This window comes from Streptomyces spongiicola (assembly GCF_003122365.1).
Taxonomy (GTDB): Bacteria; Actinomycetota; Actinomycetes; order Streptomycetales; family Streptomycetaceae; genus Streptomyces; species Streptomyces spongiicola.
The window spans coordinates 2,552,501-2,610,171 of record NZ_CP029254.1; the positions used below are offsets into that span (position 1 = coordinate 2,552,501).

At 74.3% G+C, this 57,671-nt stretch carries 44 protein-coding genes and 2 pseudogenes (1 of these 46 cut by a window edge); 14 read left to right on the forward strand and 32 right to left on the reverse strand.

The annotated features are described in order from the left end of the window. A protein-coding gene (ptsP, locus tag DDQ41_RS11050; protein ID WP_109294346.1) for a phosphoenolpyruvate--protein phosphotransferase crosses the window boundary here: on the forward strand, positions 1-724 show its 3' end. It extends 947 nt beyond the left edge of the window; only the last 724 of its 1,671 coding nucleotides appear in the window; the start codon falls outside the window, past its left edge; its stop codon occupies positions 722-724. 180 nt (positions 725-904) lie between these two features. Here ptsP and DDQ41_RS11055 read toward each other — a convergent pair whose 3' ends face one another. Then, on the reverse strand, positions 905-1,954 hold the full coding sequence (locus DDQ41_RS11055; RefSeq protein WP_109294347.1) for a hypothetical protein: 1,050 nt from the start codon (positions 1,952-1,954) through the stop codon (positions 905-907). Between the two features lie 107 nt (positions 1,955-2,061). Next, positions 2,062-4,050 carry an acetoacetate--CoA ligase gene (locus DDQ41_RS11060; RefSeq protein ID WP_109294348.1) on the reverse strand — a complete coding sequence of 663 codons (1,989 nt, stop codon included), beginning with the start codon at positions 4,048-4,050 and terminating at the stop codon, positions 2,062-2,064. Positions 4,051-4,360: 310 nt separating this feature from the next. Here DDQ41_RS11060 and DDQ41_RS11065 point away from each other — a divergent pair, with 310 nt between their 5' ends. Further along, positions 4,361-6,742: a glycoside hydrolase family 31 protein gene (locus DDQ41_RS11065; protein WP_109294349.1), complete on the forward strand. Its 2,382-nt coding sequence runs from the start codon at positions 4,361-4,363 to the stop codon at positions 6,740-6,742. Here the strand turns inward: DDQ41_RS11065 and DDQ41_RS11070 are convergent. After that, positions 6,733-7,311, reverse strand: a complete 579-nt coding sequence (locus tag DDQ41_RS11070) for an NUDIX domain-containing protein (protein ID WP_109294350.1) — start codon at positions 7,309-7,311, stop codon at positions 6,733-6,735. The two genes, DDQ41_RS11065 and DDQ41_RS11070, sit on opposite strands and share 10 nt — an antisense overlap. A gap of 422 nt (positions 7,312-7,733) precedes the next feature. Between DDQ41_RS11070 and DDQ41_RS11075 the strand changes: the two genes are divergently transcribed. Both DDQ41_RS11075 and DDQ41_RS11080 read left to right on the forward strand, forming a co-directional pair. After that, on the forward strand, positions 7,734-8,165 hold the full coding sequence (locus DDQ41_RS11075; protein ID WP_109294351.1) for a Zn-ribbon domain-containing OB-fold protein: 432 nt from the start codon (positions 7,734-7,736) through the stop codon (positions 8,163-8,165). Then, positions 8,162-9,349, forward strand: a complete 1,188-nt coding sequence (locus tag DDQ41_RS11080) for a lipid-transfer protein (RefSeq protein WP_217364426.1) — start codon at positions 8,162-8,164, stop codon at positions 9,347-9,349. The genes DDQ41_RS11075 and DDQ41_RS11080 overlap by 4 nt, the downstream gene beginning before the upstream one ends. A gap of 185 nt (positions 9,350-9,534) precedes the next feature. On the opposite strand, the gene DDQ41_RS11085 is transcribed toward DDQ41_RS11080, so the two are convergent. Genes DDQ41_RS11085 through DDQ41_RS11100 form a run of 4 tightly spaced genes read right to left on the reverse strand, consistent with a single transcriptional unit; the run spans position 9,535 to position 13,934 of the window. After that, the gene (locus tag DDQ41_RS11085) at positions 9,535-10,140 is read right to left on the reverse strand and encodes a GTP-binding protein (protein WP_109294352.1); all 606 of its coding nucleotides are present in this window, start codon (positions 10,138-10,140) and stop codon (positions 9,535-9,537) included. Beyond that, entirely contained in the window at positions 10,121-10,525 is a 405-nt protein-coding gene (locus tag DDQ41_RS11090; protein ID WP_109294353.1) for a DUF742 domain-containing protein, read from the reverse strand. Before DDQ41_RS11090 ends, DDQ41_RS11085 begins: the two co-directional genes overlap by 20 nt. 11 nt (positions 10,526-10,536) lie before the next feature. Beyond that, positions 10,537-10,971, reverse strand: a complete 435-nt coding sequence (locus tag DDQ41_RS11095) for a roadblock/LC7 domain-containing protein (protein ID WP_109294354.1) — start codon at positions 10,969-10,971, stop codon at positions 10,537-10,539. After that, complete coding sequence (locus tag DDQ41_RS11100; protein WP_109294355.1) at positions 10,968-13,934, reverse strand: sensor histidine kinase; 2,967 nt, start codon at positions 13,932-13,934, stop codon at positions 10,968-10,970. Before DDQ41_RS11100 ends, DDQ41_RS11095 begins: the two co-directional genes overlap by 4 nt. Positions 13,935-14,388: 454 nt before the next feature. Between DDQ41_RS11100 and DDQ41_RS11105 the strand changes: the two genes are divergently transcribed. Next, entirely contained in the window at positions 14,389-14,826 is a 438-nt protein-coding gene (locus tag DDQ41_RS11105; RefSeq protein ID WP_245991450.1) for a hypothetical protein, read from the forward strand. A 28-nt stretch (positions 14,827-14,854) separates the two neighbouring features. Here the strand turns inward: DDQ41_RS11105 and DDQ41_RS11110 are convergent. The 8 genes and pseudogenes from DDQ41_RS11110 to DDQ41_RS11145 all read right to left on the reverse strand — a co-directional run. After that, positions 14,855-16,828 (reverse strand): annotated as a pseudogene (locus DDQ41_RS11110) (hypothetical protein); the annotation flags it as partial. A gap of 21 nt (positions 16,829-16,849) precedes the next feature. Further along, positions 16,850-17,107: pseudogene (locus DDQ41_RS33210) on the reverse strand (transglutaminase family protein); the annotation flags it as partial. Beyond that, entirely contained in the window at positions 17,104-19,986 is a 2,883-nt protein-coding gene (locus DDQ41_RS11115) for a hypothetical protein (protein WP_449451395.1), read from the reverse strand. The gene DDQ41_RS11115 and the pseudogene DDQ41_RS33210, both read right to left, overlap by 4 nt. Before the next feature lie 102 nt (positions 19,987-20,088). Then, positions 20,089-21,051 (reverse strand): hypothetical protein, encoded by a 963-nt coding sequence (locus DDQ41_RS11120; protein WP_109294357.1) that lies wholly within the window; start codon positions 21,049-21,051, stop codon positions 20,089-20,091. Positions 21,052-21,202: 151 nt separating this feature from the next. Then, positions 21,203-22,729 carry a hypothetical protein gene (locus DDQ41_RS11125; protein WP_109294358.1) on the reverse strand — a complete coding sequence of 509 codons (1,527 nt, stop codon included), beginning with the start codon at positions 22,727-22,729 and terminating at the stop codon, positions 21,203-21,205. 474 nt (positions 22,730-23,203) lie between these two features. Beyond that, positions 23,204-26,806 (reverse strand): hydantoinase B/oxoprolinase family protein, encoded by a 3,603-nt coding sequence (locus tag DDQ41_RS11135; RefSeq protein ID WP_109294360.1) that lies wholly within the window; start codon positions 26,804-26,806, stop codon positions 23,204-23,206. A gap of 567 nt (positions 26,807-27,373) precedes the next feature. Further along, positions 27,374-28,792: a hypothetical protein gene (locus tag DDQ41_RS11140; RefSeq protein WP_109294361.1), complete on the reverse strand. Its 1,419-nt coding sequence runs from the start codon at positions 28,790-28,792 to the stop codon at positions 27,374-27,376. 220 nt (positions 28,793-29,012) lie between these two features. Beyond that, complete coding sequence (locus tag DDQ41_RS11145; protein WP_109294362.1) at positions 29,013-29,405, reverse strand: ankyrin repeat domain-containing protein; 393 nt, start codon at positions 29,403-29,405, stop codon at positions 29,013-29,015. Between the two features lie 429 nt (positions 29,406-29,834). On the opposite strand from DDQ41_RS11145, the gene DDQ41_RS11150 reads away from it, so the two are divergent. Both DDQ41_RS11150 and DDQ41_RS11155 read left to right on the forward strand, forming a co-directional pair. Further along, on the forward strand, positions 29,835-30,029 hold the full coding sequence (locus DDQ41_RS11150) for a hypothetical protein (RefSeq protein ID WP_093658158.1): 195 nt from the start codon (positions 29,835-29,837) through the stop codon (positions 30,027-30,029). Between the two features lie 44 nt (positions 30,030-30,073). After that, positions 30,074-31,795 (forward strand): hypothetical protein, encoded by a 1,722-nt coding sequence (locus DDQ41_RS11155; protein WP_109294363.1) that lies wholly within the window; start codon positions 30,074-30,076, stop codon positions 31,793-31,795. 630 nt (positions 31,796-32,425) lie between these two features. Here DDQ41_RS11155 and DDQ41_RS11160 read toward each other — a convergent pair. Beyond that, positions 32,426-33,925 (reverse strand): SCO1417 family MocR-like transcription factor, encoded by a 1,500-nt coding sequence (locus DDQ41_RS11160; RefSeq protein WP_109294364.1) that lies wholly within the window; start codon positions 33,923-33,925, stop codon positions 32,426-32,428. 64 nt (positions 33,926-33,989) lie between these two features. On the opposite strand from DDQ41_RS11160, the gene yczE reads away from it, so the two are divergent. From yczE to DDQ41_RS11180, 4 genes are all read left to right on the forward strand, one after another. Beyond that, entirely contained in the window at positions 33,990-34,694 is a 705-nt protein-coding gene (gene yczE, locus DDQ41_RS11165) for a membrane protein YczE (RefSeq protein ID WP_109294365.1), read from the forward strand. After that, on the forward strand, positions 34,691-35,464 hold the full coding sequence (locus DDQ41_RS11170) for a glycerophosphodiester phosphodiesterase (RefSeq protein ID WP_109294366.1): 774 nt from the start codon (positions 34,691-34,693) through the stop codon (positions 35,462-35,464). The genes yczE and DDQ41_RS11170 overlap by 4 nt, the downstream gene beginning before the upstream one ends. A gap of 43 nt (positions 35,465-35,507) precedes the next feature. Then, on the forward strand, positions 35,508-36,875 hold the full coding sequence (locus DDQ41_RS11175) for an MFS transporter (RefSeq protein ID WP_109294367.1): 1,368 nt from the start codon (positions 35,508-35,510) through the stop codon (positions 36,873-36,875). Positions 36,876-37,143: 268 nt separating this feature from the next. Beyond that, positions 37,144-37,518 (forward strand): RNA polymerase-binding protein RbpA, encoded by a 375-nt coding sequence (locus tag DDQ41_RS11180; protein ID WP_003959706.1) that lies wholly within the window; start codon positions 37,144-37,146, stop codon positions 37,516-37,518. A 335-nt stretch (positions 37,519-37,853) separates the two neighbouring features. On the opposite strand, the gene fxsA is transcribed toward DDQ41_RS11180, so the two are convergent. The 4 genes from fxsA to DDQ41_RS11205 all read right to left on the reverse strand — a co-directional run bounded on the left by fxsA (position 37,854) and on the right by DDQ41_RS11205 (position 42,035). Then, positions 37,854-38,426, reverse strand: a complete 573-nt coding sequence (gene fxsA / locus DDQ41_RS11185) for an FxsA family membrane protein (protein WP_109294368.1) — start codon at positions 38,424-38,426, stop codon at positions 37,854-37,856. A 260-nt stretch (positions 38,427-38,686) separates the two neighbouring features. Next, complete coding sequence (locus tag DDQ41_RS11195; RefSeq protein ID WP_109294370.1) at positions 38,687-39,454, reverse strand: polyprenol monophosphomannose synthase; 768 nt, start codon at positions 39,452-39,454, stop codon at positions 38,687-38,689. A gap of 508 nt (positions 39,455-39,962) precedes the next feature. Then, on the reverse strand, positions 39,963-41,585 hold the full coding sequence (locus DDQ41_RS11200; protein WP_109294371.1) for an amidohydrolase: 1,623 nt from the start codon (positions 41,583-41,585) through the stop codon (positions 39,963-39,965). A 9-nt stretch (positions 41,586-41,594) separates the two neighbouring features. Next, positions 41,595-42,035 (reverse strand): Lrp/AsnC family transcriptional regulator, encoded by a 441-nt coding sequence (locus DDQ41_RS11205; protein ID WP_109294372.1) that lies wholly within the window; start codon positions 42,033-42,035, stop codon positions 41,595-41,597. 205 nt (positions 42,036-42,240) lie between these two features. Between DDQ41_RS11205 and DDQ41_RS11210 the strand changes: the two genes are divergently transcribed. Then, positions 42,241-42,645, forward strand: coding sequence for a hypothetical protein (locus tag DDQ41_RS11210; protein ID WP_109294373.1), 405 nt, complete (start codon positions 42,241-42,243; stop codon positions 42,643-42,645). Positions 42,646-43,448: 803 nt separating this feature from the next. Here DDQ41_RS11210 and DDQ41_RS11220 read toward each other — a convergent pair. After that, entirely contained in the window at positions 43,449-44,621 is a 1,173-nt protein-coding gene (locus DDQ41_RS11220; protein WP_109294374.1) for an acyl-CoA dehydrogenase family protein, read from the reverse strand. A gap of 397 nt (positions 44,622-45,018) precedes the next feature. Continuing rightward, positions 45,019-45,267: an SCO1431 family membrane protein gene (locus DDQ41_RS32885; RefSeq protein ID WP_316681840.1), complete on the reverse strand. Its 249-nt coding sequence runs from the start codon at positions 45,265-45,267 to the stop codon at positions 45,019-45,021. 427 nt (positions 45,268-45,694) lie between these two features. On the opposite strand from DDQ41_RS32885, the gene DDQ41_RS11235 reads away from it, so the two are divergent. Both DDQ41_RS11235 and DDQ41_RS11240 read left to right on the forward strand, forming a co-directional pair. Then, complete coding sequence (locus DDQ41_RS11235; RefSeq protein WP_245991451.1) at positions 45,695-46,375, forward strand: uridine kinase family protein; 681 nt, start codon at positions 45,695-45,697, stop codon at positions 46,373-46,375. Between the two features lie 315 nt (positions 46,376-46,690). Then, entirely contained in the window at positions 46,691-48,604 is a 1,914-nt protein-coding gene (locus DDQ41_RS11240; RefSeq protein WP_109294377.1) for an AAA family ATPase, read from the forward strand. 254 nt (positions 48,605-48,858) lie between these two features. On the opposite strand, the gene DDQ41_RS11250 is transcribed toward DDQ41_RS11240, so the two are convergent. From DDQ41_RS11250 to ribD, 10 genes are all read right to left on the reverse strand, one after another. Continuing rightward, on the reverse strand, positions 48,859-50,016 hold the full coding sequence (locus DDQ41_RS11250; RefSeq protein WP_109294379.1) for a hemolysin family protein: 1,158 nt from the start codon (positions 50,014-50,016) through the stop codon (positions 48,859-48,861). Further along, a complete protein-coding gene (locus DDQ41_RS11255; protein WP_109294380.1) occupies positions 50,013-51,356 on the reverse strand; it encodes a hemolysin family protein in 1,344 nt (447 codons plus the stop codon). The genes DDQ41_RS11250 and DDQ41_RS11255 overlap by 4 nt, the downstream gene beginning before the upstream one ends. A gap of 185 nt (positions 51,357-51,541) precedes the next feature. Then, the gene (locus DDQ41_RS11260; protein ID WP_109297671.1) at positions 51,542-51,994 is read right to left on the reverse strand and encodes a PH domain-containing protein; all 453 of its coding nucleotides are present in this window, start codon (positions 51,992-51,994) and stop codon (positions 51,542-51,544) included. Between the two features lie 26 nt (positions 51,995-52,020). After that, a complete protein-coding gene (gene hisG, locus DDQ41_RS11265) occupies positions 52,021-52,869 on the reverse strand; it encodes an ATP phosphoribosyltransferase (RefSeq protein ID WP_109294381.1) in 849 nt (282 codons plus the stop codon). A 103-nt stretch (positions 52,870-52,972) separates the two neighbouring features. Beyond that, positions 52,973-53,245, reverse strand: a complete 273-nt coding sequence (locus DDQ41_RS11270) for a phosphoribosyl-ATP diphosphatase (RefSeq protein WP_109294382.1) — start codon at positions 53,243-53,245, stop codon at positions 52,973-52,975. A 33-nt stretch (positions 53,246-53,278) separates the two neighbouring features. Next, positions 53,279-53,764, reverse strand: coding sequence for a 6,7-dimethyl-8-ribityllumazine synthase (ribH, locus tag DDQ41_RS11275; RefSeq protein WP_109294383.1), 486 nt, complete (start codon positions 53,762-53,764; stop codon positions 53,279-53,281). An 81-nt stretch (positions 53,765-53,845) separates the two neighbouring features. Next, positions 53,846-55,228 carry a bifunctional 3,4-dihydroxy-2-butanone-4-phosphate synthase/GTP cyclohydrolase II gene (locus DDQ41_RS11280; protein WP_109294384.1) on the reverse strand — a complete coding sequence of 461 codons (1,383 nt, stop codon included), beginning with the start codon at positions 55,226-55,228 and terminating at the stop codon, positions 53,846-53,848. Continuing rightward, positions 55,225-55,869: a nicotinamide mononucleotide transporter family protein gene (locus DDQ41_RS11285; protein WP_172607816.1), complete on the reverse strand. Its 645-nt coding sequence runs from the start codon at positions 55,867-55,869 to the stop codon at positions 55,225-55,227. Before DDQ41_RS11285 ends, DDQ41_RS11280 begins: the two co-directional genes overlap by 4 nt. Next, entirely contained in the window at positions 55,866-56,483 is a 618-nt protein-coding gene (locus tag DDQ41_RS11290; protein ID WP_109294385.1) for a riboflavin synthase, read from the reverse strand. The genes DDQ41_RS11285 and DDQ41_RS11290 overlap by 4 nt, the downstream gene beginning before the upstream one ends. 2 nt (positions 56,484-56,485) lie before the next feature. After that, positions 56,486-57,562 carry a bifunctional diaminohydroxyphosphoribosylaminopyrimidine deaminase/5-amino-6-(5-phosphoribosylamino)uracil reductase RibD gene (gene ribD / locus DDQ41_RS11295; RefSeq protein ID WP_109294386.1) on the reverse strand — a complete coding sequence of 359 codons (1,077 nt, stop codon included), beginning with the start codon at positions 57,560-57,562 and terminating at the stop codon, positions 56,486-56,488. Positions 57,563-57,671 lie beyond the last annotated feature (109 nt).

Here is a 57,671-nt window from a genome sequence, read left to right on the forward strand (position 1 = left end):
GTTCCCCGAGGGACGGGTCGTCGTGCGGGTGCTGGACGCCGGCGCGGACAAGCCGCTCGACTTCCTGACTCCTGCCGACGAGCCGAACCCGGCTCTGGGCGTGCGGGGACTGCGGACGCTGCTCGACCACCCCGAGGTGCTGCGCACTCAGCTCACCGCGCTGGCGAAGGCCGCCGAGGGGCTGCCCGTGTACCTGGAGGTCATGGCGCCGATGGTGGCCGACCGGGCGGACGCCAGGGCGTTCGCGCAGGCGTGCCGCGAGGCCGGGCTGAACGCGAAGTACGGCGTGATGGTCGAGATCCCGTCCGCGGCCCTGCGGGCACGGTCGGTGCTGCAGGAGGTCGAGTTCCTGTCGCTGGGCACGAATGACCTGGCCCAGTACACCTTCGCCGCCGACCGCCAGCTGGGTGCGGTGTCCCGGCTCCAGGACCCCTGGCAGCCCGCTCTGCTCGACCTGGTCGCGCTGTCCGCCGAGGCGGCCGCGGCCGAGGGGAAGAGCTGCGGAGTGTGCGGCGAGGCCGCGGCGGACCCGCTGCTCGCGTGCGTGCTGACGGGCCTGGGTGTCACCTCCCTTTCGATGGGTGCGGCGTCCATCCCGTATGTACGGGCGACGCTGGCGAAGCACACACTGGCCCAGTGCGAGCGTGCCGCCGCCGCGGCGCGGGCGGCGGACTCCGCCGGTGAGGCACGGCGTGCCGCGCAGGCGGTGCTGTCCGGGGAGTGACCGCCGGCCGGCGGCTGGAGGGGCTTCCCGCGGTGCGGCGGGCAGCCTCCTCCCGTCAGCTGCTCCTCCGGCGGTCCCCCGGTGCGCCCATCCGGTGTTCCTCCTCCGTGGATGCGCGCCCGGGTGCGCCCGGGGACGGGTACGGGGGCCTGGGGGACTGGGACGGGCACGGGGACGGGCCTACGGGTGCTCGCCGTCCACGTCGAAACCCGCGCGGTACTCGACGCCCGGTTCCGGGGAGAGCGGCTCCCCGGTGCCCGCGTCCGTGCAGTAGGCGCTGAAGACCTCGGCCTCGGTGAGCGCGAGCAGCCGGCCGCCGTGGAGCCGCCAGCCGTGCAGCCGGTCGGGGATGCCGGGCCCGGATGTCCTGAGGACGACTCCGCCCGGGCTCTCGAGGGCGACGCCGACCGCCAGGACCGCCGTGAACTCGGCGGCTTCGAAGGAGTCGAGGACGGCAGGCGCGTCAGCGGGTCGTGTGGTGTGGAGGACCGCCAGGAGTTGCTCCCCCTCCTCGGCAGGCACGCTGCAGACGAGGTGGTGGGTCCCGGGGCCGGCGCCGTCGAGCAGACCGGCCAGCAGCCCCGACGCACGCCGGAACGCCGAGCGGCCCGCGTCCTCCCCTCGGTCCGGGCCGCGGTCCGGGCCGCTGCCCAGGGCGTCGAGCAGGGAGGTGGCGTACTGCCAGGTGGCGTGCCGGGCCGTGCGGTCGAGGAGCAGCGGAACGAGTTCGTCCAGCGGCTGGCCGGTGTACGCGACGGTCGGGCCGGTGGCGGCGACCTCCGCGGTGTAGCGGCTGCGGCTCGCGGAGGAGTCGGGGTCGAGCCCGGTCTCCCGGCAGTAGTGGGCGAACTCCTCCGGGTCGAAGAGGGCCACGGTGGTGTGCCCGCACTGCGCGGCCAGTGCTTTGAGCAGGCCTTCCGCGTGACGGAGGTAGTCGGGATGGTCGTCGAAGGCGAACGTCGGGTACCGGCGCATGACCGCGAAGTCCTCGTCGTCGGCGAGGAGCCCGACGACGGCGGGTACGTCGCGGCGCAGCGCCCGATGGCGTTCCCGCCGGCCGCGCCTGGCCCGGACGCGTCCCCGCGCGTGCTCGTGCTGCCCGGAGCGGGAGTGCGCCGCGGTGCGGTCCGGGCCGTCATCCGCGCGGTTCCGGCCGTCATCCGCGCGGGGTGCGCCGTCCCTGCCGCGGATCGTGGTGCGGGCGGTCGGCTCGTGCTTTCCGTGCTGCATGGAACCCCCCTGTTCGCTCGGGCGGTGTTGCCCGGTGCTCACTCACCGTAACCGCGGGGACTGACAACGCGGTGGCGTGACGGGGAGGGGCGCCGGGCGGCTCGGGTTCAGCCGCGCCCGGCGGCGCGCTCGCGCGCCAGGTCCTCGTAGAAGCGCAGCAGGTCGAGGTCGTCCACCGAGCCGGGGTTCACGGCCCTGGTCAGTGCGGTTCCCTGGAGGAGGCGCTTGACCGGGACCTCGATGCGCTTGCCGGTGAGGGTGTGCGGGACGCCGGGGACCTCGATGATCTCGTCCGGGACATGGCGTGGTGAGAGCTGTTCGCGGATGGTCCGCTTGATCCTGGAGCGCAGGTCGTCGTCGAGGGCGGCGCCCGGTGCGAGGTGGACGAAGAGCGGCATCCAGTAGCCCCCGTCCGGTTCTTCGAGGCCGATGACCAGTGATTCCCTGATCTCGGGGAGTCGCTCCACCACTTCGTAGATGTCGGCGGATCCCATGCGGACGCCTTGGCGGTTGAGAGTGGAGTCCGATCTGCCGTGGATGACGACGGAGCCGTGGCCGGTGATCGTGATCCAGTCGCCGTGCCGCCAGACGCCGGGGAACATCTCGAAGTAGCTGTCGCGGTAGCGGCTGCCGTCGGGGTCGTTCCAGAAGCGGATCGGCATGGACGGCATGGGGTTGGTGACGACGAGTTCGCCGACCTCGCCGACGAGGGGCCTGCCGTGCGGGTCCCAGGACTGCAGGTCGGTGCCGAGGCAGGCGGCCTGGAGTTCCCCGATGTGGACGGGCAGGGTCGGCACGGCGCCCGCGAAGCAGCTGCAGACGTCCGTGCCGCCGCTGACGGACGCGATCCACAGGTCCTGGCCGACCTCTTCGTGCAGCCAGCGGAAGCCGTCGGGCGGCAGGGGCGAGCCGGTGGTGGCGACGCAGCGGACCGCGGAGAGTTCGTGGTCGCGCGAGGGGTGCACGCCGGCCTTTCGGCAGGCCATGACGTAGGCGGCGGAGGTGCCGAAGAGGGTGGCCCCGGTGCGCTCGGCGATCGCCCACTGGGCTCCGGTGTCCGGGTGGCCGGGGCTGCCGTCGTACAGCACCACGGTGGTGCCGGTGAGGAGTCCGGAGACGAGGAAGTTCCACATCATCCAGCCGGTGGACGTGTACCAGAAGAAGCGGTCCCCGGGGCCGAGGTCGCAGTGCAGCCCGAGCTGTTTGAAGTGCTCCAGCAGGATTCCGCCCTGGGACTGGACGATGGCCTTGGGCAGTCCGGTCGTGCCGGAGGAGTAGAGGACCCACAGCGGGTGGTCGAAGGGAACCTGCTCGAATACGGGCTCGGCGTCGCCTGCGGTGAGCGCGGACCACTCCAGGGCGCCCTCGGGGGCCGGGGAGCCCAGCAGCGGGACGTGGACGACGGCGCGCAGGGTGGGCAGTTCGCGGCGGAGTTCGGCGACCGCGTCGGTGCGGTCGTGCTCCTTGCCGCCGTAGCGGTAGCCGTCGACGGTGAACAGGACGACCGGCTCGACCTGCTGGAAGCGGTCGAGGACGCTGCGGGCGCCGAAGTCGGGCGCGCACGAGGTCCAGGTGGCGCCGACGGCGGCGGTGGCGAGGAGGGCGGTCACGGCCTGCGGGATGTTGGGCAGATAGCCGCTGACGCGGTCGCCTGGGCGTACACCGAGGGCGCGGAGTTCGGCGGCGAGTGATCCGACCTGGCGGCGCAGTTCGGCCCAGCTGACGGGAGCCGGGTCGTGTGCCTCGTCCAGATGGATGAGGGCCGGCTCGTGGGCGCGGGCGGGATCCTCGGCGGTGCGGAGGGCGTGCTCGGCGTAGTTGAGTGTGGCGCCGGGGAACCACCGGGCCCCGGGCATGGCGCGGTCGGCGAGGACGCGTTCGCCGGGGGTGGAGAACCGTACGTCGAACCAGTCGGCGACCGCCTGCCAGAAGGTCTCCAGCCGGTCGACGGACCAGCGGTGCAGGGCCGGGTACCCGCCCTCGGCGGGTGCGCCGTAGCGGTCGGCGGCCCAGGTCTGGAAGCGGGTGATCCGGGCCGCCGCGATGCGGTCGGCGTCCGGCTGCCAGAGGGGGGCGGGGTTCGCGCTTGAGGTCATGGGGCGGCTCCCGGGCGGGTGGGTGCGTGGCCGGCACTGGTCGGCACTGGCCGGCACTGGTCGGCACTGGTCGGCACGTGGTCACGTGGGTGTCCGCGCGGGGCGGGGGTGTGCCCTCGCACGGTGACAGGGACGATGCCATGTGATCGTCTTCCGCACCAGGGTCGCCCGCCCATGCCTGAACGGCTGATTGTGTGGTCTCACCACGGATGACGGGGCCGGGCACGTCGAGGGGCGGCTCTTCGTACCGCGGGTGAACGCCGGTTGAACGGGCCCCGCCCCGGCCTCGGCGGATGGCAGGGTGAGCGGCATGGACGGTCGTGGTCTGGCGCGCGCGGTGAAGGTCTTCGGGACGGTGCGGGGGCTGCGCGCGGCGCGTTCGGCGTGGCGCCGGAGGCGTACGGACGCCTGGGGGCTGCCGCCGAGGGGCCGGGAGCGGGCGCGGGTGCCGGGTGTCGTGACCGGGGCCGAGCCCTCGCCGGGCGGCGGGACCGTCCGCTTCGCCCGTTCGGAGCTCCGGGTGGCGGTGACGGCGTCCGGCGTCGTGTTCTGGGGCTGGGACGGTGCGGGGCCCGAGCCGTCCTACGCGCTGGCCGGCGCGCCTCCGCGGCCCGACCCCCGGGCGGAGCTCGAGCCGGACAAGGCCGGCGGCTGGCGGATCGTCTCGGAGCGGGTGACGGTCGCGGTGTCCCGGCACGGCGGGGTGGAGATCCGGACACCCGGCGGGGTGGTCCTGCGCCGGGATCTGCCCCCGCGCTGGTGGGAGCCGGCCGGCGGCGGCCCCGCCCGCTGGCTCCAGCGCAGTGAGGTGCCCGCCGACGCCCGGTTCTTCGGCCTCGGCGGCCGGGCGTCGGGGCCGCGCCTCAGGGACGGCGCGTACCGGTTGTGGAACACCGATCCGCGCGGGAGCTTCGGTCCGGGCGACGATCCGCTGTACATCACGATGCCGGTGCAGCTGGTGGTCGCGGACGCGGGTACCCATCTGGCGTTCCTGGACAACTCCTGGGAGGGGCGGGTCACCCTGCGGGAGGGAGAGGAGGGGGCGGGGTCGGGGCACGACCGGCCGGGCACGAGCGAGGTCCGGATGGCCGGCGGGCCGCTGCGCTGCTGGGTGGTCGTGGGCACCCCCGCCCGGGTGCTGCGGGGGTGGACGGGGCTCACGGGCGCGCCCGTGCCGCCGCCGTCGTGGGCGCTGGGCCCGCAGCACGCGCGCTGGGGCTTCGGCAGCGAGCGCGAGGTGCGCCGGGTGGTGGCGGGCTACCGGGAGCGGGGCCTGCCGCTGTCGGCGCTGCACCTGGACATCGACCACTACGACGGCCACCGGGTCTTCACCGTCGACGCGGAGCGTTTCCCCGATCTGCCCCGGCTGGCGGCGGATCTCCGGGCGGAGGGGGTGCGGCTCGTCTCGATCGTCGATCCGGCGGTGAAGGCGGAGCCCGGCAACGCGGTGTACGACGCGGGCGCGGCGGCCGGCGCGTTCGTCCGGGACGGGCGGGGCCGCGCGGTGCGCGGTGAGGTGTGGCCCGGTGAGTGCGTGTATCCGGACTTCACCGATCCGGAGGTCCGCGCCTGGTGGGGAGGGCTGTACCGGGAGCGGCTGGCGCAGGGCTTCTCCGGGGTGTGGCACGACATGAACGAGCCGGTGTCGTTCACCCCGTTCGGCGACATGACGCTGCCCCGCTCGGCCCGGCACCACCTGGAGGGCCGGGGCGGCGACCACCGCGAGGCCCACAACGTGTACGGCCTGGCGATGGCGCGGGCGGGCTACGAGGCGCTGCGGAGGCTGCGTCCGCGGGAACGGCCGTTCCTCTTCTCCCGCTCCGGCTGGGTGGGCATGCAGCGGTACGGCGGGACCTGGTCGGGTGATGTGGCGACCGGCTGGCCGGGGCTGCGGGCGTCGCTGTCGCTGGTCCTGGGGCTGGGGCTGTGCGGGGTGCCCTACTCGGGTCCGGACGTGGGCGGGTTCGACGGGAGCCCGTCGCCCGAGTTGTTCCTGCGCTGGTTCCAGTTGGGCGCGTATCTGCCGCTGTTCCGTACGCACGCGGCGATCGGCGCGGGGCGCAGGGAGCCGTGGGAGTTCGGTCCGCAGGTCCTCGGTCACGCCAGGGCGGCGCTGCTCGAACGGGAGCGGCTGCGTCCGTACTTCGTGTCCCTGGCGCATCAGGCGCGGCTGACCGGGGCCCCGTATGTGCGGCCGCTGTGGTGGGAGGCGCCGGGCGACCGGGCGCTGCGCGACTGCGAGGACGCGTTCCTGCTGGGTGACGCGCTGCTGGTGGCGCCGGTGCTGGAGCGCGGGTCGGACCGGCGGGCGGTGCGGCTGCCGCGGGGGCTCTGGTACGACACGGTGTCCGGCGCATCGTACGAGGGCCCCGGGCAGGTCCTGCTGGACGCCCCGCTGTCGCGGATCCCGGTGCTCGCGCGGGCGGGCTCGGTGATCCCGGTCCGTGCCGGGGAGGACGGCCGGACCGGACTGGAGGTGTGGGCACCGGCGCCGGGGCGCGGCGGCGGCGGCGCGGTGGTGGAGGACGGCCCCCCGGGGGTGCGGCCCGCGGTGGAGCGGTACGTGTCACGGCTGGTGGGCGGCCTGGTCGCGGTGGAGCGGGTGTCCGACGCCGGATCGGTGCGGCCGGAGCGTCCGGTGCGGGTGCGGGGCGGGGTGGCGGCCCGCCCGCCCGGGAGGTCTCAGCCGTAGCGGCCCGCGAACCAGTTCCGTACCGCCTCGGTGTGCAGTGGGAAGGCGAGTTCGGCCGGCTCGTGGAGGATGTGCCAGCCCTCCGTCTCGTCGGTCGGGGCCGAGGCCGGGAGGTCGTCCGCGGGACGGTGCGGGAGCAGGCCGAAGAGCAGCAGGTGTCCGCCGGCCGAGCTGAGGGCGTCCGCGAGCCGGACGTCCTGGCGGGCGGCGTCGATTCCGGTCTCCTCCTTCAGCTCGCGGACGACGGCGTGCTTCCAGTCCTCGGCGCGGTCGATGAACCCGCCGGGCAGGGCGACCCGGCCGCGCCGGGGTTCGACGGTGCGGGTGATGACGAGGAGTCCGGTGGTGCGCGCGCCGGTGACGGGGAGCAGGGCGACGGCCACGGGGAGGGGGTTGCGGTAGGCGGTGTCACCGCAGTCGGCGCAGTGCCGCGGCCAGCCGGCCGGACGGTGGTACGGGGCCCCGCAGCTGGAGCAGTGGGAGTCCCGGACGGGCGTCCGGTGCGCGGGCGGGCGGGCCGCTCCGGTGCCGGTGCCGGTGCCGGGTGTGGTGTCGCGGGGCTCGGTCACCTGCCGACCCTACCTCCGTACGACGGCGGGCTCCGCGGTGCGCCGGCCGGTGAAGCGGCGGCGGTCGGGACAGCGGGCGCGGTCGGGACAGCGGGCGCGGTCGGCACGCGCGGCACGCGCGGCGGCGGTTCCTCTCGTGCGTGTGTTGCCCACCGTCCGCCGGGAAGCGGTGGCCGGGATCGGCCGGTGGGTTCCGGCCGCGCTTCGGCGCGTACCGGTCGGTGAGCGGTCCTGTGCGCAGGGGGTGCCGCGCAGGGGGTGCCGCGCATCCGGGCGCCCGGGCCGGCCGGGGGTGCGCGATCGGGCGTCGCCCCGGGTCGTGCCCGTGCCCCGCGCGTGGCACACTGACCCCAGTTCTGACACATCGTCAGTTCCTTGGGTGCGGACGTCCGGGAGGGGCCTTGACGCGGATACGCAGACCGGTGGTGGCGGGCTGGTTCACCGACACGGAGGACGAGGAGGGGTTCCGGCTGCTGGGCACCCGCTGCGGCGCCTGCTCGGCGGTCTTCTTCCCGCGCGAGGACTCGCTCTGCCGCAACCCCGCATGCGCGGGCGACGCCCTCACGGAGGTGCCGCTGTCCAAACGGGGGCGCGTGTGGTCCTACACGGACGGCCGCTACCGCCCGCCGGCGCCGTACGTCTCCGACCCGGAGGCCCCGTGGGAGCCGTACACGCTCCTCGCCGTCGAACTCGAGGCCGAGCGCATGGTGGTGCTCGGCCAGGCCGCCCCGGGCGTGACGGTCGCGGACCTGAGCGTCGGCGTGGAGGTCGAGGTGGTGCCCGGGATCCTCTCCGAGGACACCGGCACATCGTGGACGACCTGGCACTGGCGCCCGGTGGAGGAGGAGCGTTGAACGAGGTCGCGGTGCTCGGCGCGGGCATGCACCCGTGGGGCAAGTGGGGCCGGAGTTTCATCGGGTACGGGACGGCGGCCGCCGGTGCCGCGCTCGCGGACGCCGGGATCGACTGGCCGGACGTCCGGTCGGTGGTCGGTGCCGGCACCCTCCGCTGCGGCTATCCCGGCCATGTCGCGGGGGCGGCCTTCGCCCAGGCACTGGGCTGGCAGGGCGCACGCGTCACCAGCGTGTACGCGGCCTGCGCCTCGGGAGCGCAGGCCATCGACACCGCACGGGCCCAGATCCTGGCGGGCATCGCCGAGGTGGTGCTGGTCGTCGGCGCCGACTCCGCGCCCAAGGGGTTCTTCGCACCCGCCGGCGGCGACCGGCCCGACGACCCGGACTGGCTGCGCTTCCGGCTGCTCGGCGCGACCAATCCGGCCTACTTCGCCCTGTACGCACGCCGCCGGATGGCCCTCCACGGTGACACCACGGACGACTTCGCCCGGGTCAAGGTCAAGAACGCGGCGGCCGGGGCGCTCAACCCGTATGCCCGCTACCGGACCGCCGTGAGCGCCGGGCAGGTCGCGGCGTCCCCCGTCGTCGCCGACCCGCTGCGGCTCCTGGACGTCTGCGCCACCTCCGACGGCGGCGCCGCGCTGGTGCTGTCGAGCATGGAGTACGCCCGCCGGCACGGCGCGGGCGATCCGGTCCGCATCCGCGCGGTCTCCACCGTCACCCCCGTCTACCCCGCAAGCGGGCCCGGGCTCCCGGACATCGCCACCGACTCCGCGGTCGCCGTCGATCCGCCGGCCCCGGGCTTCCGCGAGTCGATCGCCCGCGCCGCGTACGAGGAGGCCGCTCTCGGGCCCGAGGACCTGTCGCTCGCGGAGGTGTACGACCTGTCCACCGCGATGGAGTTGCAGTGGTACGAGGACCTGGGGCTGTGCCGGCCGGGTGAGGGCGCCGGGCTGCTGCGCGCGGGGGCGACGGCTCTGGGCGGCCGGATCCCGGTCAACACGAGCGGGGGGCTGGCGTCGTTCGGGGAGGCCGTACCCGCCCAGGCCATCGCCCAGGTGTGCGAACTGACCTGGCAGCTCCGGGGAACGGCGGGCGCCCGCCAGGTGCCGGGGGCGCGCGCCGGAATGACCGCGAACCAGGGGCTGTTCGGCCATGGCTCGGCGGTCGTCGCGGTCAGGTGAGCGGTCCCGGTCCGTCGCGCGCCCGCCCCGGCCCGGCCATGGCTGGGCTGTGGTGTGCTGGGCTGGGCTGTGGTGGTGTGCTGGGCCGGTGCCCCGGTGGGGAGCGGTCTCCGCCCGTTGCCCCGAGTTCCGGGTAGGGGCCGTGCCGCGCCGTGCCCGAGGGGCGGTCACCGGTCGGGCGCGGCTCAGGGCGCCGCGGGCTCACGCTCCCCGGCGGACCGCGCCAGGGCGTGCTCCACGACCGCCACCAGCACCGACTTGACGGACTCCCGCTCACGGGCGTCGCACATGAGGAGCGGCACCTCGGGGTCGAGGTCGAGGGCCGCCCGCACGGTCTCCTCGGGGTAATCGTCGGCGCCCTCGAAGCGGTTGACCCCCACGGTGAACGGGATACCGCGCCGCTCGAAGTAGTCGATCGGCGCGAAGGAGTCCTCCAGGCGGCGGGTGTCGGCGAGCACCACCGCGCCGAGGGCGCCCTGCGCCAGCTCGTCCCAGAGGAACCAGAACCGGTCCTGGCCGGGAGTGCCGAAGAGGTAGAGGACGAGGTCCTCGCGCAGCGTGATCCGGCCGAAGTCCATCGCGACGGTCGTCGTGCTCTTGGACTCCACCCCTTCGAGGTCGTCCACGGGCCGGCCGGCCTCGCTGAGGGCCTCCTCGGTACGCAGCGGCCTGATCTCGCTGACCGCGCCCACGAGGGTGGTCTTGCCGGCCCCGAAGCCGCCGGCCACGAGGATCTTCAGTGTCACCGGCTCCACCGGCGCATCCCGTCGGCTAGAGCGCCCGAAGACCATTGATCACCTCGCGGAGGATGCTGACGTCCGGCAGCTCGGCCGGCGGAACGGGACGGGTCACACGCACCAGCGCGCCGTCGACGAGGTCGCCCACGAGAACCCGGATCACCCCGACGGGGAGGTCCAGGCCGGCGGCGAGCTCGGCGATCGACTCCGGGGTGGTGCGGCAGCGTTCGACGATCTCCACCTGCTCCGGGGAGAGCGTCTGGTCCCGGCCGGGGTCGTGGGCCGCCGGTTCGGGCACGACGAGCGCGATCAGGTCGAGCCGGTGCTCCGTGGTACCGGCGGTCCGGCCACGGGTCATCGCGTAGGGCCGGACGACCGGGCCGGCTTCGTCGTCGAACCACCGGGGGGCTTGCCGGACCTGCTGCCTGCCGTCAGTCATGGCCCGCCCACTCACCCTCCTGCGGTCAGTCCGGCCCGGGGTGCCGTCGCGAGGTGGGCGCCGACGCGCTTGACCATCAGGGTCATCTCGTAGGCGACCAGCCCGACGTCGGAGTCGGCGTCGGACAGCACGGCCAGGCAGCTGCCGTCGCCCGCGGCGGTGACGAAGAGGAAGGCGTCCTCGAGCTCGACGACGGTCTGGCGCACCCGGCCCGCGTCGAAGTGGCGGCCCACGCCCTTGGCAAGGCTGTGGAACCCGGACGCCACGGCGGCGAGATGCTCCCCGTCCTCACGGGTGAGGTCCTTGGAAGCGCCGGTGGCCAGGCCGTCACCGGAGAGGACGAGGGCCTTGCGGATGGCACCGACCCGTCCGACCAGTTCGTCGAGGAGCCAGTTCAGCTCCCCGTCCTTGGCCGTGTCGGTTGCTGCGGCGTTCGGTGCGGTCATCGACCGTCCCCCTCCGGTGTCGTTCCTGGTGCTGTCTCGCCGGGGCGGCTGCCCTCCCCGGCGTTCTGGCGACGCCCGCGCTGCCAGCCGTGCTGCAGCGAGGCCATGCGGTCGCGGACCTGCTCCGCGTCACGTTCGAAGTCCCGGACGTCCTCCACCGCGGGTGCCCCGGCGGCGGGGGCCCCGGCTGCCTCGCGCAACTGGGGTGCGAGGCTGGCCTGGCGGACCCGGCGGGGCAGTCCTCCGACCGTCGGTCCGGAGGGGACGCGGGCCGGTCGGGCGGCTCCCGGGGCACGGCCGGCATCCGCCTCGTCCGGCTGCCGGGACGTGCCTCCGGGCCGCCCGGGGCGCCCGGTGCGGCGGGCCGGTTCGCCTCGCAGCGGGAGCCGGACCGCACCGGGGGGCAGGGGCCCCTCCGGGCAGTCCGGGCCGGCGCCGGGGGGTTCCGGCTCCTCCCCGGGGGATCCGGGCAGGGGGTGCGGGCGGCCCCGTCCGTCGACCCGGCGGCCGTTGTCCGCGACCAGCGTCGGCGGCTTGCGGCGCGGCAGGGAGGGCGGACGCCCGGACACCGGCCGTCCGCTCTTCCCGGGGCGTTCCGGCACCTGGTCGGAGGCCTGCTGGTGCTGCACCTCCGGCGCGCGCGGGAAGTCCCGGGTCCGGAACGGCCCGCGGCGCCCGCCCTCGGTCTCCTCGACGCTCCCGATACCCCCGACGCCCCCGATACGCCCGATGCTCCCGAGCCCCCTGACGTTCTCGGTGCTCTCGAACTCGGTGTTCTCGAAGTTCACGGTGTTCTCGAGGTTCGAGATGCCGGCCGTGGCGGCGCCGATCGGTCCGGCCGTGCCGGTGCGCCGGGCCCGGCCGCCGAGAGCCGGCCGGTCATCGAACCCCAGACTGCCTACGGGAGCCTCCAGTTCGACGGGGCCGTCGAGCACCGCGGGACCCGTGAGGGCGGCCGGTATCTGCGAGAGGGCCTCGAGGCGGCCGGGCTCGAAGCGGCGGCGGGAGCCGTCCGGGACTCCCGGGGAGCGCTTGCGGTCGAGGCGGAAACCGGTGCCCTCGGAGTCGGGGGCGTCGGTGAGCAGGGCCGCCGGGACGAAGACGACTGCGGTGGTGCCTCCGTACGGGGACTGCTGCAGGGAGACGCGCACGTTCTGCCGCCGTGCGAGCCGGCTGACGACGAACAGGCCGAGCCTGTCGGTGTCGGAGAGTTCGAACTCGGGAGTCTCGGCCAGCCGCAGGTTGGCGTCGAGCAGCGCCTCGGGGGCCATCCCGAGGCCCCGGTCGTGGATCTCCAGGGTGAAGCCGTTGGCGACCCTCTCGCCGTGCACCTGCACACCGGTGTGCGGAGGCGAGAACACGGTCGCGTTCTCCAGCAGTTCGGCGATGAGATGGGTGAGGTCGGAGACCGCGGGGCCGGCCACGCCGACGCGGGCCAGCCGCCGGACCTCGATCCGCTCGTAGTCCTCGACCTCGGCGACGGCGGCCCGTACGACGTCCATGAGCTGGATCGGCTTGCGCCACTGCCGGGAGGGGGCGGAGCCCGAGAGGATCACCAGTCCCTCCGCGTGCCTGCGCATCCGGGTGGTGAGGTGGTCGAGCCGGAACAGGTCCGCCAGTTCCTCCGCGTCCTCGGTGCGGCGCTCCATCGTGTCGAGGAGGGTGAGCTGGCGGTGGAGCAGGACCTGGTTGCGGCGGGCGAGGTTCACGAAGACCTCGGAGACCCCGCGGCGCACGTCGGCCTGTTTGACGGCGGCCTCGACGGCGGCCCGCTGGAGGGTGTTGAGCGCCTGGCCGACCTGGCCGATCTCGTCCCTGCCGTAGTCGAGGTGCGGAGCCTCGGTCTCCACGTCGACGTTCTCCCCCGCGGCGAGCCGGCGCATCACGCCGGGGAGGCGGACGCCGGAGACCTCGTGGGCCTCCTTGCGCAGCCGGGACAGCGCACGCACGAGGTCGCGGCCGATGCGCACGGAGACGACGACGGAGACGAGAAGGGCCAGGAAGCCGAGGACTCCGGCGATGCCCGCCTTGACGAGCACCCCGTACGCGGCGGGCTCAACGCGGTCCTGGTAGCGGTCGCTCGCCTCGGTGAAGTGGCCGGCCAGATCCTCCAGGACGGGACCGGTCAGCTGCTGCCACCGGTCGGCACCCACGGCGCGCGGCTCGTCCGTGGCGCCCTCGGCGAGGAGTCTCTCCTCGGTCTCGCGCAGTGGCTGGGTGTCGAGGCTGCTCCAGTACCGCTCGACGATCTCGCGCTCGGAAGCGGGCAGCACCTCGAGGTTGACCTCGTACAGGAGCTTGCGGTTGGCGACGAGATCGGTCACGGCGCGGATCTCCTGCGCGGTGACCTTGCCCGCGACCAGCGACGAGGTCACGAGGGCGTCCTCGCGGGAGAGGAGTTCGCGGGCGCGCACCACTCCGACCAGGGCCCGGCCCTGCCTCTCCAGCTCCGCGCTGTCCAGGCCGCTCAGGGAGGCGAGGAAGCCGTAGCAGGGGTCGACCAGGCGGTTGTAGAACTCCAGTGCCTGGCCGCGGCTGACGGCGTTCTGCTCGACGTTCCGGCGCAGGGAGCCGAGGCCGTCGAGCGCCTCGAGGAGCCGGTCGAGGCGCCGGGACACATCAGGGCTGAGAGAGTCCCTCACCTCGGCGTCCTGTGCGCTGGTACGGATCCCGGCCACCGCCTGGTCGGTCCGGGTCCGCCGGTCGCGCAGGGCCACCAGGGAGTCGGCGGCGCGGGGGTCGGCGAGGTACACCAGGGTCTGCCGGCGCTCCTTCTGGATGACCCGCACGGTGTCCTCCAGGGGGCGGCCGACCCTCTCGAAGATGTAGCCGGCGTCCAGCAGTTGCTTCGCTTCGCGACCGGTCAGGGCGGTGGCGAAACCCCACAGCGCGGTCAGGGAGACGAGCGGCACGAGCAGCAGCGCTGCGATCTTCCGGCGGATGGACTTCCCGCGAAAGCGCATGGCCTCCCCCAGCTCGACCCGCGCGGACGGTGCGCGGGTGGTGATGTCCGCTTGGTGCGTGGTGCCGCTGTCTGTCGTGAGAGGTGCCGAGTTGCCCCAGGACCGGTCTCCCTGCGCCAGCAAACGGCGTGAGCCTACTACTGACGGAGTGGCAACTCGAAGACTCGTCCGGACGTTTTTCGGCCGGACGCCGGGCCGTTGATCAGCAGTTGTCCCGGTATTCGCGGACTTGACGCTCGGGACCGCGGCCGACGGCACCGGGGACGACGCAATCGCCTTACGGACGTATGGCCGGAAATCCCTGCTCCCGGGGGAATCTTCCGTGACGTCCGTTCGTCCTTGTGTACGGGGGACGGGACTTGAACGGAGTTGAACGGGAGTTGCGGGGGAAACCGCCTGCGGACGCGCCGGCGTGCGCGTACCGGAAGCGGGTAGCCAACCCCGCAGGCCGGACATGAGCGGGGACGGAGCACAGACCATGGCGACGGCGGACGAGACGGAAGTGCCGCGGGGGCTCTGGGTCGAGGAGCCGGTGGGACGGCGGCGGCTGCCCGACCCGGTGCGCACGGCGGCCGTGCGTGCCGTGATCGTGGCAGCGGTGACCGTGACGCAGGCGTTGATGGCCTTCTTCCTCACGCTGACGGGGTCGTGGCTGGCGTTCCCCATGGTCCTCAGCAGCGTGGCGAGCACGGTCGGCGCGACCTGGGCCGTACTGGACGTGTGGGTGACGCGCCAGGTGTGGAACCAGCGTCACGGCGTCGTCTCGGTCCCCAGCAGCACGGCGCGCCGGCTGCGGCGTGAGCGGCGGCAGGCGCGGCGGACAGCCCGCGCCGAGGCGCGCGAGACCGCACGGATACGGCGGAGAGCCGCCGGGAGGCTGTCGCAGGCCTGAGCCGGCCGGGGGCCGGGGCCCGACCCGGTCACCCGGCCCCGGGCACGGCCCCGCTCTCACCGGGTGCGGGCGGCGGAGACGGCTCGTCCGCGCTTCGCCGGAACATCCTCGTCGCGCTGATCTCCCCGTGCACGGCCTCGCCGTCGGTGCGCTGCTGGGGCAGACCGGGCCGCAGATGCTCCTCGACGCTGATGTACTTCAGGCCCGCCCGCAGGTCCGCGTCATTGCGGAGCCTGATGACCAGCGGGAACTCGGCGAGGGCGGTGGTGTCGAACAGGCCCGTGGTGTAGAGCAGCTGGACTCCCAGGGCGTCCGACACGGCGCGCTGCAACTCCAGCAGATAGGTGGCGTTGGCCCGGCCGATGGGGTTGTCCAGGAACAGCGTCCCGGCATGCCGGTGCTTGTCCCGGCCCCGGTCGTTGCTGCGCAGTGCGGCCATGGTGCAGTAGAGCGCGATGGCCGCGGTGAGCAGCTGGCCCCCGGAGAAGACGTCGCCCATCTGGCCGACCGGTACCCGCTCGGCGCGCAGTACCGCGTCCGGCTTGAGGATCTCCACGGCCACGCCCTTCGGTTCGAGGGCCGCCCGGACGGCTCGCAGCAGCAGGGACATGCCGTCCCGGCTCAGGTCGGAGTTCTTCCGCACCGCGGCGCGGGTGGCCTCGTCGACGACCTCCCCGAGACGCCCGGTGAGCGTCGCCTGGTCGGGCTCCTCGAAGCGGATCCGCAGGAACTCCTGCCCCGACCACTCCCCCAGCCCCTCGGGCAGCCGGGAGAGCCGCTGCGCGGAGCGGAGCGTGGTGAGGGCGGACTCGACCAGTCCGCGCAGGCGGTCCACGATGGAGTCGCGGTTGCGCTCCAGCTGGGCCAGTTCGTCGGTCAGGACCCGCAGCCGCGGTGCGAACGCGTCGGCCCAGCGCGCCGCGTGCTCCGGCAGTGCGGACGCCGGCAGCTCGCGGATCTGGAGCCGGGCCGGGGTGCGGACCGCCTCGTAGCGGGTGGAGTTGGCGTGCCGCACCAGCACGTCGCTCGCCTCGCGCACGGCCGACTCGGCGGCGGACAGCTCGGCCGCGCAGCCGCGCAGTGAGCGGCGGGCCTCGGCGGCCGAGTGCCTGGCCTCGTCGAGGCCCCCCGGGTACGGCCCGGGCTCCTCCCGGTCCTCCTCGGAGTGGTCCCTGAGCAGGTCGCGCAGGAGGGCCGCCGTCTCGTCGAAGCCGCTCGCCGCGTCCTCGGCGGTCCGGTGGGCGCGCAGCAGCTCGGCGTGTCTCGCACGGGCGGTGTCCAGCGCCCCGGTACGGGCGGCCAGTTCGCCGGTGGCGGTCCGCAGCAGGACCTGGGCGTGCCGGGCGTCCGAGGGTTCGAGTTCCCCGGGGAGTCCGGTGTGCGCGTCGCCGTCGGCGGGTGCGAGGCGCTCGGCCTCGCCGCGCAGCCGGCCCAGCTTCTCGCTGGCCTCCGAGGCCCGGGTCTCCAGCATCTGCACCCGCGCCTCGGCGCGGGCCGCGGCGGCCTGGCGGGAGGGGCCGTCCGCGCCGTCGGTACCCTCCAGCAACTGGGCGGCGCGGGTGCGGACCTTGTTGGTGAGCCGGTCGAGTTCGGCGAGTGCGGCGCTCTCGTCGCTCTCGGCGCGGGCCTGTTCGGCGCGGAGGTCGGCGCCGACGCCGACCTTCTCGTACAGCTGTGAGGCGGCGCGGTAGGCCTCCCGCAGGGCCGGCAGCGAGGGCCGCGGGGCGCCGGCGGTCTCGTCGGGCCCGGTCAGCGGTTCCGGCGCGCCGGCGATCTCGGCCCGCTCCGCACGGAGGGCGCGTGCGGTGCGCCGGGCGTCGTCCGCGGCGCGCTGGGCGGCGCGGCGGTCCTGGTCCGCGGCTCTCGCCCGTTCCAGGCAGGACGCGGCGCGGGCGTCGGACTCGGTCGCCTCGCCGGCCAGTTCACGCAGTCGCGCCTGCCAGCCGGCGCGCTCGCGGAGCCGGAAGGCCAGCCCGGCGAGCGCGTCGGCGGCGCGGCGGGCCCCCTCCATCCAGACGACCGAGAGCAGGATCGGCAGGCCGCGGCGGCGGCGCAGTACCTCGTGCAGGAGCGAGGACTCCAGCCGCTGGTAGCAGTCGGGGGTGCCGTGGAAGCCGCAGCGCTCGCCGAGCAGTGACGACAGCGCTGCCACCCAGTTGTACGGGCCGGTGATCCCGTAGGGCAGCAGTCCCGCGAGCCGGTCCAACTCGATCCCGGCGGCGTCGAGTTCCGCCTCGTCCAGCCGCGGCTTGCCCTCGACGTCGGTGCCCGGATCGATCATGAAGTTCTCGGCCGGCAGGGAGAGCCACTGCACGAGGGCGGCGCCCGCTGGGCCGCGTCCTGCCGCTCGTCGCGCACCCGGGCGGTGTCGGCGGCGGCCTCCTCGGCCTCGGCCCTGGCGGTGCGGGCCTCGGCGAGCACCGCCTCGGCCGCCCCGGCCGCCTCCCGGGCGGTGTGCGCGGCCCGGGCGAGCTCGGTGAGCATGCCGGGCGGGCAGTCGGCGCGCCAGGAGCCGATGCGGGCGGCGAGGGCCCGGTCACCCGCCAGCCGGGCGGCGAGCGTCCTGATCTCCTCGTCCCGTGCCGCGGCCCGGGTCCGGAGGGCCTGGCGCTCCTCGTCCGCGGCGTGCTCGTCGTGCATGGCCGGGTTCGGCGGCACGAGGAACACGCCGGTGTCCGTCCCGCCCGCCGGGTCCGGCACGGGGGCGAGCAGCGCGGCGGCGGTACCGACGGCGACGGCGGAACGCGGCAGCAGGGCTGCCCCGGTCAGCGCCTCGCGGGCACGGGCGTACGACCCGGGGTCGGTGATCACCACACCGTCGACCAGCTCCGGCCGTGCGGCGAGCACGGCGGCGTGGTCGGCCGGGGCGACGGCCTGGGCGAGATAGCGCCAGCCGGGCAGCGCCGGGATGCCGTGCTCGCCGAGGAACTCGACGGTCGCGAGGACGTCGGGGCCCGGGGGCAGCAGACCGCCGTCGCCGAGGGCTCCGAGGATGCGGGAGTCGTCCGCGGCCGCGGTCCTCAGGTCGAACAGCTGGCGCTCGGCTGCCGCGACGCCCTGGTCGAGCAGCTCGCGCAGTGCGTCGGCGCAGCGGTCGAACTCCTCGGCGGTGAGGGGGCCTTCGGCGTCCCGATCGCGCCCCGGGCCATCCGGGTGCCGGGCACCCGCGGTTCGCGGGGCAGCGGCATCGGCATCGGCCCGGCCGCCGCCGGCCGCCTGGGCCGGCAGGGTCGCCCGGGTGCCGGCCGGGGCGGTTCCGGCCGGTTCCGGGGACGGCTCGCGCCGGGGTCCCGGGACCTCCGCCGGGCCGGCGGGCGCCGGCAGGCTCAGCAGTTCGACGAGGCGATCGGACTCGGCGATGGAGGCCGCCGCGAGCCGCTCGGCCTCGTGGGCGTGGGCGGCCGCCTGGGCGGCGTCCGCGGCACGGGCCGCGGCCAGTTCCGCGCGGGTCTCGGCGGCCGCGGTGTCCCGGGCGCGCTCCGCGGCCGAGCGGGCGGCCTCGCGTGCCGCGTCCCAGGCGGCGACGGCGCTCTTCTCGGCGTCACTGGCGGCGAGGGCGGCCCCTGCGGGGTCGGCGTCGGCAGCGCTGTCGTCGAGCCAGCCGGCGCGGACGGCCTCCGCGGTCTCCTGTCCGACCTCGGCGAGGCGTTGGCGCAGATGGCCGGCCTCGCTGCGCGCCCGCTGTGCGTCGGTGGCGGCGGCGGTGGCGTCGCGGTGGGCGGCCTCGCCGGTCTCCTGGAGGGCGGCGGAGCGCTCCTCCTCCTCGTTGGCCAGGCGCTCGCCGTCGCCGGCGGCGGAGTGCAGGGCCCGCACGAGGTCGGCGGCGGCCCTCGCGCGGGCCGCCAGCGCCGGTGCGGCGTCCCGCTCGGCGTCGCGGATGGCGGCGGCCACACGCGCGGCGCGGTCCGCGGAGGCGCGGTGGCGGAGCACCGCCTCGGCGGCCTGCCAGGCGGAGTAGAGGGTGCGGGCGTCGGTCAGTTCGCGCCGCCGGGCGGCGGCGGCCCGCTCAGCGGCGGTGAGGGCCAGGGAGGCATGCCGGTAGGCCAGTTCGGACGCGATCAGGGAGCTGTGGCCGCGGGCCCGCTCCGCCTCGGTGACGGTGTGCGCGGCGGCGGTGACCTGCTGGGCGAGTTCGGCGGCGCGGGAGCGTTCCTCTCCCGCCCTGGCGGACAGCCGGCGCGCGAGCGCCCGGGTGCGGCGCTCCGCTCCGAGGTGGATGTCGCGCGCCCTGGCCCGGGCGTCGGCCGCCTCCACGATGCGGCCGAGGAGGTCGGCGGAGCCCGCGGTGAAGTCCCGTTCGGCGATGAGTTCGGCGCGGCGGCCCAGTTTGCCGGCGAATCCGCTGACGAGGTCGGCGAGCCCGTCGGTGTCGCGGGTGTCGGTGACGGCGCGCAGCAGCAGATCCGTGAAGTCGGAGTCCTTCTTGACCGCGAACAGGCCGGCGGCCTCTCCCTCGTCCGCGTTCATCTCCCGCTGGTAGCGGAAGAGTTCGGGATCCAGCCCGAGGTCGCCGAGGTGCTCGTTCCAGCGGTCGTGGATCTCCTCCCAGTACACCTCCAGGTGGGGGTACGCCTTGCCCGCCTCGGTGATGGCGTCGCGGAAGCCCTTCATGGTGCGACGGCGGCCCCGGGCACCGGAGGCGCCCTCGACGGGCGGGCGGACGGGGGTGGACTCGGCCACGGGCAGCGAGTCCAGGCTGAGGCCGGGACCGGGCCGGAAGGAGTACCAGGCCTCGGCGAACTTCCGGGGGTCGTTGGAGACCTGGCGGCCGCGCCACTCGCTGGCCTTGCCGACCACCACCAGCTCGCCGGTGAGGGTGTGCTGCCACTCCAGGGCGACATGGCCGCAGTCGTCGGCGAGCAGGAACTTGCGCAGCACCCCGGAGCTGGCACCGCCGAGGGTGTTCCGGTGGCCGGGCAGCATCACCGAGAAGATCAGCTTGAGGAGGACCGACTTGCCGCCGCCGTTCTCCAGGAAGAGCACGCCCGCGGGTGCCGGGCGGCGGGGCGGACCGACCGGCTCCTCCTCGAAGAACTCGGCCTGCGTCGGGGCCGGGTCGGGCACGGGCGCGCCGACTCCGCGCAGGTCCAGCACGGTGTCGGCATAGCGCGCACCGGCGGGCCCGATGGAGTAGAGGCGTACCCGGGACAGCTCGTACATGGCGGCGGACTCTCGTCGTTCTCGTCGTTCTCGGCGTGGTCGAGGAAGGTGGTCGGAGGGCGGGCGGGTTCGGCCGGCGGACGGGGTGCCGCCGCCCGCGGGTCAGGAGTGGAAGGGGAGGCCGGCGTCGGCCGCCAGCTCCAGGCCGTCGGCGTCCGGCGCCGGCACCAGCGTGGCGGAACCGTCGGTGACCGGGACGACGCCGAGTGCCAGCAGTTCCGCCAGGGCGGCACCGCCCGCCATGTCGCGGACCTGCAGCTGGTAGCGGGCGGTCGTCCGGTAGGCGCCGCCGGAGTCGTCACCGGTGCGCTGCAGGAAACCGGAGTCGGTGAGGAAGGCGACCGCCTTGGCGATGATGCCCGTGGTGGAGCCGGCGAGACGGCGGGCGTCCTTGGTGGCTCCGGTGGCGCTGCGCCGCGCGTAGATCCGCCACGCGGCTTCGAGGCCCGGCGAGTCGGAGGCGGGGTCGGTGTTCTCGCCGTGCTCCTCGGCGCGCTCCTCCAGACGGCGGCAGGCCTGCCGTACGAAGGCGTCGACGCCGTTGACGGTGATCCGGCCGATGTAGCCGTCGTCGGCGAGGTCCTCGGGGCGGGGGAACGCCAGTGCCGCGACGGCGAGATGGGCGAGGCCGTGGAGGAACCGGTCGGCGGATTCGGCGGAGGCGCGCCGGGCGTAGTCGCCCATGCGGACGGCGAAGACGGAGTCCTCGGCGGCGGCCACGGCCATCCCGGCACGGGGCGAGACCTCCAGGACGATCAGGCCGAGGCCGGTGGCAACGGCGTCGGCGAGGCGGGCGAAGGCGGGCTCCTCGCGATAGCGCCGCAGCAGTTCGGCGTACTCGGCGTCGCGGGCGGGCGGCAGTTTGGGCTGCAGCCCGAAGGAGACGAGCCGTGCGGCGTCGGCCGCGTCGGCGGGAGTGGGGCCGGTGGCGGCGGGCGTCGCGCCGGAGTCCGGCCCTAGCGGCGGCCCGGACGGCACGTCCGCCTCTCGACGGGGCCCGGACGGCGGCTCCGGCACGTCCGCCTCACGCCGGGGCCCGGCGTGCTCTGCGTGCTGGTCGCTCACGGCTGGTGCTCCTCTGCGCGGTGGTGGGGATCGCGGGCGCGGTTTCGGGTGGTTTCCGGGCGCGCCGTGCGGGCGGCCGGGACGGCGGCCCTCGGGGCGCGCCGGAGGTGCGGGCCGGGCAGCGCGGGGGCACCGGACCCCCGCCGGGGCGTCACGCCGCCTCCGCGCGGTCGGCGGCCATGCCTGCCGCGTCCAGCAGGGCGGTGCCCACGATCAGGTCGGCGCCGCCGAATTCGGGATCGTCCAGTTCGGCACCGTCGTCGACGGCGAACAGCAACCGCTCCTCGCCCTGGCGGTAGGCCGTGCCGACCGGAGGACTGGCAGCGTGGACGGCGAGGAGGGCGACGAGATAGGGCAGGTCCGGATCGAGGCGGCGCGCGTCGGCGAGGAGACCGGAGAGCCGGCGCGGCGCGTCGTGCTCCAGGTCGAGCAGTTCCATGGCCCTCGCCAGCTGCTCCTCGCTGAAGCGGCTGTCGTCCGGGGTCGCGATCAGATCGGGCTCGGGCAGCTCGGCGCCCAGGTGCTCGCGCTCCGCGGGAGGGCTGAGCAGCATGTCGACGAGGTCCGCGACGCGGACCGACACCGGGGTGCGGGGCCCCGTGCCCCGTGAGAAGTACGCGTCGGTGACGCGGATGGCCTGTTCGGCGGGCAGGGGCAGCAGCGGTGCGACCAGGTGGCCGTACAGGTCGACCCCGGAGCGGGCGGCCGGCGCCGCGAACGCCTGGCGGTCCTGCTCGGCGCGGAAGAGCGGGCCGGCTTCCAGCAGCCGGGACTGGAGTCGGGTGTGGCGGCGGATGCAGTCCTTGACGATGTCGACCAGCTCCGCCGCCCGGCGCTTGTGCTCGGGGTCCTCCGCCTCGTCCCGTGCCTTGCGGATGTTGGTGAGGATCGCGTTCTCGTGGCGGTAGCGGTCGGCGACGTGGTCGAGCGCCTCGGCGATCATGTCGGGCACGGCGTTGAGCCAGTCGACGGCGCGCACATCGCGCCGGGTGGCCTCGAGGGTCCTGCGCAGCGTCTCCGCGTACTGCACGGTCCGGTAGCGGGCCTGCTCGGCCGCGAGCTGGGCGTCGGCGAGCCGGCCTCGGCTGATCAGCACCTCCAGCTTCACCTCCGCGGCGATCTGCGCGCTGGTGACGTCGGTGTCGAGGGCGCCGACGAGGACGTTCACCGCCTCGTCCGTGGTGCGCAGATAGAGGCTCCCGCCGCAGCCGGGTACCTCCTCGACGAGCTTGAAGTCGTAGTCCCGCCGGACATAGGCGCCGTCCGGGCCGAAAGTGCCGTACACCGCGCGGAAACCGCGGTCGACGCTGCCGACGTTGATCAGGTTCTCCAGAACCCAGCGCGCCACTCGCTCGTGCTCGGCGGCGGGGCGCTGCGGGGCCTGGGCCGCGATGCGCGGCAGCAGCCTGGCCACTATCTGCTCGTGGTCGGCGCCGGTGTCGAAGTCCATGTTGAGCGTGACGAGGTCGATGGCCGCGAGGGCGACCTCCGCCATCGCGTAGACCGAGAACTCGCCCGCGAGGTTCGCCTTGCGGGCGTCCAGGTCGTGCAGCGGCGCGGTGCACGCGAGCGCGCGGAGCCGCCGCGCGAGCCCTTCGTCGGCGGCCGGGCCCTGCGCGGGGCGCGGCCCCGCGCTGAGCTGGGGCGGAACGGATTCCGTCGAGGCAGGCGAAGTCACGGAGCACAGACTAGGTCCTCGCACCGACACCGGTCGAAACGGCGCAGAAACCCCGCTGTCGGCGCGGCTCCGCCGCGATCGGCGCGACCCCTCCGGGCCTTCGGCGCCCGGCCGCTCCCGCGTCCGGCACCGGCCCGCCGTACACCCCGGCGAGCGCCGCTCGGGAATCGTCGAGGCGGTCGGCGGGGAGCCGCTCGGCCGTTTCGCGGCTGACCGCCCCAACCTCTCCCGGAACATTCAGGTTTCGCGTGAGATACGGCTCGTGGAGATCCCGGGGATCGTCCACCACGGGGAAGGCGAGACGGAGTTCGGTGAGGATGCCGCGCATCGGCCCGCCGGTGGCGGCGCTGCCGGCCCCGGCACACCGGCGGGGTTCGCCCCGGCAGGCCGATGTGGTTCGCCCCGGCACGCCGGCGGGGTTCGCTCCGGCCCGGTGGCGGCTTCCCGGTGGCGGGCGCCTCGGCGGCCCGGGGGTCAGTGGGCCGGGCGCCCGTAGCCACCGCCGCCCGGGGTCCGTACGACCAGGACGTCGCCGGGGCCGACCTCCACCGAGTCCACTCCGCGCAGAGGCTCGACCGTCCCGTCCGCGCGCTCGACGGCGTTCGCCCCCGGCGCCCCCGGCTCGCCGCCGGCCATCCCGTAGGGCCTCACCCGCCGGTGGCCGCTCAGCAGGGCGACGGTCATCGGCTCCAGGAAGCGGATGCGGCGCACGACACCGCATCCGCCCCGCCAGCGGCCCGCTCCGCCGCTTCCGCTCCGCACCGAGAAGGCGTCCACCCGTACCGGGAAGCGCCACTCCAGCACCTCGGGGTCGGTGAGCCGCGAGTTGGTCATGTGCGTCTGCACGGCATCGGCGCCGGGGAACCCGTCGCCCGCGCCCGAACCGCTCGCCACGGTCTCGTAGTACTGGACGCGGTCGTTGCCGAAGGTGACGTTGTTCATGGTGCCGGAGCCCTCGGCCTGCACCCCGAGCGCCGCGTACAGGGCGCCGGTCACCGCCTGCGAGGTCTCGACGTTCCCCGCGACCGTCGCCGCGGGGTAGGCCGGGGCGAGCATCGAGCCGTCCGGGACGCGTACGTCCAGCGGTTCCAGGCAGCCGCTGTTGAGCGGGATGTCGTCGGCGACCAGCGTGCGGAAGACGTACAGCACGGCGGCCGTCACCACCGACCTGGGGGCGTTGGAGTTGCCCGGCTGCTGCCCCGATGTTCCGGCGAAGTCGATGACGGCCGCGCGGGCTTGGCGGTCCACCGTCAGCGCGACCTCGATGACGGCGCCGCCGTCGGTCTCGTAGCGGTAGGAGCCGTCGCCGAGCCCGGCGACGATGCGGCGCACGGACTCCTCGGCGTTGTCACGCACGTGCCCCATGTAGGCCTGTACCACGTCGAGGCCGAACTCCTCGACCATCCGGCCCAGTTCACTGATGCCCTTCTCGTTGGCGGCGATCTGGGCCCTCAGGTCGGCGAGGTTGGTGTCGGGGTCGCGGGACGGGTGGCGCGCACCGGTGAGCAGTTCCCGGGTCTCGGCCTCGCGCAGCCGCCCGTCCCTGACCAGCAGCCAGTTGTCGAAGAGCACCCCCTCCTCCTCGATGGTGCGGCTGAACGCGGGCATCGAGCCCGGGGTGATCCCGCCGATCTCGGCATGGTGCCCCCGCGAGGCCACCAGGAAGCGGAGCCGGTGGCCGTCCTCGTCGAAGACCGGCGTGACGACCGTGACGTCCGGCAGATGGGTGCCCCCGTGGTAGGGGTCGTTGATGGCGTACACGTCACCGGGCCGGAGTTCCCCGGCGTTGCGCCGCAGCACCTCCCTGATGGACTCGCCCATCGAGCCCAGGTGCACCGGGATGTGGGGCGCGTTGGCGATGAGGTTGCCCTCGGCGTCGAAGAGGGCGCACGAGAAGTCGAGCCGCTCCTTGATGTTGACCGAGTGCGCGGTGTTCTCCAGCCGCAGGCCCATCTGCTCGGCGATCGACATGAAGAGGTTGTTGAAGACCTCCAGCAGCACGGGGTCGGCGTCCGTGCCGACGGCGGTACGGCCGGGCCGCGGCCGCACCCGGCTGAGCACCAGATGCCCTCCCCCGCCGACGGCGGCCCGCCAGCCGGGGTCCACCACCGTGGTGGCGTCGGCCTCGGCGACGATCGCGGGCCCTTCGACGGTGTCGCCGGGCGAGAGGCCCTCCCGGCGCACCAGCGGGGCGTCGACGCGCCGGCCGTCCAGGAACATCCGCGCGGTCTCCCCCTGCCGCGGGCCGGCACCGCCGGCCGCCTCGTCGACGACGACGGCCCCGTGGGGTCCGCTCACGCCGACGGCCTCGACCGACACCGCCTCCACGACGAGCGGCTTGTCCATGGTGAAGGCGTACCGTGCCCGGTGGGCCGCGGTGAACGCCTCGCGCACGGCGGCCGCCGTGCCGAGGGGCACGGGCAGCGCGGAGTCCGTACCCGCGTACCGGACGAGCACACGCGCCCGGGTGCGGATCGACTCGTCGGGGACGGCGTCGTCCCGCAGCTCCGCCCTGGTGCGTGCGGCGAGTTCGCCGCAGAGTTCCCGCACCCGGATCACGGTGTCCTCGCCCAGCTCCGCCTCCACCGACTGCTCGCGCATGGCGGTGGCGTCGGCCAGGCCGATGCCGTAGGCGGAGAGCACCCCGGCGAGCGGGGGCACGATCACGGTGTCGATGCCGAGTGCGTCGGCGACCGCGCAGGCGTGCTGACCGCCGGCGCCGCCGAAGCAGGTCAGGGCGTAGCGGGTGACGTCGTGGCCCCGCTGGACGGAGATCTTCCTGACGGCGTTGGCCATGTTGAGGACCGCGATCTCGAGGAAGCCGGCCGCGACCTCCTCCGGGCCGCGTGCGATGCCCGTGGCCTCGCGCACCTCCTCGGCCAGCCGCTCGAACCCGTCCCGTACGGCACCGGTGTCCAGCGGCAGGTCGCCGTCCGGACCGAAGACGGCGGGGAAGTGACGCGGCTGGATCCTGCCGAGCATCACATTGGCGTCGGTGACGGTCAGCGGGCCGCCGCGCCGGTAGCAGGCGGGGCCCGGCACGGCGCCCGCCGAGTCGGGTCCGACCCGGTAGCGCCGGCCGTCGAAGTGGAGGATCGAGCCACCGCCGGCGGCGACGGTGTGGATGTTCATCATCGGCGCGCGCATCCGCACGCCGGCGACCGGGGTGCCCAGCTCCCGTTCGAACTCTCCGGCGTAGTGGGACACATCGGTCGACGTCCCGCCCATGTCGAAGCCGATGACCCGCCGGAAGCCCGCCTGCTCGGAGGTGCGGGCCATGCCGACCACTCCTCCGGCGGGTCCGGACAGCACGGCGTCCTTCCCCCGGAAGTGCGCGGCCTCCCGCAGCCCTCCGTTGGACTGCATGAACATCAGGCGTACGGCGCGGAGTTCCTTCGCGACCTCGTCGACGTAGCGGCGGAGGATCGGCGAGAGGTACGCGTCCACGACGGTGGTGTCGCCGCGGGGTACGAGCTTGATGAGCGGGCTCACCTCGTGCGAGCAGCTCACCTGGGTGAAACCGAGTTCACGCGCGGCGCCGGCGACGGCCGACTCGTGGTCCGGGTGGCGGTAGCCGTGCATGAACACGACCGCCGCGCTCGTGAACCCGTCGCGGCGGGCCCGCCGCAGCTGCCGCCGCACCGGCGCGAGATCCAGGGGCCGGACCACCTCTCCGCGGGCGCCGACCCGTTCGGGGACCTCGATGACGCGGTCGTAGACGGCCTCGGGAAGCACGATGCGGCGGTCGAACAGCCGGGGGCGGTTCTGGTAGGCGATGCGCAGCGCGTCCCGGAAGCCCTCCGTGACCAGGAGGACGGTCGGCTCTCCCCGGCGCTCCAGCAGCGCGTTGGTGGCAACGGTCGTGCCCATCTTGACGACGTCGACGCGGTCGGCCGGCACGGGCTGCCCCGGGCCGAGACCGAGGAGCAGCCGGATACCCGCGACGGCCGCGTCGGCGTAGTGCTCGGGGTTGTGGGACAGCAGCTTCCTCGTGACGAGCCGGCCGTCCGGGCGTCTTCCCACGATGTCGGTGAACGTCCCGCCACGGTCGATCCAGAACTCCCAGCGCCCGCTCATATCCCCATTCTGGCAAGCGGCGGGCCCGGGGGCAGCGGGGCGACCACGCCGGAGAGGCCGACGAGGTCCGACGAGGTCCGGCGGGGCCGCCGACCGCGGGCGCGAGGGCCGGCAGACCGGCCGCCATGGCCTCCCGCACGGCCGGGCGGAAGGCCTCGCACGGTCCGGTGTGCGCGATCCCACCGGGCGCGCCGCCCGAGTGCCGGCGCGGTCCCGCACCCGCGCGGGCACCGGCGCACTCCGCGCCGGATTCCTGACGCTCTTCCGGCCAGTCCCGCACGCGCGCGGGCACCGGCGCGCTCCCCTGCTCCCGCGGGCACCGGCGCGCTCCCCTGCTCCCGCGGGGGCAGGGGCAGCCCCGCGTCTCCGCAGGAGCAGGGGGATGCCCCTGCGCCCGCCGCGGATCCGCCGGTCCCCACGCGGTCCGCGTGCATCCGCGCACATCCGCGGGCGCCGAGGAGCAGACTGCGCGGACCGGCGAGCAGTGGACAGGCGGCGGGTCGCCGAGCGGTCCGCCGGCGGGTCGCCGACGGTCGGCCGGTGGGTCGCCTCAGGGGGCGAAGGGCCTCAGCGGGGAGGGGCCTCCGGGACGATGCGGCTGCGGACGGCCGTCTGGACCTCGGCCTCCTCCGCCGGATCGGCGGCGAGCCGGCGGAGGCGTTCGGCGACCCGGGCGTCACGCGTCTCGGCGTGCAGGGCGGCGACCTCTCTCGTCGTCTCCTCGCAGTCCCAAAGGCACTCGACGGCGAAGCCGGTCGCGAAGGAGGGGTCGGTGGCGGCCAGGGCGCGGGCCGTGCGGCCGCGCAACCGGGAGGAGCTGGTCTCGCGGTAGATGTGGCGCAGTACGGGCGCAGCGCAGCGGATGCCGAGTCGTCCGGCACCGTCGACGAGGGCCCACAGCCGAGGTGCGTCCGGCCCGTCGGCGCGGACGGTCTCGCGGAGTGCGCCGAGGACGAGTTCGCCGTCCTGGCCGCCGCCGCGGCAGGCGAGGACGCCCGCGGCGGAGGCGCCCAGCGCGTCGGGACGGTGCACCCAGCCGCGCGCCCGGTCGACGGCGGCCTCGCCGCACATCCGCTCGAATGCTGCGACGGCGGCGTCGGCGACGGTGCGGGAGGGGTCGGCCGCCGCGGCCTCGATGAGGTCGAGGACGGCGGGATCCCGTGCCTCCACCAGGTAGTGCAGGGCCGCGCAGCGTGCACCGTCGGGCCCGCTGCGCGCGGTCTCCACGATCAGCGGCCGGTCGTCGGGGCCGGCGACGGCACCGAGGCAGCGCGCCGCGGGCACGTGCAGCGCACTTCCGCCGTCCGCCCCCTGCCGGGCCCATTCGAAGACGGACTGGACGCTCCAGCCGGGGCGTGGCCCCGTGGGGCGCATCTGGCGCTGCCAGCGGTCGAAGGAGCCGCTGTCGCGGGCGGCACGCACCCGGGCACCGACCGCTTCCCGGCGGTCCTCGGCCCAGAGCCGCCACGGCCTCGGCTCGAAGGCGTCGCGTACGGCGGCGGCCAGTTCGGCGTCGCCCTCCGGGGTGGCCGGGAAGCGGCCGAGCACGGCTCCCGCGAGTGAGCGGAGCCCCGCGTCGTCGTCGCGCAGCGCGAGCTCGTCGAGGGCCCAGGCCCAGTTGGCGCCGGTCGCCGCGTATCTGCGGAGCAGTACGAGGGCGTCGTCGCGTCCGTACGAGGCCAGGTGACCCAGCACGGAGAGCGCGAGCCCGGTCCGGGTGTCGTCGGTGTCCAGGCCGTCCGCGGGGCCGAAGAGATGGGCCTCGACGTCCTCGAGACCGCCACCCAGGTCCATGAAGAGGCGGGCGTAGTAGAGGGAGCGGTTCTCCACCTGCCAGTCGTGGCGGGGATCGTGGAGCACACACTGGTTGAGGGCCGCGAGCGCGTCGGCGCGCGGCGCGGCGAGCGCGTGCAGCGTGCCGTCGCCGCGGCCCCTCTGCAGCAGGCCGAGCAGGGTGCCGCTCGGCGCTATGACGGGTTCGAACATGGGAGAGTGCCTCACATCAAGCTGTCGACGCAACCGGGGGTGTGTTCGCCTAGGCCGCGCGGCAACATGATCGGCTGCCCGTGGTCTTCCGCTTGTTGCAAACCATCTTCCTCTGCCTCTCGTCGGTGGTCCCTAGCAGGCCCGACGTCATGATGACCCAGCCATTTCGTCACCGCGACCACATTTCGGGCGACTGCTCCCCCTTGCGTTCAACTGCCGTTCACCGGGCCCCGAACAGCTCCAGAAGATCTGTCTTCCCAAACATCCGCGCGGTATCCACCGCGGACGGGGTTCCCGCCGCCGGGTCGGCTCCGCCGTCCAGCAGGGCCCGGATCACCTCGTCCTCACCTTTGAAGACGGCACCGGCGAGGGGCGTCTGGCCGCGGTCGTTGGGGCGGTCCGCGTCGGCACCGCGGGCCAGGAGGGCGGTCACCGCGCCGGCGTGACCGTGGTAGGCGGCGAGCATGACCAGCGAGTCGCCCTTGTCGTTGGTGAGGTTCGCCGGGACACCGGCGTCGACGTAGGCGGCGAGCGCCTCGGCGTCCCCCCGCCGCGCCAGGTCGAAGACCTTGGCGGCCAGCTCGACCACCTCGGGATCCGGAGCGTCACTCATCCGAAGGGCTTCCTTTCACTGCGGTGACAAAGGGGCACCCGGCGCGTTCCGGCCCCCGGGCAGGGGCCTGACCTGCCGCTTCGGAAGACGGGGCGAGGTCGCGCGGGCGAACCGACAGGGTACTGCGGCCTGCGGAGCGCATCACTCCGCGTCCCCCGAAGGCGGCCCGGGCACCTGGCGAGAGCCGACGGGACACGAGGCGCGGGCCGCGCCGAACGGCGACACGCAGACCGGCACCCGACCGGCACCCGACCGGCACCCGACCGGCACCCGACCGGCACCCGACCGGCAACGATCCACCGATCCACCGATCCACCGATCCAGTGAAAAGAACGAGCATTCACCCGAATGCACCTTTTGTCGTATAGATACCTCCTGTGAGGATGGAAGGACTCATGGTGACTGTCCCCTCAACCAGGAGAACCGCTCATGATTCTGTCCATCTCAGGCGTCGTGCTGCTGGGCATCATCGTCTTCCTGTTCTTCAAGAAGGACGGGCTGAAGGCCTCGCACGCGCTGGTCTCCGCACTCTTCGGCTTCTACCTGGCGGGCACGGCCATCGCCCCGAGCATCACCGCAGGGGGAGCGAGCCTGGCCAGCCTGCTGGGCGGGATCAAGTTCTGACCTCCCCGTACCCCTCCCCACCACTCCAGGAGCAGGAGAAGCCCGTGGCCCGGCGACCACTCCCCCGCATTCCGATCAGCGGCAACGACCGGATCGCCCGCAGCCGCGAGCTCGCGCGGACCGCCGCCGACAACGCCACCGACGTCCTCCATCCGCTCATCACGATCAGCCGCGGGCTGAGGCTGCTGGCCGCCGCCGGACTGCGCAGGTGGGCCGACACACCCAGGGACCGGCGTGGCCCCGGGCTGTTCCTGGCGGCGGTCTGCGTCCTGGCGGTCGCGCTCGTCCCGTACGGGCCGCTGCTCGGGCTGGTCGGCCTGATGGGGGTGGCGGCCTGGAAGGGACGCCAGCGCGTCCCGGTGCGCACCGGCCCGGACGAGTCACAGGCGGCCCGGCTCCAGGCGCTGCACGACGCGCTGGTGCCGTACTTCTCCGTCCCGGAGGATCCGAGTCCGCTCTTCGCCCACGGCGGGGAGTGGGCGAAGGCGCTCAGCGACCACGAGTTCGACGGTGACGGACGGCTGACCCGGCTGCGGGTGAAGTACCCGCCGTACTTCCCCGACGGCGAGGCCGAGGCCCGCGCCCGGATCGAGCAGCTGCTGCACGCCAAGTCGGGCCGCGGCCGCGAGTACCTCTTCGTCTGGGAGGAGGAGGCCAACCAGCTGCTGATGAGCGTTCTGCCCGCGCTCCCGACCACCGTCGCCGCCCAGCGCTTCGTGACCGCTCCCGGCGAACTGGTCCTCGGCTTCACGGACCAGGACGCCGTACGCCGGACCATGCCCGTCCTCGACGGCGACACGACGAGGGACGCGCCACCCGTGGTGTGGCGCACCGGACCGCGCTCCACGGAGCCGCATCTGCTGGCCGTCGGCCACCCCGGCAGCGGCACGACGTCCCTGCTGCGCTCCCTGGCCCTTCAGGCGCTGCCCTACGGGGACGTCCTGGTCGTCGAGGGCGGCGGCACCGGCGAGTACGCCTGTCTGACGGGCCGCGCCGGCGTGCTCGCCGTCGAGTGCGGACTCGCCGGAGCACTGGCAGGCCTGGAATGGGCGGCCCACGAGACGGAGCGCCGCCTCATCTCCGCCAACCGGGCCCGGCAGGCCGGTCACCCCGCCCCCGAGGACGTCGGTCGCCCGCTGTTCATCCTCGTGGACAGACCCAGCGTCCTCAGCCATGTCGCGGCCGCGGAGGGCAGGCCCGACCCCCAGCAGCTGCTGGGGGTCCCGCTGCGGCACGGCCGGGCCGCGCATGTGACGGTGGTCGTCGCCGACCAGTTCGACAGCGCCGAGTTCCTGGACGAGGCGGTGCGCAGCCACACCCGTGCCCGGCTCGTGCTCGGACCGGCCACCCCGGAGCAGGTGAGGAGCGTGCTCGGCGCGCCCCCGCACACGACCCCGACCGCCGACGTACCGCCCGGCCGGGGCTATGTCCGGATGGGGACGGGAGCGGTGCTCCGGCTCCAGGTTCCGGCCACGCCCGACCCGTACGACGAGGCGGCGAGCGAGGCCCACCGCCAGGCCGTGCTGGGCCTGCTCCCGGAACGGCAGTACGCCATGGAGACGGGGGTGCCGGAGGTGCCGGAGGACCGCCGGGCCGGGGAGCGGGCGGCCGGGGCCGCGGACCCCGCGGACACGGCACTCACCGGGCCCCGTCTGGAGGTCCCGGCCGGCCCGGTGCGCGAGACGGCCGGCACCGGACCCGTGCCGGAGCCGGTGGGGAGCCCGACCGCCCGGACCGGCTCGGCACCGGTGCCGGCGGAGGGCTGAGCAGCACGGGCCGCTCCTCGGCACCGGCAACCGGCGAAGCCCCGGCCCGGCACGCGCACCGGCACGAACACCGCACCACCATGACCCGCACCGGCGCCGCACGGGCACAACACAGGCACCGCACCGGCACGAACACCGGCACCGGGGCAGACACCGCTCCCCGCCGCACCGGAACCGGAACCGGCAACCGGCGAAGCCCCGACCCGGCACGCGCACCGGCACGAACACCGCACCACCATGACCCGCACCGGCGCCGCACGGGCACAACACAGGCACCGCACCGGCACGAACACCGGCACCGGGACAGGCACCGCTCCCCGCCGCACCGGAACCGGAACCGGCGAGAGGCCGACCCCGCACGCGCACCGTCTCGGCACCGACAACCGGCGAAGCCCCGACCCGGCACGCGCACCGGCACGAACACCGGCACCGGGGCAGACACCGCTCCCCGCCGCACCGGAACCGGAACCGGCGAGAGGCCGACCCCGCACGCGCACCGTCTCGGCACCGACAACCGGCGAGGCCCCGGCCCGGCACGCGCACCGGCACGAACACCGGCAACCGGCGAGGCACCGGTCCGGGTCGGCCGGGAGCCGTCCCGCGACGCCCGGCCCTCCGGCCCCCCGGCCCTCACGCCACGAACGTCCTCGGCGCCTCGGTGCCCGTGGTCACGCCCGTCCTGACCAGCCGGGCCGCCGCCGCCAGCCGGGCCGCCGCCTCCTCGGCGACCGGTCCGCCCACGGTGAAGGGCAGCCGGACGTACCCCTCGAAGGCGCCGTCCACACCGAACCGCGGCCCGGAGGGGACGCGTACGCCCACGCGCTCCCCGACCTCCGCGAGCCGGGACCCGGACAGACCGCCCGCGCGAACCCACAGCGTCAGGCCGCCGTGCGGGATCTCGAACTCCCAGTCCGGCAGCTCCCGGTGGAGCGCCGCCACCATCTCGTCACGGTTCCGCCGCGCCTGCTCACGCCGGAGGGCCACCGCCTCGTCCCAGCCACCGGTCCGCATCAGCCAGTCGACACCCAGCTGTTCCAGGACCGGGGTGCCCAGGTCGGCGTAGGCACGCGCGGCGACGAGGGAGCGGATCACGTCCGGGGCGGCCCGGACCCAGCCGATCCGCATGCCCGCCCAGAAGGCCTTGCTGGCCGAGCCGACGGTCAGGACCGTCGCGCCCGCGGGGTCGAAGGCGCAGACGGGCCGGGGCATCTCGGTTGCCTCGTCGAGGCGGAGTTCGGACATCGTCTCGTCCACGACGAGCACGGTGCCCGCCGAGCGGGCCGCGTCGACGAGCTGCCGCCGCTGGTCCTCGTCGGCGAGCGCGCCGGTGGGGTTGTGGAAGTCGGCGACGACGTAGGCGAGGCGGGGTGCCGCGTCGCGCAGCACCTGCCGCCAGCGGGGCAGGTCCCAGCCCCGCAGCCCCTCGGCCATGGCGACCGGCACCAGCCGGGCACCGGCCTCGCGCATCAGCTGGAGGATGTTGGCGTAGGAGGGCGACTCCACGGCGATGCGCTCCCCCCGCCCGGCGAAGAGGTGGCAGATCGCGTCGATGGCTCCCATGGCGCCGGTGGTGACCATGATCTGCTCGGGCATGGTGGGGATGCCGCGCCGGGTGTACCGGTCGGCGAGCATCTGGCGCAGGGCGGGCAGGCCCGCCGGGTAGTCGCCGTGGGTGTGCGCGTACGGCGGAAGCTCCTCGAGCGCGCCCCGGATGCCGCGGGTCAGCCAGGGCTCCGGGGCCGGGAGCGCGGCGCAGCCGAGGTCGATCATGGAGCCGAGGGATTCCGGAGGCAGCGGTTCGAGGCCGCGTGCGGGCAGCGGGTTGCCCGCGGGTACGGCCGTCCAGCTGCCGGCACCTCTGCGGGACTCCAGGAAGCCCTCGTTCCGCAGGGCTTCGTATGCGGCGGCCACGGTCGTACGGCTGACGGCCAGGGCCGTCGCGAGTTCGCGCTCGGCGGGCAGGCGGGCGGCGACCGGGACCCGGCCCTCCAGGACGAGCAGCCGGATGCCGTCCGCGAGGGCTCGGTAGGCGGGCGGCCTGCGGGTGCCGGGGCCGGCCGGGCCCGGTTGCTGCGCATGCAGTTGCCGGGCCAGCACGGGCGCCCCCACGGCCGAAGTCCACTGAGCCATGAAAGTCAGTCCACCTTCCTCGGATTGGCCATGGTTGGCATGCACGTCCCTGCCACAGGGTGTCATGCATCAGTCCACTTCCACCATCGGGGGCAGAGCCTTGTCCATCACATCCGGCCTGCGGGGCAGGCGCCTGCCCCGCAGGCTGCTGCAGCTGTACACGGGTCTGGCGCTCTACGGGGCCAGCTCCGCCCTCCTGGTCCGCGGGGGCCTCGGCCTCGAGCCCTGGGGGGTGCTGCACCAGGGCCTGGCCGAGCGGACGGGCCTCACCATCGGCGTCGTCTCGATCATCGTCGGGGCCGCGGTGCTGCTGCTGTGGGTGCCGATGCGCCAGCGGCCCGGACTGGGCACGGTCTCCAACGTCCTCGTCATCGGCATCGCGATGGACGGCACCCTCGCCGCCGTACCCGAACTGGACGGGCCGGGCCCCCGGATCGCGGTGACGGCGGCCGGCATCGTCCTCAACGGGATGGCCACCGGCCTCTACATCTCGGCCCGCTTCGGCCCCGGTCCGCGCGACGGGCTGATGACGGGGCTGCACCGGCTGACCGGCCGGTCCGTCCGGCTGGTCCGCACCGCGATCGAGGTGGCGGTCGTGGTGACCGGGTTCGCCCTCGGTGGCACGGTGGGGGCGGCCACGCTGGTCTACGCGCTGTCCATCGGCCCGCTGGCTCAGCTCTTCCTGCGGGTGTTCGCCGTCCCGCCGACCGGGGAGGGAAGCTCGGTGGTCGCCGGATCTTCACCCGCACGGGTGATACTGCGTTCGTGACTTCCGCAGCGCGCCCGAGGCATCCCTATCTCGACCACCCCGCCCCCATACCGTTCGCCCACCGCGGCGGCACGGCCGACGGTCTGGAGAACACGGCGGCGGCGTTCCGGCGCGCCGCCGGGCTGGGCTACCGCTACTTCGAGACGGACGTGCACGCCACCGCGGACGGCCGGCTCGTCGCGTTCCACGACCCGACCCTGGACCGGGTGACCGACGCGCGCGGGCGGATCGACCGGCTGCCGTGGGCCGAGGTCGAAAGGGCCCGGGTGGCCGGGAAGGAGCCCCTGCCGCTCTTCGAGGACCTCCTGGAGGAGTTCCCGGCGGCCCGCTGGAACGTGGACGTCAAGGCGGAGGGCGCGCTCGAGCCGCTCGTCGACCTCGTGCGGCGCGCGAACGCCTGGGACCGGGTGTGCGTGGGCTCGTTCTCGGAGAGCCGGGTCTCGCGCGCGTACCGGCTCGCCGGCCCGAGGCTCGCGACGTCGTACGGTGTGCGCGGGGTGATCGGGCTGCGGCTGCGCTCGTTCGGCATCCCCGCCGCGGTCCGCCCGGGGGCGGTGTGCGCACAGGTGCCGCAGTCTCAGGGCGGGGTGCCCGTGGTGGACCGCCGGTTCGTCCGCGAGGCCCATGCGCGCGGGCTCCAGGTGCATGTGTGGACCGTGAACGATCCGTACCGTACGGCCCGTCTCCTGGACCTGGGAGTGGATGGCATCATGACCGATCATCTGGAGATGCTGCGTACGGTGATGACCGACCGGGGTGCCTGGGTCTGAGCGTCGCGCGTCTCCCCCACGGGACGAGTGAGGGGGGCGGGTCATGGCTGCCGACACCGCGGACGGGACCACCGGGACGGACGAAGCCGACCGCCGGCGCGAGCGGCACGGCTGGTACTTCTACGACTTCGCGTGCTCCGTCTATTCGACGAGCGTGCTGACGGTCTTCCTCGGCCCCTATCTCACCGCGGTGGCGAAGTCCGCCGCGGACTCCGGCGGTTTCGTCCACCCGCTGGGCATCCCGGTCCGCGCCGGTTCCGTGTTCCCGTACGCGGTGTCGGTCTCGGTGGTGGTGGCGGTTCTGGCGATGCCCCTGGTGGGGGCGGTCGCCGACCGCACGGGCCGCAAGAAGCCGCTCCTGGCCGCCGCCGCCTATCTGGGGGCCACCGCGACGGCGGGCATGTTCTTCCTCGACGGGGACCGCTATCTGCTCGGCGCGTTCCTGCTGATCGTCGCGAACGCCTCGCTGTCGGTGTCGATGGTCCTGTACAACGCGTATCTGCCGCAGATCGCCGGGCCGGAGGAACGGGACACGGTCTCCTCGCGCGGCTGGGCGTTCGGCTACACCTCGGGGGCGCTGGTCCTCGTGCTCAACCTGGTGCTCTACACCGGTCACGAGTCCTTCGGGCTCTCCGAGTCGGAGGCGGTCCGCGTCTGCCTCGCCTCGGCCGGGGTGTGGTGGGGAGCCTTCGCGCTCGTGCCGCTGCGCCGGCTGCGGGACCGGCGTACCGCCGGGGACGCGGCGCCCGCCCTCGGCGCGGGCGCGGTCGGGGCGGGGTGGCGCCAACTGGTGGCGACCCTCAAGGACATGCGACGCCATCCGCTGACACTGTCCTTCCTGCTCGCCTACCTCGTCTACAACGACGGTGTGCAGACGGTGATCTCCCAGGCGTCGGTATACGGTTCCGAGGAGCTGGGCCTCGACCAGACCACCCTGATCACGGCGGTGCTGCTGGTCCAGGTGCTGGCGGTGGCGGGCGCGCTGGGCATGGGCCGGCTGGCCCGCTCCTACGGGGCCAAGCGAACGATCCTCGGCTCGCTCGCCGTGTGGACGCTGATCCTCGCCGCCGGCTACCTGCTGCCGCCGCGGACGCCGTTGTGGTTCTACGCGCTGGCCGGGGCGATCGGCCTGGTGCTGGGCGGCAGCCAGGCGCTGTCCAGGTCGCTGTACTCGCACCTCGTCCCGCGGGGCAAGGAGGCGGAGTACTTCTCCGCGTACGAGATGAGCGACCGGGGGCTGAGCTGGCTGGGGCCGCTGGTGTTCGGTCTGGCGTTCCAGCTCACGGGCAGCTACCGGTCCGCCATCATCTCCCTGGTGGTCTTCTTCGCGCTGGGGTTCGTGCTGCTGGCCCGCGTTCCGGTGAGGCGTGCGATCGCCGAGGCGGGGAACCCGGTTCCGGAACGGATTTAGACGTTGAAGGGAAGGGCCGGTAGTGTACGCCTTTGGCCTGCCAGGCGGACCGTTACTGCGCGCTGAAAAGCTCCAAACGCTGGGTGACACTTTCTGCCAGATGTGACAAACCGGGCACTGGTGGGTACCCAAACCCTGGAAAAGCAGCGGCACGACGGGCGACGACGCATGACCGGCAACGGGAATCTTCACCGCCGACCGGACGTTGACCGGATGACGACGACAGCGACACCTGTCCTGTGGGCGACAAGCCCGGGAGGCACGATTCATGAGTGAGCGAGCTCTTCGCGGCACGCGCCTCGTGGTGACCAGCTACGAGACCGACCGCGGCATCGATCTGGCCCCGCGCCAGGCGGTGGAGTACGCATGCCAGAACGGACATCGTTTCGAGATGCCGTTCTCGGTCGAGGCGGAGATTCCGCCGGAGTGGGAGTGCAAGGCGTGCGGCGCCCAGGCACTCCTGGTGGACGGGGACGGCCCCGAGGAGAAGAAGGGGAAGCCCGCGCGTACGCACTGGGACATGCTCATGGAGCGGCGCACGCGCGAGGAGCTCGAGGAGGTGCTGGCCGAGCGGCTGGCCGTCCTCCGCTCCGGGGCCATGAACATCGCGGTGCACCCGCGCGACAGCCGCAAGTCCGCGTAGGGGCGCACCACCGACTCGCACAGGGTGCAGGAGCCGCGGGTTGCGGTACACGGATGTGTGCCGCAACCCGCGGCTCCTGCGTGTGCGCGCCCCCGGGCGGTGCCCGGCGGTCGTGCCGCGGTGCGACCGGGTGCCGGGCGGTGTGCGCCCGGGCCCGGGTGTCCCACCCGCCCGCGCCCCGGGTCCGCCGGCGCGACCACGTGCGACCGTGTGCGACCGCGTCCGCCGGGGTGACCCGGCCCGGGTGGCGCGCCACCCGGGCCCGCGAGGGCCCGGGAGCGCCGGGAAGCCGCCAAGGGCCCGCGGGGAACCAGGGTGCTGCCTGCCCGCAGGCCTCAGGAGGTCAGCGGCGGACGCGGGTCCGGCTCCGGGCGGGGCCCGCCGGGAACATCCTCGCGGACGACCTCACCCTGCACGACCTTGCCGTCCGGGCGGTGGATACGGGCCTGCCGGAAGGCGTCACCGAGGGAGCCGGGGGCCGCCCGCCGCATACGGCGCTCGAGCGACCGCTCGGCCCTCCGGGCGAGAGCGGTACGGACCGGGGGCACCAGCAGCAGCAGTCCCGCCGCGTCCGAGACCAGGCCCGGCAGCATCAGGAGCAGTCCGCCGAGCATCAGGAAGCCGTTGCCCCTGCCCGACCGGTCCTCGGTCGGCGCGGTGCCGGACTGCTGCCGCTGAAGGGTCTCCGACAGACTGCGGAAGGCGCGGCGGCCGGCTCGCTTGATCACCACGGCGCCGAGCAGCCCGCCGGCGACGAGCAGCGCGAACACGGCAAGCCCGCCCGCGGCGCCGGCCACGACGGTGAGCAGCCAGATCTCCAGCACCAGCCACGCTGCGATGCCGAGGGGTAGGAAGGTGCGGGCGCGTGAGCGCCTCGGGGCGGTCGGTGTCGTTGCGCCGGTCGTCATGCCCCCAGTGTGCCTGGGCGCCGGGCGGATCGGCGTATGCGCCCGGTCACCGGCCGGGCGGGAAGGACCCCGCGACCCGTCCGGGGCGGCGGCCCGGTCCTGCCGGGCCCGCCGCCCCTGGTCCGCTCCGCCCCCGCCGGTGCGCACCCGCTCGCGCCCGGCGGCGGTACCAGTGGGGCTAACAGGATTTGAACCTGTGGCTGCGCACCCGCTCGCGCCCGGCGGCGGTGCGCGGTCCGGGACCTGGCCGGGTGCGGCCGTCAGAACGGCCTGCGCCCGATGACCTTGCCCGCCCGGGCGCCGACGCCCCAGGCCGTGACCCGCCACAGGGCCTCGACGACGATGTCCCGGCTCATCTTCGAGTCGCCCACCTCGCGCTCCACGAAGGTGATCGGCACCTCCACCACGTGGAATCCGGCCTCCACTGCCCGCCGTGCGAGGTCCACCTGGAAGCAGTAGCCCTGCGAGGCCACACCGTCCAGCCCCAGTCCTTCGAGGGCCTCCTTGCGGAAGGCGCGGAAGCCGCCCGTGACGTCGCGGATCGGCACACCGAGCAGCAGTCGCGAGTAGGTGCTGCCGCCGCGTGAGAGGAGCTCACGGGACCTGGGCCAGTTCACGACCCGCCCGCCGGGCACCCATCGGGAGCCCAGCACGAGATCGGCGCCCTTGAGCGCGGTGAGGAGCCGGGGCAGTTCCTCCGGCTGGTGGGAGCCGTCGGCGTCCATCTCGACCAGGACTCCGTAGCCGCGGTCGATGCCCCAGCGGAAGCCCGCGAGGTAGGCGGCACCGAGGCCCTCCTTGCCCTTGCGGTGCAGGACGTGGACGCGGCCGTCCCGGGCCGAGAGCTCGTCGGCGACCTTCCCCGTCCCGTCGGGGCTGTTGTCGTCGGCGACCAGGACGTCGGCCTCCGGTACGGCGGCACGCACCCGGGAGACGATCGGCTCGATGTTCTCCGCCTCGTTGTAGGTCGGAATGATCACCAAGGCTCTGCCGAGCGGGCCGTATCGCCGCTGACCGCCGTCGTTCATGCTGCCCCTTAACGTCCGTACGCAGAGACCCACCATAGCGAGCACCGCGGACGGGACGACGACGGCACGGTGCGGGGCCGGGGTCGGGCCCGGCGTCCTTCGGGCCGGCCCGGGATCCGCTGGCTGCGGGTCGGCCGAGAGCCGTTGTCTACTGAACGCCGGGCCCCACCCGGGTCGCATCCTCCCCCGGCTCCGCCGGAGCAGGGGGACCCCCACCGGCGGCGGCGGCGGTCCCTCGCTCCGAGGCGCGGGCGCCGGACCCGGCTCCCGGCGGCGGGGGCCGGTGCGGCGCCCCGCCCCCCGGCCCAGCGGCGTTCGACGACTGCGTGGGGGCCGGCCGGTCGGTGGTCCTTCGGTGGACCCGGCCGAACCTACCGGCCGACGGGCGCCGCCTGTCAACAGTGGTGCGATCTGCGGCGATTGACCGACAGGACCGGTTGGCGAAGAAGGTCCGCAGGTCGTGGAGGAACCCGCGCGCCGGCGTGCGCCGGCGCGCTCCGACCCGATGTCACTCGCCCGGCCGCACATGGACCGTACGTCCGCCGACCACGGTCCGCAGGCACTCCGGAAGGGGGTTTCCGGGAGTGAGATCGGGCAGGCCGGGGGTGCCGGAGCGGGGGTCGGTGGACCAGCGGGCGACCCGGTCGTCCGGTGCCTGGACCACGAGGTCGCCGGTGCGCCAGACCGCGTAGTCCGCGGGCGCTCCGGGCACCAGCGCGCCCCCGTCGTCGCGGCCGACGGCGCGCCAGCCCCCCCGGGTGTGCGCGGTGAAGGCGGCGCGTACGGAGATCCGGTGCTCGGGGGTGCGGTGGAAGGCGGCGGCCCTGACGGCCCCCCATGGGCCCACGGGGGTGACCGGGCTGTCCGAGCCGAAGGCGAGCGGGACCCCGGCGCGCAGCAGGGCGGCGTACGGATTGAGGGTGCGCGCCCGTTCGATGCCCAGGCGCCGGGCGTACATCCCGGTGTCGCCGCCCCAGGCCGCGTCGAACGCGGGCTGCACCGAGGCGGTCAGACCGAACTCGGCGAACGCGGCGACCGTTTCCGGGGTGAGCATCTCGGCATGCTCGACCCGGTGGCGGGCGGCCCGGATCCGGGCCGGGCCGAGGGCGCTCGCAGCGGCCCTGAGACCCGAGACGACGTTGCCGATCGCGCGGTCGCCGATGGCGTGGAAGCCGGCCTGGAGCCCGGCCTCGGTGCACGCGGTGACATGGGCGGCGACGGCGGCCGCGTCGAGATGGGCGGCACCGGCGTGCGCGGCGTCTGCGTACGGCTCGTTCAGGCAGGCGGTGTGCGAGCCGAGCGAGCCGTCGGCGAAGAGGTCTCCGGCCGCGCCGGCGGCTCCGAGGGCACGGGCCCGCTCCACGTCCGTGTCGGCCCAGTACCCCACGACCCGCGGCCCCGGGCCGTCCGCGGCCGTCCCGAGGAGTCCGGTGAAGTCGTCCTCGGAGGAGATGTCGGGCCCGCCGCACTCGTGGACGGTGCCGATACCGAGGGAGGCGGCGTGCCGCAGGGCGGCCCGCTGGGCCTCGGCCCGCTGACCGGGCGAGACCGAGGAGTAAGCGGCGGAGCGTACGGCGTGGTGCGCCGCGCCGGTGAGCGGCTCGCCGTCGCGGAAGCCGCTCGTGCTCCGGACCCCGGGCACGAGGTCGAGCATCGCTGTGGTGACCAGGGCGGAATGGACATCGATCCGGGTGAGGTAGAGCGGGCGGCCTCCGGTGAGCCCGTCCAGTTCCTCCCTGCCGAGCGGCCGCTGCTCGGGCCAGCGGGTGGCGTCCCAGCCGTGTCCGATGAGGATGCGGTCGGCGGGCCGCGCCCCGGCGTACGCCCGGATGCGTTCCGCCGCCTCGGCGAGCGAGGCGGCGGTGGAGAGGTCGAGTCCGGTGAGTGCGAGGCCCGTCGCGGTGGTGTGGACGTGCGCGTCCACGAAGGCCGGGGTGACGAGGGCCCCCTCGAGGTCCACCACCTCGTCCACGCCCGGGGCGAAGGCGTCCGCGGCGCCCTCGGAACCCACCCAGGCGACGTGACCGCGCTCGACGACCATCGCGGTGGCGAAGGGGTCGGCGGGGCTGTGGACTTCCCCGCCGCGCAGCAGCACGGTGCGGTGTTCGGCCTGGGGCGCGCTCTCACTCATGGGAACAGCCTAGATTCGCGGCGGCCGTGCCTCGTACGGGGTGGAGAGCACCACGGTCGTGCGGGTGGAGACGCCGGCGAGCGTGCGGATCTGGCCGAGCAGCTCCTCCAGCTCGAGCGGGGTGCCGACGCGGACCTTGAGGATGTAGTTCTCGTCGCCGGCGACGCTGTGGCAGGCCTCGATCTCGGGCACGTCCGCCAGCCGCTCGGCGATGTCGTCGGGGGCGCTCGGGTCGAAGGGTTTCACCGAGATGAACGCGGTCAGGGGCAGGCCGACCTCCTCGGGGTCGACGACGGCGGCGTATCCCCGGATGACGCCCCGCTGCTCGAGCCGGCGCACCCGCTGGTGCACCGCCGAGGTGGACAGGCCCGTAGCCCTGCCCAGATCGGTGTAGCTCATGCGCCCGTCCCTGACGAGCAACTCGACGATCTGACGATCCAGCTCCTCCATGCAGGTCAACCTATTGCCCCAGGAACGTTCCGGCACAGTCGGCCGGCCCTCTGCCCGGGCACCTGCGGCAGGCATGTGACGAACGCCACAGTCGAGCGGCGGTGTCCGCCGGGGCCGCGCGGTTACCCCGGGGACCGGGCGGGAAGTCCTTGGTGTGGTCGAGACCACAAGTGCCTGGTCGGCCCACCCGAGGGGGAGATTCTCCATGCAGAGTGTGAAGCGCACCGGACGCCACGAACCGGAGCCCGTCGATTCCGTCGCACCCCACGAGGACGACGAGTTCGACTCCTACGACACCTTCGAGATGTACCGGGTCGTCTGCCCGGACTGCGCGCAGCCGATCGCGCTGCTCGCGGACGAGCATGTGCTCCCCGAGCACGCGCTGTGCCCGACTCCGTGGAACCCGTTCGTGCTCGCGGTCTGCGCGGGGACGGGGCGGGTCGCGGCGGACGCCCGCCCGGCCGACGACACGCTCGAGGTGCAGGAGCAGGACACCGCACTGCTGCTGACGCTCCCCCAGGGCCTGGACTGGCGGACACAGCCCTTCTCGCACGTCGGCGGCCCGGGGTCACGGCCCCTGAAGGTGCCTCCGATGCGGCGGGCCGCCTGAGCCCTTCGCCACCTCCTGGACTGGCGGACACAGCCCTTCTCGCACGTCGGCGGCCCGGGGTCACGGCCCCTGAAGGTGCCTCCGATGCGGCGGGCCGCCTGAGCCCTTCGCCACCTCCTGGACTGGCGGACACAGCCCTTCTCGCACGTCGGCGGCCCGGGGTCACCGCCCCTGAAGGTGCCTCCGATGCGGCGGGCCGCCTGAGCCCTTCGCCACCTCGCGGATTCCGGCGTACCGCGACGGCAGTGCCGTCGTGGTGCGGCAACGGCCGCGTCCGGCCGTCGTCCGCGGCCGCCCGGCGGCCTTGAGACGGCCTGTCCCGGACGTGTGCGGCCCGTCCTCCTGCCCCGGGGCGCCGACCGGCCGTCCCCCACTCGCCGCACGGGCCGGAGGGGAGTCAGGGCCGTACGGGGCAGCCGGGCACGGCACCCGGACACGGCGGCCCGGGGCGCCGGCCGCAAGAGGGCGGCCGGGAGCGCCGGATCGCGGACGCCCGGTGCGCAGCGAGCCCGTGCACCGCGGTGACGGGGCGAACCGGTGCGCGAGCGGCACGGAGGGTGACTCCGCGCGGCGGGGCGCCGTTGGGAAGGGCATGACCGCGCAGCACCCCGAGGGCGGCCAGGGTCGCCTCCCGCCGATGACGCCGCATCGGGAGGAACCGGTTCCGCACCCTCCCGATCCACCGATCTACCGTGATCTGCTGCACCGCTGGGCCGGTGCGGGGCGGACCCTGCCGGGCCGCCGCGACCACGAGTGGAACCGGCTCGCGGCGGCGCCGGCGTGGACCGGCGGAACCGCCCGGGTCAGCGGGACTCCGGCCCGGCGAGGTGACGGGCGATGACCATCCGCTGGATCTGGTTGGTGCCCTCGACGATCTGCAGCACCTTCGCCTCGCGCATCAGCCGCTCCACGGGGAAGTCCGCGGTGTAGCCGTAACCGCCGAGGACCTGCACGGCGTCCGTGGCCACCTGCATCGCCGTGTCGGTGCAGAACAGCTTGGCCATCGCCGCCTCCTTCGAGAACGGCAGGCCCCGGTCGCGCAGCCGTGCGGCGGCGAGGTACAGCGCACGGCCCGCCTCGACCTTGGTGGCCATGTCGGCGAGCATGAAGCGCAGGCCCTGGAAGTCGGCGATGGGGCGGCCGAACTGCCGCCTGCCGGTGGCATAGGAGAGCGACTCGTCGAGAGCGGCCTGCGCCACACCGATCGCGCAGGCGGCGATGCCGAGGCGCCCCGAGTCGAGAGCGGAGAGCGCGATGGCGAAGCCCTGCCCCTCGTCGCCGACACGGCGGGCGTCGGGAACGCGCACACCGTCGAAGTGGAGCTGCGCGGTGGGCGAGCCCTTCATGCCCATCTTCTTCTCGGGCGCGGCCGCGCTCAGTCCCTCCGCGTCACCCGGCACCAGGAACGCCGAGATACCGCGGGCGCCCTCGCCCCCGGTCCGGGCCAGCACGGTGTAGAAGTCGGCGATCCCGCCGTGGGTGATCCATGCCTTGGTCCCGGTGATGACCCAGTCGGCGCCGTCGCGCTCGGCCCTGGTGCGCAGGGAGGCCGCGTCCGAGCCGGACGACGGCTCGGAGAGGCAGTACGCGCCGAGCAGACCCCCGCCGAGCATCCCGGCGAGGTGCTCGGCACGCTGCTCCTTGGTCCCGTAGCCGGCGAGCGCGTGGCAGGCGAGGGAGTGGACGCTGACGCCGAGGCCGACGGTGAGGCGGGCCCCGGCAAGTTCCTCGAGGACCTGCAGATAGACCTCGTAGGGCTGGTCGCCCCCGCCGTACTCGGAGTCGTAGGGGAGACCGAGCAGTCCCGACTCGGAGAGCAGGGAGAACAGTTCGCGCGGGAAGCGGCCCGCTTCCTCCTCCTCGGCCGCGCGTGGAGCGATCTCCCGCTGGACGATCTCACGGACCAGGGCGATCAGATCCCCGGCCTCCTCGGTGGGCAGTGTGCGGTCCACCGGCTGCGGGGCGCGGTCGGGCATGGCGGCGCTCTCCTCCCTGTCGGGCGATGCGGCGGCCGCACGCCAAGGGTTGAGCGGCGCCGCCGGATGTCACTGGTGCGCCGATGCTGCCCTCCCGGATCACGGAAGTGGCTGACCAGCGGCTGCGTGGCGGCTTGAGTATGCCCCATCGGACGGCGTCCGTCACGGGCGGAAGCCATGCCCCGGCGGCACGCTGCTCCGGGGCCGGTTCTTCCGGGGCCCCGGAGACGGCTCGGCCGGCGGGGCCGATTCACGTCGACCGGCGGAGCGGGTGTACGGCCGGTGCGGGGTGCGGGACCGTCCTCCCGCCACCGCACACGCGGACGCGGACCCGCGGCAACCGGATGGCCATCGCCCCCACCCGCGCCTCCACCGCACACGCGGACGCGGACCCGTGTCAGAGCAGACCCGCGCGAGTGACGAGCATCGCGAGCACCACCACCAGGAGCCACCCCAGGGCGTGTTCGACGATCTTGGGGCCGTCGTCCCCGGGGCCCCCGGTGCGGGACCGACCGGCGGTGGCGGTGGCGGTGGCGGTGGCGGTGGCCATGGTCGCGTTCATGGTCGCGTTCATGGTCGTGGTCGTGGTCATGGTCGCGTTCGGGTTCGGGTTCGGGTTCGGGTTCGTGATCATGGTCGTGTTCACGGCGGCTCGCTCGGTCGTCCTGGTGGTCTCCGGTCGCCCCCTCGGCAGGTCCCGTCCCGCCCTGCCGGGAGGTGCGCGGGGACCTGCCCCGACCACAGTGCCCGCCGCGCCCGCCCCGGTCAGTGACACCGGTCACCGCCGCCCGCGCGGCGGCGGCGCGTCAGCCGGTGCCGGAGGCGGCGGGGGCCTTGCGCTGGGCGGCCGCCGGACGCTCGGGCGGAAGAGGTAGCGGACCCCGCCTGTGCCGGACGCCGGCCTCCCGCTCGCCTCGTAGCGGCTTGGCGCCGAGCCGGATCGCCTCCCGCACCCGTCAGCGACGCCGTCCGCCGGGTGTACGGGCGGGCGGCGTCGTTGACGGGTGCGGCCGGATCGCATGGCCTGCGGCGGTCCGGTAGCGGGTCCGCGTACCCCCGTTAGGGTGATCCCCATGAGCCGCCCGCTGCCACTCGACCGTGCCGCCACCGGACTGCGCGCGCTGCCGCCGTCCTGCGGTCCGGTCCGGCTGGTCGCCGTGGACGGCCACGCGGGCTCCGGCAAGAGCACCTTCGCGGGCCTGCTCGCCGAGGCCCTCGGCGGGGTGCCGGTGCTCCATCTCGACGACCTCGCCACCCACGACGAACTCTTCTCCTGGACCGGCCGCCTGCTCGGGCAGGTGATCGGTCCGTGGTCCCGGGGGCACGGCGCGCTCTACCGCCCCTACGACTGGGAGCTGCGCCGCTTCGGGCCTCCGCGCGGCCTGCCCGCCGCGCCGCTCGTCCTCGTCGAGGGGGTGGGCGCGGGCCGCCGCGCGCTGCGGCCCCATCTGGCCGGGCTGCTGTGGATGGAGCGGGACCCACGGGCATCGTGGATGCGCGGCCGGCGCCGGGACGGGCCGGGGCTCGCGGGTTTCTGGGACACCTGGACGGCCGCCGAGAGCCGGCACTTCGCGGGCGATCCCTCGCGGCCCTTCGCCGACACCCTGATACGCGAGTCGCCCGAGGGGTACGAGTGGCTGCCGGGGCCCGGAGCGACAGCAGGGGCGAACCATCTCCTCACTCAGTGTGACCAGTTCCGACCCCTTACCGGGCGGCCGGGAATCCACCCCGCCGGGTCCGCCAACTCTGCTTGACCCGGGGCCCTTACAGGTCTTACGTTCTCAATGTGCGGCTTTTCGGAGCCGCCAGGACGCGAAGCCCCCGGTTGTTCCCCCGTGATCGGGGGCTTCGTTCTGCCTCCCGGCACCTTCTCCCGGCACCCTTGCGGCACTTCCCGCTCACCCAGGGTCACCGGCCACCCCGCGCCCACGCGCCCTTAATCCGCCGCCCCCTGCCCGGGTACCATGCACTCCGGTGCGGTCAATTCCCGTCCACGACACGGTGGTTCGGCACGCTCCACCGGGCATCCGCCCGGCGGACAGCACGGGGGCAGGTATGTGGGGGACCGGATGGACATCGGCGCGCAGGGCTCACCGGCCCCGGCCGACCTCGCCTGGGTGCGCGGCGTGGACGCCTACACCATGGGCGCCTACCCGCAGGCGGAGGAGGAGTTCAGGACCGCGGTGCGGATCGATCCCGGGATGGCCGACGGCTGGCTCGGACTGCACGCCCTGCGGGCGGACACCACCACCGCGCTGCTGCGGATGTACCGGAGCCGGGAGCGCTTCGGCGAGCAGCGGGCCCGCCACCGCCGCACGCTGAACTCCTGGTACTGGCTGGGCTGGTGGGTACAGCCCGTGCTGGAGAGCCCGCGCGACCTGCTGCTCGCGCACGCCTCGCACTGGCTCGACGGCCGCCATGTGCCGGAGCTGGACCGGGCGCTGGCCGGGCTGCCGCCGGTCGACGCCGACCCGCAGGTCCGGTTTCTGCACGCGTGCCGGGCCTATCTGGTCAAGGACTGGGATCAGCTGGTGCGGCACACCGAGCCGCTCGTCGACGATCCGCTGCTCGGCATCGAGTCCGGTCTGTTCGCCGGTATGGCCCGGGTGCGGCTGGAGATGTACGGGCAGGCCGAGCCGATGCTCGCCGCCGCGCTGATGCGCTGCCGCAGCGAGCAGCCCCAGCGCAAGGAACTCCGCTACTGGCTGGCCCGCGCCCATGAGGGCACCGGCCGCAGCGCTGCCGCACTGCCGCTGTACCGGGCCGTGCACCGGGTGGATCCGGCGTTCATGGACACCTCGGCGCGGCTCGCCGCGATCAACGACTACGACGGCCTCGACGGGACGGACGAGGCCGCGGGACTGGCCGCCGTCTCACTGGCGGGCGCGGGAGCGGGGATGGGGCAGGAGGCGGCGGACCCCCCGCCGTCCGAGGGGGAACCTCCCTTCGTGCCCGAACCGCGCTACGCCGGGGAGCCCCAGCCGCCGCCGGGGGCGCCGGTCCCGGCCGCCGCGGGCCCGGCCGACCGGGCGCGCGAGGAGGCGGGAAACCCCTCCCGCGCGGCGCCCCGGTTCCCGGCCGGGCCCACCGATCCGGTGCTGCTCGCCGAAGCGCTCGCGGAACTGGAGCGGATGGTGGGCCTGGAGCCGGTGAAGCGTCAGGTGAAGGCGCTCTCCGCACAGCTGAACATGGCCAGGCTGCGGGCCGGGCAGGGCCTGCCCGTCCAGCCCCCGAAGCGGCACTTCGTCTTCTCCGGCCCCTCCGGCACGGGCAAGACGACCGTGGCCCGCATCCTCGGCCGGGTCTTCTACGCGCTCGGGCTGCTGGGCGGCGACCATCTGGTCGAGGCGCAGCGCTCCGACCTCGTGGGGGAGTTCCTGGGGCAGACCGCGGTGAAGGCCAACGAGCTGATCGACTCGGCCCTCGGCGGCGTGCTGTTCGTGGACGAGGCGTACGCGCTCTCCAACACCGGCTACAGCAAGGGCGACGCGTACGGCGACGAGGCGCTCCAGGTGCTGCTGAAGCGGGCGGAGGACAACCGGGACCATCTGGTGGTCATCCTCGCCGGCTATCCGGAGGGCATGGACCGGCTGCTCGCCACCAACCCGGGGCTTTCCTCGCGGTTCACCACCCGGGTCGACTTCCCCTCGTACCGGCCGCTGGAGCTGACCGCGATCGGCGAGGTGCTGGCGGCGGCGAACGGCGACGGGTGGGACGAGGAGGCGGTGGACGAGCTGCGGTCGATCAGCGGCCATGTGGTGGACCAGGGCTGGATCGACGAGCTGGGCAACGGCCGCTTTCTGCGCACGCTCTACGAGAAGAGCTGCGCCTACCGGGACCTGCGGCTCTCGGGGTACCCGGGCACACCGACGCGGGACGACCTGGCGACGCTGCGGCTGCCCGACCTGATGCAGGCGTACGGAGAGGTGCTGTCGGGCCGGGGCCCGCGGGACCGCGGGCCGCAGGACTTCGGCGGACCGTGAGCCCCGCGGACACCGCAGACACCGCGGGCACCGCGGACACCGCAGACACCGCGGGCACCGTGAGCCCCGCGGAACCCGCAGACACCGCAGACACCGCAGACACCGCAGACACCGCGGACACCGTGAGCCCCGCGGAACCCGCAGACACCGCGGACCGCGCCCGGAACCGCCCCGCCGGTGCCGGGCCCCGCCGGGAGGAAGGGGACCGGCACGGCCCGGGGACCACGGGATGCGCTTGCCGCGCGGACCCGGCCTCAGACCCTGCTCGGGCTCGGCCGGTGCGAGCGCGCGTCCTGCTGGTGCGGCGGATCGGTCATCAGACCGCTCTGGCGGGCAGCCGTGCGGGTGGGGCCCCGTGCGGGCACCGCGGCCGGTGGCGGCGGGCGGTGGGCGGGATCGCGCACCTCGCCCACCAGCATCTCGAGGACGTCCTCCAGGGCGACGAGGCCCAGGACGCGTCCCGAGGCGTCGGCGACCTGCGCCAGATGGGTGGCCGCCCGGCGCATCACGGTGAGCGCGTCGTCGAGCGGCAGCTCCGACCTCAGCGTGGCCATGGGGCGCCAGACGTGCTGCGGCACGGCCCGCTCGCCGTCGTCGAGCTCCAGTACGTCTTTGACGTGGAGGTAGCCCATGAACCGGCCGTCTCCCTCACCGCGCACGGGGAAGCGGGAGTAGCCGGTGCGGACGGTAAGCTCCTCGATCTCCCCCGGGGTCACCGAGGGCGGCACCGTGACCAGGCAGGAGCGCGCGATCAGGACGTCCGTCACGGGGCGGCTGCCCAGCTCCAGGGCGTCTTCGAGGCGTTCCTGCTCCTCCGCGTCGAGGAGTCCGGCCTGACCGGCGTCCTCGACCAGCCGGCCCAGCTGGTCGCTGGTGAAGACGGCTTCGACCTCGTCCTTCGGCTCGACCCGGAAGAGCCCGAGTACCAGCCGGGAGCAGGCGCCGAGCGCGGCGGTCACCGGGCGGCACAGCCGGGCGAAGCCGACCAGCGCGGGGCTGAGCCAGAGCGCGGTCTTCTCCGGGGCGGCCATCGCCAGGTTCTTCGGCAGCATCTCGCCGACCACGAGATGGAGGAAGACGACGGCGGCGAGGGCGATCACATAGCCGAGCGGGTGGACCAGCCCCTCGGGTACGCGCAGGGCGTGGAACACCGGCTCCAGCAGGTGCGCCACGGTCGGCTCGGCGACGGCTCCCAGGGTCAGCGAGCAGACGGTGATGCCGAACTGGGCCGCGGCCATCATCTGCGGCAGGTTCTCCAGCCCGTGCAGGACCTGCCGGGCCCGGGAGGAGCCCCGGGCGGCGAGCGGCTCCACCTGGCTGCGGCGTACCGACACGAGCGCGAACTCCGCGCCGACGAAGAAGCCGTTGGCGAGCACCAGGAGCAGCGCGAACAGCAGCTGGAGGACGCTCACCGGACGGCCTCCGCCACGGCCTGGGAGGCGCCCGCCGTGCGGACCAGCCTGACCCGTTCGGCGCGGTACCGGTCGACCCGGCGGACCGAGAGCCGCCAGCCCGGCAGCTCCGCGCGGTCGCCGGGCGCCGGGATCCGGCCGAGCAGGTCGGCGACGAGACCGGCGACGGTCTCGTACGGGCCTTCGGGCACGTCCAGGCCTATCCGCCGCAGGGTGAGGACGCGGCAGCTGCCGTCCGCCTCCCAGGCCGGTCTGCCGTCCTCGGGCGGTGCCGGGGCCAGCTCGGGCCGGCCGTCGGCCTCGGCGTCGTGCTCGTCGAGGACCTCGCCGACGATCTCCTCGACGATGTCCTCCAGGGTGACGACCCCGGCGGTACCGCCGTACTCGTCGACGACGACGGCGATCGGCTGCTCGCTGCGCAGGTGCCGCAGGAGCTGCCGCACCGGCAGGGTCCCGGGCACCAGCAGCGGGGGCACCGCGATACGGCCGACCGGGGTACGCGGCCGCTCATGGGCCGGCACGGCGAGCGCGTTCTTCAGATGGACCATGCCGACGATCTCGTCGATGCGGTCCCGGTAGACCGGGAAACGGGAGAGACCGGTGCCGCGGGTGAGGTTGAGGACGTCCGCCGCGGTCGCGGCGGAGTGCAGCGCGCTCATCTTCACCCGGGGGGTCATCACGTGCTGGGCGGTGAGCCCGCCGAGCGAAAGGGTCCTGACGAACAGATCCGCCGTGTCCTCCTCCAGGGCGCCGGCCCGGGCCGAGTGACGGGCCAGGGAGACCAGTTCGCCGGGGGTACGGGCGGAGGCCAGCTCCTCGGCGGGCTCCACGCCGAACGCGCGCACGAGATGGTTGGCCACGGCGTTGAGGAGGGCGATCACAGGCCGGAACACCGCCGAGAAGCGGTACTGGGGACCCGCCACGAACCGGGCGACCTGCAGCGGCCGCGACACGGCCCAGTTCTTCGGGACGAGTTCGCCGACCACCATCTGCACGGCGGAGGCGAGCAGCATGCCGATCACGACGGCGAGGCCCGGGACGGCCGCGCCGGGAATCCCGGCGGCGGTGAGCGGCCCGCCGAGCAGCCGGGCGAGTGCGGGCTCGGCCAGCATGCCGACGACGAGGGAGGTGAGGGTGATGCCGAGCTGGGTGCCGGAGAGCTGGAACGACAGCTCGCGCAGGGCCCGTACGACGGTCCCGGCGCGGTGGTCGCCCTCGGCGGCCGCGCGTTCCGCGTCCGCGCGCTCCACGGTGACCAGGCCGAACTCGGCGGCCACGAAGAATCCGTTGGCGAGGACGAGGAGGAATGCCGCGAACAGCAGCAGTAGCGGGATGATCATGCCGCCGCCTCCCGGGAGGGGGCGGCGCAGGTACTACCGGACGATCCGTCCATTGCCGGAGAGGGTCACTCCTCGGGTAGCAGGGGTGCCTCACGGGCCGTGGCCGGCCCACCGGTGTGAGGCGGAGGCGCGCCCGGCGCCTCCGGGGCAAGAGTAGTCACGAGTCCGCCCCGAGGGCAGGGGACTCAGCGGCCGCCCGTGCCGGTGCCGCGCGATTCGGCGAGCAGTCGCAGGGCGCGGGCGTCGCGGATGGCGTGGTGGCGGGCGATTCCCGGCTGGATCCCGAGAGCCGGAAGGCTGGTGCCGTCACTCAGATCGAGGAACACCCAGGGATCACCCGGACGGAGGTTGACGCGGACGATCTCCGCCCACTCCAGCCTCCGCGTCCGGGTCAGGTTGACGACGGTGACGCCCCGTTCGTCGGCGACGATCCTGGGGCGGCTGAGCAGCGCCAGCACCGCGAAGAACAGCACCGCGGTGAGGACGAAGCTGACCCGCTCCGCCGGGCTGAGCCGCTCCAGGGCGAAGGCGACGGCGGTGATCACCGCGAACATCACCGTCCCGACGGACAGCAGGACCGCCCGGGTGCGGGTGGGCCTGAAGGTCACCGGGAGCGCGGGCAGCTCCTGCCGGTCCATGGACATGCTCTCTACCGTCCCGGTCCTCAGAGGCGGCAGGCGTGGATAGCGGTCGTCAGGATCGCGCGGGCGCCGAGGTGGTAGAGGTCGTCCATGATCCGCTGCGCCTCCCTGGCCGGGACCATCGCCCTGACGGCCACCCAGCCCTCGTGGTGGAGGGGGGAGACGGTCGGGGACTCCAGGCCGGGGGTGAGGCCGACGGCCTGCTCCAGGTGCTCGACCCGGCAGTCGTAGTCCATCATCACGTAGGAGCGGGCGACCAGGACGCCCTGGAGGCGGCGGAGGAACCGCTGCACCTTCGGGTCGTCGGGGTCGGCGCCGGTACGGCGGATGACGACGGCCTCGGAGGTGATGATCGGCTCGCCTACGACGCCGAGGCCGGCGTTGCGGAGACTGGTTCCCGTCTGCACGACATCGGCGATGACCTGGGCGACGCCCAGTTCGATCGCGGTCTCCACGGCCCCGTCGAGGTGGACGACGGAGGCGTCGATGCCCTTGTCCGCGAGGTGCTTGGCGACGATGCCCTCATACGAGGTGGCGATCGTCAGCCCGCCGAACTCCTCGACGCCGGAGGCCGTGCCGGGCTTGGTGGCGTAGCGGAACGTGGAGCGGGCGAAGCCGAGCTGGAGGATCTCCTCGGCACCGGCGCCGGAGTCGAGAAGCAGGTCCCGTCCGGTGATGCCGATGTCGAGGCGGCCCGAGCTGACGTAGATCGCGATGTCGCGGGGGCGCAGGTAGAAGAACTCGACCTCGTTCTCCGGGTCGACGAGGACGAGTTCCTTGGAGTCCTTGCGCTGGAGATAGCCCGCCTCATGGAGCATCTCCCCCGCAGGTCCGGAGAGTGAACCCTTGTTGGGGACGGCGATGCGCAGCATGAGACGGGCTTCCTTCGGGTGCGTGGGTGCTTGCTCGGGGTTGTTCGGGGTTGTTCGGGTGTGTCGGGGTACGGGTCTTCGGGTGGTACGGGACGAGTGTGCCTCAGAGATGGGCGTAGACGTCGTCGAGACCGATCCCGCGCGCGACCATCATCACCTGGACGTGGTACAGCAGCTGCGAGATCTCCTCGGCGGTGGCCTCCCCGCCCTCGTACTCGGCGGCCATCCACACTTCGGCCGCCTCCTCGACGATCTTCTTGCCGATGGCATGGACGCCCTTGTCCACCAGCTCGGCGGTACGGGAGGTCGCGGGGTCGCCGTTGGCGGCCTTGTGCTGGAGCTCGGCGAAGAGCTCCTCGAACGTCTTCTTGGACATGGTGGTCCCACCCTACGCGGAAGTGGCCTCTCCTCAGCGCCAGGGCTCGGATACCGAGCGCAGCGTCGCGGCGGTCGCCACGGCGGCGGTGACCGCCTCGTGCCCCTTGTCCTCCCTCGAACCCTCAAGACCCGCCCGGTCGAGCGCCTGCTCCTCGGTGTCGCAGGTGAGCACTCCGAAGCCGACGGGGACGCCGGTGTCGACGGAGACCCGGGTCAGGCCCTGGGTGACGCCCTGGCACACGTAGTCGAAGTGGGGCGTGCCGCCGCGGATGACGACGCCGAGCGCCACGACGGCGTCGTAGCCGCGTCCGGCCAGCACCTTGGCGACGACGGGGAGCTCGAAGCTGCCGGGGACCCGCAGCAGGGTCGGCTCGTCGATACCCAGATCGCGCAGGGCGCGCAGGGCGCCGTCGACGAGTCCGTCCATGATCTTCTCGTGCCACTGGGCCGCGATGACGGCCACGCGGAGGTCTCCGCAGTTGCGTACGGACAGTTCGGGTGCGCCCTTGCCGCTCACGTGTCTCCTCGTTGCTGGTTCCCGCGGGGTGCCGCAGGCCTGTTCTTGCCGGTTGCAGCTGTTCTTGCCGGTTGCAACTGCTTACTGGTTGCCGCAGGTCGACGCCGTCACGGGGTCGAGCCAGGGCAGGTCGTGCCCCATGCGGTCGCGCTTGGTGCGCAGATACGCCATGTTGTGCTCGCCGGCCTGCACGGGCATGGCCACCCGGTCGAGGACCGTCAGGCCGTGCCGCACCAGGGCGGCGGTCTTGTCGGGGTTGTTGGTCATCAGCCGGAGGCTGCGTACCCCGAGGTCGTCCAGGATCCGGGCGCCGGCGGCGTAGTCCCGGGCGTCGGCGGGCAGCCCCAGCTCGAGGTTGGCGTCCAGTGTGTCCCGGCCGCGTTCCTGCAGCTCGTAGGCGCGGAGCTTGGAGAGCAGTCCGATGCCCCGGCCCTCGTGGCCGCGGAGGTAGACGACGACGCCGCGGCCCGCCGCGGTGACGCGCTCCATGGACTCCCTCAGCTGGGGGCCGCAGTCGCAGCGCAGCGAGTGGAAGATGTCGCCGGTCAGGCACTCGGAGTGGACGCGGACCAGGATGTCCTCGCCGTCGCCGATATCGCCGTGGACGAGCGCGACGTGCTCGACGCCGTCCGCGGTGGAGCGGTAGCCGTAGGCCGTGAACGCGCCGTGCGCGGTGGGCAGGACGACCTCGGCCTCGCGGCGGACGGCAGGCCCCGCTTCGTGGGGGACGGCCGGCTCCGCGCCGCGGCGGTAGGCGATCAGGTCCTCGATGGAGATGATCGTGAGCCCGTGCTTGCGGGCGAACGGGACCAGCTCGGGCAGCCGCAGCATCACGCCGTCCTCGCCGGCGATCTCGACGATCGCCCCGGCGGGACGCAGTCCGGCCAGCCGGGCGAGGTCCACGGCGGCCTCGGTGTGGCCGGGGCGCGCCAGGACGCCGCCGGGCCGTGCGCGCAACGGGAAGACGTGGCCCGGGCGGACGAAGTCGGCCGGGTCGGCCGTGCCGCCCGCCAGCAGCCGCAGGGTGGTGGCGCGGTCGGCGGCCGAGATGCCGGTGGTCACACCGTGCGCGGGCCCGGCGTCGACGGAGACGGTGAAGGCCGTGCTCATCGACTCGGTGTTGTGCGCCACCATCTGGGGCAGCTCGAGGCGCTCCAGTTCCCCGCCCTCCATGGGCGCGCAGATCAGTCCGCGGCACTCGCTCATCATGAACGCGACGATCTCGGGCGTCGCCTTCTCGGCGGCGACGACGAGGTCGCCCTCGTTCTCGCGGTCCTCGTCGTCGACGACCACGACCGGCCGGCCGGCGGCGATGTCGCGGACGGCCTGCTCGACGGGATCGAGGCGCAGCTCGACGGGATCGAGGCGCAGGTCGTCCCCGCCGCCGGCCGGGAACCACGGCGACGGGGCGAACGGACCCGCCGGGTCCGGCAGGACGGTGGTGGGAGACGTACGGGCGCTCATGCTGCCGCTCCTTCCAGAGCAGGGGTCGTACGGGACCGGAGCCACCAGTCGCGCATGCCCCACAGGACGAGCGCGCCGTAGATGACGTAGACGAAACCGGAGAACGCGTAGCCGTTGGCGAAGTTCAGCGGCACACCGACGATGTCGACCAGGAGCCAGGCGAACCAGAACTCGACCATGCCGCGGGCCTGGGCGTACATGGCGACGAGGGTGCCGACGAAGATGTAGGCGTCCGGCCAGGGGTCCCACGACAACGCGGGGTAGGCCGTGAAGAGCAGTGCGACGGCGGCGGTGCCGAGCCCGGCGACGGCGAGCATCAGGGCACGCTCGGGCCAGGTGGCGAAGCGGACTGCGATGGAGCCGTCCCGCGCCCGCGCCCGGCCCCGGCGCCACTGCCACCAGCCCCAGCCGGCCACGGCCATCACGACCACCTGCTTGCCGGCGCTGCCGGTGAGATGGGGAGCGAACGCGGCGAAGAGGATGAGGCCGGAGAGGAACTGGGCGGGCCAGGTCCATATCGAGCGGCGCCAGCCGAGGGCGAGGGCGGCCAGCCCGATCACGTTGCCCGTCATGTCGGACCACTTGATGTGCTGGCCGAAGGCGGTGAACGCCTCGGAGTTCAGCCAGTCGGCGACACTCACCCGGCCGCCTCCCCCGCCCGGCCGGAGCGCTCGCCGAGCATCCGCTCGACGTACTTGGCGATGACGTCGACCTCGAGGTTGACCGGGTCGCCGGGCTGCCTGGTGCCGAGCGTGGTCAGGGCGAGGGTGGTGGGGATCAGGCTGACGGTGAAGTGGTCGCGGCCCGCGTCGACGACGGTGAGACTGACTCCGTCGACCGTGATGGAGCCCTTCTCCACGACGTACCGGGAGAGTTCCGCCGGGAGGGAGACCCTGACCACCTCCCAGTGCTCGGAGGGGGTCCGCTCGACGATCACGCCCGTGCCGTCGACGTGCCCCTGCACGATGTGCCCTCCGAAGCGCCCGTCGGCGGCCATCGGCCGCTCCAGGTTGACCGGGGAGCCGGGGGCGAGCGCGCCGAGGCTGGAGCGCTTCAGGGTCTCGGCCATGACATCGGCGGTGAACTCGCCGCCGGCGGTCTCCACGACGGTGAGGCAGACGCCGTTGACGGCGATGGAGTCGCCGTGCTTGGCCCCCTCGGTGACGACGGGGCCGCGCAGTCGGAAGCGGGAGGCGTCGCCGAGGTTCTCCACAGCGGTGACCTCCCCCAGCTCTTCGACGATTCCGGTGAACACTGTCAGGCTCCCTTGGGGACGGTGGCGGTGATGCGCAGATCGGGGCCGAGACGCACCGACTCGGCCACGTCGAGCCGCAGCGCCTCGGTGATGGTGCTGATTCCGGCTTCGGCGAGGGCCGTGGGACCCGCGCCGAGGAGTACGGGGGCGAGGTAGCCGACGACCCGGTCGACGGCGCCCGCGGCGACGAAGGACCCGGCGAGGGTCGGCCCGCCCTCGAGGAGCGCGGACCGGACCCCGCGCGCGTACAGCGCTTCGAGGAGGGCGGGAACGGACAGGCCGCGGCCGGCCCGGGGGAGCCGGAGAACGCCGGGGAGGCCGGTCTCGGCGTCCTCGGCGACGGCGACGAGGGTGGGAGCGGCACCGTCCAGGACACGCGCGCCCGGCCGCACGGCCCGGGCCTCGGTGTCCAGCACGACCCGCAGCGGCTGGGTGGCGCCGTCGACGCCGCGGGCCGCGAGATGGGGGTCGTCGGTGCGCGCCGTACCCGAGCCGACGATCACCGCGTCGGCCTCGGCGCGCAGCCGGTGGACGTCGGCCCGGGACTCGGGGGAGCTGATCCAGCGGCTGGTTCCGTCGGCGGCGGCGATCCGCCCGTCGAGGGTGGCGGCGTACTTCCACACTACGTAGGGGCGGCCGAGGCACACGGAGGTGAGCCAGGCGGTGTTCCCCGCCGCCGCCTCCGCTTCGAGGAGGCCGTGCTCGACCCGGACGCCGGCCGCGCGCAGGGTGCCGGCGCCTCCGGTGGCCTGCGGGTTGGGGTCGGCGACCGCGTACACGACCCGGGCGATCCCGGCATCGGCCAGGGCCAGGGCGCAGGGGCCGGTGCGGCCGGTGTGGTTGCAGGGCTCGAGGGTGACGTACGCGGTGCCGCCCCGGGCGCGCCCGCCCGCTTCCCGCAGGGCGTGGATCTCCGCGTGTGGCCCCCCGGCCCGCTGGTGGAAGCCCTCGCCGACACGGCGTCCGGACGCGTCGGTGACAACGCACCCGACGACCGGGTTGGGGCTGGTGGAGCCGAGGCCGCGGGCGGCGAGCGCGACGGCTCGGCGCATGGCGTGCGTGTCGGCTGCGGTGGCCACCGGGTCCTCCTGCCTCTTCGGGCACGGACTCCGGGGCTGTCGATGTCGACAGAGAAGCGGAGCAACACCTCGGGAGACGCCGACGTCCACGATTCCGATCGTCCTCGGG

Coding starts and splice junctions, on each gene's coding strand:
- DDQ41_RS11055 (WP_109294347.1), bottom strand. CDS start 1,954: ATGCAGCACGGAAAGCACGAGCCGACCGCCCGCACCACGATCCGCGGC.
- DDQ41_RS11060 (WP_109294348.1), bottom strand. CDS start 4,050: ATGACCTCAAGCGCGAACCCCGCCCCCCTCTGGCAGCCGGACGCCGAC.
- DDQ41_RS11065 (WP_109294349.1), top strand. CDS start 4,361: ATGGACGGTCGTGGTCTGGCGCGCGCGGTGAAGGTCTTCGGGACGGTG.
- DDQ41_RS11085 (WP_109294352.1), bottom strand. CDS start 10,140: ATGGTCTTCGGGCGCTCTAGCCGACGGGATGCGCCGGTGGAGCCGGTG.
- DDQ41_RS11090 (WP_109294353.1), bottom strand. CDS start 10,525: ATGACTGACGGCAGGCAGCAGGTCCGGCAAGCCCCCCGGTGGTTCGAC.
- DDQ41_RS11095 (WP_109294354.1), bottom strand. CDS start 10,971: ATGACCGCACCGAACGCCGCAGCAACCGACACGGCCAAGGACGGGGAG.
- DDQ41_RS11100 (WP_109294355.1), bottom strand. CDS start 13,934: ATGCGCTTTCGCGGGAAGTCCATCCGCCGGAAGATCGCAGCGCTGCTG.
- DDQ41_RS11105 (WP_245991450.1), top strand. CDS start 14,389: ATGAGCGGGGACGGAGCACAGACCATGGCGACGGCGGACGAGACGGAA.
- DDQ41_RS11115 (WP_449451395.1), bottom strand. CDS start 19,986: ATGTACGAGCTGTCCCGGGTACGCCTCTACTCCATCGGGCCCGCCGGT.
- DDQ41_RS11135 (WP_109294360.1), bottom strand. CDS start 26,806: ATGAGCGGGCGCTGGGAGTTCTGGATCGACCGTGGCGGGACGTTCACC.
- DDQ41_RS11140 (WP_109294361.1), bottom strand. CDS start 28,792: ATGTTCGAACCCGTCATAGCGCCGAGCGGCACCCTGCTCGGCCTGCTG.
- DDQ41_RS11145 (WP_109294362.1), bottom strand. CDS start 29,405: ATGAGTGACGCTCCGGATCCCGAGGTGGTCGAGCTGGCCGCCAAGGTC.
- DDQ41_RS11150 (WP_093658158.1), top strand. CDS start 29,835: ATGATTCTGTCCATCTCAGGCGTCGTGCTGCTGGGCATCATCGTCTTC.
- DDQ41_RS11160 (WP_109294364.1), bottom strand. CDS start 33,925: ATGGCTCAGTGGACTTCGGCCGTGGGGGCGCCCGTGCTGGCCCGGCAA.
- yczE (WP_109294365.1), top strand. CDS start 33,990: ATGCATCAGTCCACTTCCACCATCGGGGGCAGAGCCTTGTCCATCACA.
- DDQ41_RS11175 (WP_109294367.1), top strand. CDS start 35,508: ATGGCTGCCGACACCGCGGACGGGACCACCGGGACGGACGAAGCCGAC.
- DDQ41_RS11180 (WP_003959706.1), top strand. CDS start 37,144: ATGAGTGAGCGAGCTCTTCGCGGCACGCGCCTCGTGGTGACCAGCTAC.
- fxsA (WP_109294368.1), bottom strand. CDS start 38,426: ATGACGACCGGCGCAACGACACCGACCGCCCCGAGGCGCTCACGCGCC.
- DDQ41_RS11195 (WP_109294370.1), bottom strand. CDS start 39,454: ATGAACGACGGCGGTCAGCGGCGATACGGCCCGCTCGGCAGAGCCTTG.
- DDQ41_RS11200 (WP_109294371.1), bottom strand. CDS start 41,585: ATGAGTGAGAGCGCGCCCCAGGCCGAACACCGCACCGTGCTGCTGCGC.
- DDQ41_RS11205 (WP_109294372.1), bottom strand. CDS start 42,035: ATGGAGGAGCTGGATCGTCAGATCGTCGAGTTGCTCGTCAGGGACGGG.
- DDQ41_RS11210 (WP_109294373.1), top strand. CDS start 42,241: ATGCAGAGTGTGAAGCGCACCGGACGCCACGAACCGGAGCCCGTCGAT.
- DDQ41_RS11220 (WP_109294374.1), bottom strand. CDS start 44,621: ATGCCCGACCGCGCCCCGCAGCCGGTGGACCGCACACTGCCCACCGAG.
- DDQ41_RS11235 (WP_245991451.1), top strand. CDS start 45,695: ATGAGCCGCCCGCTGCCACTCGACCGTGCCGCCACCGGACTGCGCGCG.
- DDQ41_RS11240 (WP_109294377.1), top strand. CDS start 46,691: ATGGACATCGGCGCGCAGGGCTCACCGGCCCCGGCCGACCTCGCCTGG.
- DDQ41_RS11255 (WP_109294380.1), bottom strand. CDS start 51,356: ATGATCATCCCGCTACTGCTGCTGTTCGCGGCATTCCTCCTCGTCCTC.
- DDQ41_RS11260 (WP_109297671.1), bottom strand. CDS start 51,994: ATGGACCGGCAGGAGCTGCCCGCGCTCCCGGTGACCTTCAGGCCCACC.
- hisG (WP_109294381.1), bottom strand. CDS start 52,869: ATGCTGCGCATCGCCGTCCCCAACAAGGGTTCACTCTCCGGACCTGCG.
- DDQ41_RS11270 (WP_109294382.1), bottom strand. CDS start 53,245: ATGTCCAAGAAGACGTTCGAGGAGCTCTTCGCCGAGCTCCAGCACAAG.
- DDQ41_RS11280 (WP_109294384.1), bottom strand. CDS start 55,228: ATGAGCGCCCGTACGTCTCCCACCACCGTCCTGCCGGACCCGGCGGGT.